Annotated in this window: 51 protein-coding genes (1 of these 51 only partly in view); 31 read left to right on the top strand and 20 right to left on the bottom strand. The window is 62.0% G+C overall.

The window, feature by feature from the left end; translation table 11 throughout:
* Positions 1-275: 275 nt before the first annotated feature.
* From LFT46_RS05300 to istB, 6 genes are all read left to right on the top strand, one after another.
* The gene (locus tag LFT46_RS05300; protein ID WP_236819733.1) at positions 276-1,268 is read left to right on the top strand and encodes an IS481 family transposase; all 993 of its coding nucleotides are present in this window, start codon (positions 276-278) and stop codon (positions 1,266-1,268) included.
* Positions 1,172-3,685, top strand: coding sequence for a BREX-2 system phosphatase PglZ (gene pglZ, locus LFT46_RS21325; RefSeq protein WP_442863674.1), 2,514 nt, complete (start codon positions 1,172-1,174; stop codon positions 3,683-3,685). The genes LFT46_RS05300 and pglZ overlap by 97 nt, the downstream gene beginning before the upstream one ends.
* Positions 3,682-5,019 (top strand): BREX system ATP-binding protein BrxD, encoded by a 1,338-nt coding sequence (gene brxD / locus LFT46_RS05290; protein ID WP_236821489.1) that lies wholly within the window; start codon positions 3,682-3,684, stop codon positions 5,017-5,019. Before pglZ ends, brxD begins: the two co-directional genes overlap by 4 nt.
* Positions 5,020-5,021: 2 nt before the next feature.
* Complete coding sequence (locus tag LFT46_RS05285; RefSeq protein ID WP_236821488.1) at positions 5,022-7,094, top strand: DEAD/DEAH box helicase; 2,073 nt, start codon at positions 5,022-5,024, stop codon at positions 7,092-7,094.
* Between the two features lie 270 nt (positions 7,095-7,364).
* Positions 7,365-8,918: an IS21 family transposase gene (gene istA, locus LFT46_RS05280; protein ID WP_236821487.1), complete on the top strand. Its 1,554-nt coding sequence runs from the start codon at positions 7,365-7,367 to the stop codon at positions 8,916-8,918.
* Positions 8,915-9,703, top strand: coding sequence for an IS21-like element helper ATPase IstB (gene istB / locus LFT46_RS05275; RefSeq protein WP_236821486.1), 789 nt, complete (start codon positions 8,915-8,917; stop codon positions 9,701-9,703). Before istA ends, istB begins: the two co-directional genes overlap by 4 nt.
* Positions 9,704-10,262: 559 nt before the next feature.
* Here the strand turns inward: istB and LFT46_RS05270 are convergent.
* Together LFT46_RS05270 and LFT46_RS05265 are read right to left on the bottom strand one after the other, a co-directional pair.
* The gene (locus tag LFT46_RS05270) at positions 10,263-10,640 is read right to left on the bottom strand and encodes a hypothetical protein (protein WP_236821485.1); all 378 of its coding nucleotides are present in this window, start codon (positions 10,638-10,640) and stop codon (positions 10,263-10,265) included.
* 222 nt (positions 10,641-10,862) lie between these two features.
* Positions 10,863-13,982 carry a DUF3427 domain-containing protein gene (locus LFT46_RS05265; protein ID WP_442863689.1) on the bottom strand — a complete coding sequence of 1,040 codons (3,120 nt, stop codon included), beginning with the start codon at positions 13,980-13,982 and terminating at the stop codon, positions 10,863-10,865.
* 284 nt (positions 13,983-14,266) lie between these two features.
* Here LFT46_RS05265 and LFT46_RS05260 point away from each other — a divergent pair, with 284 nt between their 5' ends.
* Both LFT46_RS05260 and LFT46_RS05250 read left to right on the top strand, forming a co-directional pair.
* Complete coding sequence (locus tag LFT46_RS05260; protein ID WP_236821483.1) at positions 14,267-15,982, top strand: hypothetical protein; 1,716 nt, start codon at positions 14,267-14,269, stop codon at positions 15,980-15,982.
* Positions 15,983-16,744: 762 nt separating this feature from the next.
* Entirely contained in the window at positions 16,745-17,578 is an 834-nt protein-coding gene (locus LFT46_RS05250; RefSeq protein WP_236821482.1) for a hypothetical protein, read from the top strand.
* 618 nt (positions 17,579-18,196) lie between these two features.
* Here the strand turns inward: LFT46_RS05250 and LFT46_RS05245 are convergent.
* The 4 genes from LFT46_RS05245 to LFT46_RS05230 all read right to left on the bottom strand — a co-directional run bounded on the left by LFT46_RS05245 (position 18,197) and on the right by LFT46_RS05230 (position 22,285).
* Positions 18,197-19,636: an amino acid permease gene (locus LFT46_RS05245; protein ID WP_236821481.1), complete on the bottom strand. Its 1,440-nt coding sequence runs from the start codon at positions 19,634-19,636 to the stop codon at positions 18,197-18,199.
* A gap of 46 nt (positions 19,637-19,682) precedes the next feature.
* Positions 19,683-20,489 carry an aminotransferase class I/II-fold pyridoxal phosphate-dependent enzyme gene (locus tag LFT46_RS05240; RefSeq protein WP_442863673.1) on the bottom strand — a complete coding sequence of 269 codons (807 nt, stop codon included), beginning with the start codon at positions 20,487-20,489 and terminating at the stop codon, positions 19,683-19,685.
* 157 nt (positions 20,490-20,646) lie between these two features.
* Entirely contained in the window at positions 20,647-21,033 is a 387-nt protein-coding gene (locus LFT46_RS05235; protein WP_236821480.1) for a hypothetical protein, read from the bottom strand.
* Positions 21,034-21,544: 511 nt separating this feature from the next.
* Complete coding sequence (locus LFT46_RS05230; RefSeq protein ID WP_236821993.1) at positions 21,545-22,285, bottom strand: hypothetical protein; 741 nt, start codon at positions 22,283-22,285, stop codon at positions 21,545-21,547.
* A gap of 321 nt (positions 22,286-22,606) precedes the next feature.
* On the opposite strand from LFT46_RS05230, the gene LFT46_RS05225 reads away from it, so the two are divergent.
* Positions 22,607-22,744: a hypothetical protein gene (locus LFT46_RS05225; protein WP_236821479.1), complete on the top strand. Its 138-nt coding sequence runs from the start codon at positions 22,607-22,609 to the stop codon at positions 22,742-22,744.
* A gap of 218 nt (positions 22,745-22,962) precedes the next feature.
* On the opposite strand, the gene LFT46_RS05220 is transcribed toward LFT46_RS05225, so the two are convergent.
* Genes LFT46_RS05220 through LFT46_RS05210 form a run of 3 tightly spaced genes read right to left on the bottom strand, consistent with a single transcriptional unit; the run spans position 22,963 to position 26,027 of the window.
* Complete coding sequence (locus tag LFT46_RS05220; protein WP_236821478.1) at positions 22,963-23,742, bottom strand: carbon-nitrogen hydrolase family protein; 780 nt, start codon at positions 23,740-23,742, stop codon at positions 22,963-22,965.
* Positions 23,743-23,789: 47 nt separating this feature from the next.
* On the bottom strand, positions 23,790-25,139 hold the full coding sequence (locus tag LFT46_RS05215) for an APC family permease (RefSeq protein ID WP_236821477.1): 1,350 nt from the start codon (positions 25,137-25,139) through the stop codon (positions 23,790-23,792).
* A 9-nt stretch (positions 25,140-25,148) separates the two neighbouring features.
* Positions 25,149-26,027: a carbon-nitrogen hydrolase family protein gene (locus LFT46_RS05210; RefSeq protein ID WP_236821476.1), complete on the bottom strand. Its 879-nt coding sequence runs from the start codon at positions 26,025-26,027 to the stop codon at positions 25,149-25,151.
* Between the two features lie 96 nt (positions 26,028-26,123).
* Between LFT46_RS05210 and LFT46_RS05205 the strand changes: the two genes are divergently transcribed.
* Positions 26,124-26,867, top strand: a complete 744-nt coding sequence (locus tag LFT46_RS05205) for a FadR/GntR family transcriptional regulator (protein ID WP_236821475.1) — start codon at positions 26,124-26,126, stop codon at positions 26,865-26,867.
* 251 nt (positions 26,868-27,118) lie between these two features.
* A complete protein-coding gene (locus LFT46_RS05200) occupies positions 27,119-28,231 on the top strand; it encodes a GTP pyrophosphokinase (RefSeq protein WP_236821474.1) in 1,113 nt (370 codons plus the stop codon).
* A 413-nt stretch (positions 28,232-28,644) separates the two neighbouring features.
* Here LFT46_RS05200 and LFT46_RS05195 read toward each other — a convergent pair whose 3' ends face one another.
* Both LFT46_RS05195 and hisC read right to left on the bottom strand, forming a co-directional pair.
* Positions 28,645-30,057 carry an amino acid permease gene (locus LFT46_RS05195; RefSeq protein ID WP_236821473.1) on the bottom strand — a complete coding sequence of 471 codons (1,413 nt, stop codon included), beginning with the start codon at positions 30,055-30,057 and terminating at the stop codon, positions 28,645-28,647.
* Between the two features lie 44 nt (positions 30,058-30,101).
* The gene (hisC, locus tag LFT46_RS05190; protein WP_236821472.1) at positions 30,102-31,193 is read right to left on the bottom strand and encodes a histidinol-phosphate transaminase; all 1,092 of its coding nucleotides are present in this window, start codon (positions 31,191-31,193) and stop codon (positions 30,102-30,104) included.
* 93 nt (positions 31,194-31,286) lie between these two features.
* Here hisC and LFT46_RS05185 point away from each other — a divergent pair, with 93 nt between their 5' ends.
* Positions 31,287-31,802 (top strand): Lrp/AsnC family transcriptional regulator, encoded by a 516-nt coding sequence (locus LFT46_RS05185; protein WP_236821471.1) that lies wholly within the window; start codon positions 31,287-31,289, stop codon positions 31,800-31,802.
* Positions 31,803-31,950: 148 nt separating this feature from the next.
* Here LFT46_RS05185 and LFT46_RS05180 read toward each other — a convergent pair whose 3' ends face one another.
* Positions 31,951-32,883: an HNH endonuclease gene (locus LFT46_RS05180; RefSeq protein ID WP_236821470.1), complete on the bottom strand. Its 933-nt coding sequence runs from the start codon at positions 32,881-32,883 to the stop codon at positions 31,951-31,953.
* A 281-nt stretch (positions 32,884-33,164) separates the two neighbouring features.
* On the opposite strand from LFT46_RS05180, the gene LFT46_RS05175 reads away from it, so the two are divergent.
* Together LFT46_RS05175 and LFT46_RS05170 are read left to right on the top strand one after the other, a co-directional pair.
* Positions 33,165-34,823, top strand: coding sequence for a thiamine pyrophosphate-binding protein (locus LFT46_RS05175; RefSeq protein ID WP_236821469.1), 1,659 nt, complete (start codon positions 33,165-33,167; stop codon positions 34,821-34,823).
* Positions 34,824-34,945: 122 nt separating this feature from the next.
* On the top strand, positions 34,946-35,152 hold the full coding sequence (locus LFT46_RS05170) for a recombinase family protein (RefSeq protein WP_236821468.1): 207 nt from the start codon (positions 34,946-34,948) through the stop codon (positions 35,150-35,152).
* A 577-nt stretch (positions 35,153-35,729) separates the two neighbouring features.
* On the opposite strand, the gene LFT46_RS05165 is transcribed toward LFT46_RS05170, so the two are convergent.
* Positions 35,730-36,452, bottom strand: coding sequence for a hypothetical protein (locus LFT46_RS05165; RefSeq protein WP_236821467.1), 723 nt, complete (start codon positions 36,450-36,452; stop codon positions 35,730-35,732).
* A gap of 829 nt (positions 36,453-37,281) precedes the next feature.
* Here LFT46_RS05165 and LFT46_RS05160 point away from each other — a divergent pair.
* The 5 genes from LFT46_RS05160 (at position 37,282) to LFT46_RS05140 (ending at position 41,817) form a co-directional block, all read left to right on the top strand.
* Positions 37,282-38,250, top strand: coding sequence for a GAF domain-containing protein (locus LFT46_RS05160; RefSeq protein ID WP_236821466.1), 969 nt, complete (start codon positions 37,282-37,284; stop codon positions 38,248-38,250).
* Between the two features lie 64 nt (positions 38,251-38,314).
* Complete coding sequence (locus tag LFT46_RS05155) at positions 38,315-38,494, top strand: hypothetical protein (protein ID WP_236821465.1); 180 nt, start codon at positions 38,315-38,317, stop codon at positions 38,492-38,494.
* A gap of 128 nt (positions 38,495-38,622) precedes the next feature.
* On the top strand, positions 38,623-39,372 hold the full coding sequence (locus tag LFT46_RS05150; protein WP_236821464.1) for an SDR family oxidoreductase: 750 nt from the start codon (positions 38,623-38,625) through the stop codon (positions 39,370-39,372).
* Positions 39,373-39,456: 84 nt separating this feature from the next.
* Entirely contained in the window at positions 39,457-40,212 is a 756-nt protein-coding gene (locus tag LFT46_RS05145; protein WP_236821463.1) for a hypothetical protein, read from the top strand.
* A 60-nt stretch (positions 40,213-40,272) separates the two neighbouring features.
* Positions 40,273-41,817, top strand: coding sequence for an HD domain-containing phosphohydrolase (locus LFT46_RS05140; RefSeq protein ID WP_236821992.1), 1,545 nt, complete (start codon positions 40,273-40,275; stop codon positions 41,815-41,817).
* A gap of 74 nt (positions 41,818-41,891) precedes the next feature.
* Here the strand turns inward: LFT46_RS05140 and LFT46_RS05135 are convergent, their stop codons facing one another.
* Complete coding sequence (locus LFT46_RS05135) at positions 41,892-42,470, bottom strand: hypothetical protein (protein ID WP_236821462.1); 579 nt, start codon at positions 42,468-42,470, stop codon at positions 41,892-41,894.
* Between the two features lie 18 nt (positions 42,471-42,488).
* The gene (locus tag LFT46_RS05130; RefSeq protein WP_236821461.1) at positions 42,489-43,433 is read right to left on the bottom strand and encodes a DUF4190 domain-containing protein; all 945 of its coding nucleotides are present in this window, start codon (positions 43,431-43,433) and stop codon (positions 42,489-42,491) included.
* A gap of 311 nt (positions 43,434-43,744) precedes the next feature.
* Here LFT46_RS05130 and LFT46_RS05125 point away from each other — a divergent pair, with 311 nt between their 5' ends.
* The 3 genes from LFT46_RS05125 to LFT46_RS05115 all read left to right on the top strand — a co-directional run bounded on the left by LFT46_RS05125 (position 43,745) and on the right by LFT46_RS05115 (position 46,993).
* Positions 43,745-44,350, top strand: coding sequence for a hypothetical protein (locus LFT46_RS05125; RefSeq protein ID WP_236821460.1), 606 nt, complete (start codon positions 43,745-43,747; stop codon positions 44,348-44,350).
* A gap of 337 nt (positions 44,351-44,687) precedes the next feature.
* Entirely contained in the window at positions 44,688-45,746 is a 1,059-nt protein-coding gene (locus tag LFT46_RS05120) for a hypothetical protein (RefSeq protein ID WP_236821459.1), read from the top strand.
* Positions 45,747-46,063: 317 nt separating this feature from the next.
* On the top strand, positions 46,064-46,993 hold the full coding sequence (locus LFT46_RS05115) for an NADP-dependent oxidoreductase (RefSeq protein WP_236821458.1): 930 nt from the start codon (positions 46,064-46,066) through the stop codon (positions 46,991-46,993).
* A 187-nt stretch (positions 46,994-47,180) separates the two neighbouring features.
* Here LFT46_RS05115 and LFT46_RS05110 read toward each other — a convergent pair whose 3' ends face one another.
* Positions 47,181-48,296 (bottom strand): Vgb family protein, encoded by a 1,116-nt coding sequence (locus LFT46_RS05110; protein WP_236821457.1) that lies wholly within the window; start codon positions 48,294-48,296, stop codon positions 47,181-47,183.
* 196 nt (positions 48,297-48,492) lie between these two features.
* Between LFT46_RS05110 and LFT46_RS05105 the strand changes: the two genes are divergently transcribed.
* A complete protein-coding gene (locus LFT46_RS05105; RefSeq protein ID WP_236821456.1) occupies positions 48,493-48,981 on the top strand; it encodes a hypothetical protein in 489 nt (162 codons plus the stop codon).
* A gap of 121 nt (positions 48,982-49,102) precedes the next feature.
* The gene (locus LFT46_RS05100) at positions 49,103-49,594 is read left to right on the top strand and encodes a hypothetical protein (protein WP_236821455.1); all 492 of its coding nucleotides are present in this window, start codon (positions 49,103-49,105) and stop codon (positions 49,592-49,594) included.
* A 39-nt stretch (positions 49,595-49,633) separates the two neighbouring features.
* Here the strand turns inward: LFT46_RS05100 and LFT46_RS05095 are convergent, their stop codons facing one another.
* Complete coding sequence (locus tag LFT46_RS05095) at positions 49,634-49,954, bottom strand: GYD domain-containing protein (protein WP_236801362.1); 321 nt, start codon at positions 49,952-49,954, stop codon at positions 49,634-49,636.
* A 202-nt stretch (positions 49,955-50,156) separates the two neighbouring features.
* Between LFT46_RS05095 and LFT46_RS05090 the strand changes: the two genes are divergently transcribed.
* From LFT46_RS05090 to LFT46_RS05070, 5 genes are all read left to right on the top strand, one after another.
* Positions 50,157-50,474, top strand: a complete 318-nt coding sequence (locus LFT46_RS05090; protein WP_236801361.1) for a hypothetical protein — start codon at positions 50,157-50,159, stop codon at positions 50,472-50,474.
* Between the two features lie 4 nt (positions 50,475-50,478).
* Positions 50,479-50,643 carry a hypothetical protein gene (locus LFT46_RS05085; protein ID WP_236821454.1) on the top strand — a complete coding sequence of 55 codons (165 nt, stop codon included), beginning with the start codon at positions 50,479-50,481 and terminating at the stop codon, positions 50,641-50,643.
* Between the two features lie 93 nt (positions 50,644-50,736).
* Positions 50,737-51,144, top strand: a complete 408-nt coding sequence (locus LFT46_RS21240) for a PEP-utilizing enzyme (protein ID WP_336885541.1) — start codon at positions 50,737-50,739, stop codon at positions 51,142-51,144.
* Between the two features lie 668 nt (positions 51,145-51,812).
* Positions 51,813-52,508 carry a DUF998 domain-containing protein gene (locus LFT46_RS05075; RefSeq protein ID WP_236821452.1) on the top strand — a complete coding sequence of 232 codons (696 nt, stop codon included), beginning with the start codon at positions 51,813-51,815 and terminating at the stop codon, positions 52,506-52,508.
* Positions 52,509-52,700: 192 nt separating this feature from the next.
* Complete coding sequence (locus LFT46_RS05070) at positions 52,701-52,994, top strand: hypothetical protein (protein WP_236821451.1); 294 nt, start codon at positions 52,701-52,703, stop codon at positions 52,992-52,994.
* Here LFT46_RS05070 and LFT46_RS05065 read toward each other — a convergent pair.
* Both LFT46_RS05065 and LFT46_RS05060 read right to left on the bottom strand, forming a co-directional pair.
* Positions 52,988-53,287, bottom strand: a complete 300-nt coding sequence (locus LFT46_RS05065) for a hypothetical protein (protein ID WP_236801356.1) — start codon at positions 53,285-53,287, stop codon at positions 52,988-52,990. The genes LFT46_RS05070 and LFT46_RS05065 overlap by 7 nt on opposite strands.
* A gap of 8 nt (positions 53,288-53,295) precedes the next feature.
* Positions 53,296-53,850, bottom strand: a complete 555-nt coding sequence (locus LFT46_RS05060; protein ID WP_236821450.1) for a hypothetical protein — start codon at positions 53,848-53,850, stop codon at positions 53,296-53,298.
* Positions 53,851-54,234: 384 nt separating this feature from the next.
* Between LFT46_RS05060 and LFT46_RS05055 the strand changes: the two genes are divergently transcribed.
* Entirely contained in the window at positions 54,235-56,874 is a 2,640-nt protein-coding gene (locus LFT46_RS05055; RefSeq protein WP_236821449.1) for a PEP/pyruvate-binding domain-containing protein, read from the top strand.
* A 36-nt stretch (positions 56,875-56,910) separates the two neighbouring features.
* Here LFT46_RS05055 and LFT46_RS05050 read toward each other — a convergent pair whose 3' ends face one another.
* A complete protein-coding gene (locus tag LFT46_RS05050; RefSeq protein WP_236801352.1) occupies positions 56,911-57,420 on the bottom strand; it encodes an AAA family ATPase in 510 nt (169 codons plus the stop codon).
* A gap of 154 nt (positions 57,421-57,574) precedes the next feature.
* Between LFT46_RS05050 and LFT46_RS05045 the strand changes: the two genes are divergently transcribed.
* On the top strand, positions 57,575-57,671 hold the 5' end (the start) of the coding sequence (locus LFT46_RS05045) for a phosphotransferase (protein WP_236821448.1). The gene runs 830 nt beyond the window's last position; the window shows 97 of its 927 coding nt (coding positions 1-97); the start codon lies at positions 57,575-57,577; the stop codon falls past the right edge of the window.

Here is a 57,671-nt window from a genome sequence, read left to right as displayed (position 1 = left end):
TGGAACGGTCCGTCATCGTATGCTGCCCAAGGTATAACGGTATGGGTCAGAACGGCAGTGTCGCAGCTTGCCGCTCTGGAGGCTGTCACGGACCTTCCTGCTGGTGATCTCCTGATCATCTTGACTGACGTCCCGGAGGAGGAGCTAGGTGTACTACCCAGGGACGTTGGTTGGGTGAATGTGATGACTCGCTGGAGTCGTTGACCCAAAGGTGAGGACCTCCGGTTGCACAGTGGAGTTGCTTAGACAACCGCTGCAGCGACCAGGAGGTCCTCATGTCCCACGCTAATGCCGCTTTGACTCCGCGCCAACGTTTGCGCGTCGCGCGTCTGATCGTGGACCACGGCTGGCCAGTATCCCGGGCTGCCGAGCAGTTCAACTGCTCCTGGCCGACCGCGAAACGGTGGGCGGCCCGTTACGCCGCGATGGGTGAGGCCGGTATGGCTGAGAGGTCCTCCCGCCCGTACCGGGTGGCCAACCGGACGCCGCAGCAGCTGGTGCGCAAAGTCGTGCACCTGCGCTGGAAGCAACGGCTGGGACCGGTCGCGATCGGGGCGAAGCTGGCCATGCCGGCCTCGACCGTGCACGCGGTCCTGGTCCGGTGCCGGCTGAACCGCCTTCATCACGTGGACAAGCGCACCGGAGAAGTCATCCGCCGCTACGAACACGAGACTCCCGGAGCGATGATCCACGTCGATGTGAAGAAGCTCGGCAACATCCCCGACGGCGGCGGCTGGCGCTACGTCGGCCGGCAGCAAGGCAAACAGAACCGTGCTGCGACTCCCTCAAAGCCCCGCAGCAAACACCGCAACCCGCTGATCGGGACCGCCTACGTGCACACGGTCATCGACGACCATTCCAGGGTCGCCTACGCCGAGATCCACGGCGATGAAACGGCAGCCACCGCAGTAGCAGTCCTGCAAAGGGCTGTGTCCTGGTTCGCTGCCCGCGGCGTCACCGTGGAACGGGTTCTCTCTGACAACGGGGCGGCCTACAAATCACATCTCTGGCGCGACGCCTGCCGGGAGCTGGACATCAGGGCAAAGAAGACCCGACCCTACCGGCCGCAGACCAACGGCAAGATTGAACGTTTCCACCGAACCCTTGCCGACGGGTGGGCATTCAAACGCTTCTACGCTACGGAATCAGCCCGCAGAAACGCCCTCCCGGCATGGCTGCACCACTACAATCACCACAGGCCCCACACCGCAATCGGAGGCCACCCGCCCATCAGCCGCTTAACCAACCTGCCTGGGCAGTACAGCTAGGCGATGCTGTCACCATTCCGTCCCGTGGACAGCGGGTCAACTTCTTGGACGAGTGGTCGACTATTCCTGAGCTCTTTAGTGCTGTGAGCTATGATCCACAGCTACGGGACTACGGCAATTGGCTCCCGCAGAGCCTTATCGCACACCGTCCACCAGGAGGTTGGCCAAAGGCACCCTCTGGCATTGTTACTGCGGATCTGGCGATGAGCGGCCTGCTTACGTCTGTGCTGGGTATGAGTGTCAACGATTCGATCGACGAAACACACCTTCTGGTGGCATTGGATGTTCCAGAAATCCGAACCCGATGGGCCGTGGTTAGCCCGGAGCTTCGAACCGCGCTTACTACGTGGGTGGGCCGAAGCTTCGGCGAGGCCGCTAGGCTCGCCCTGGCAGCCTCATCTGCGAGCAAGATTTCGGTCCTGGCCTTTGGAGTCGCGCTAGACGTGTTGTGGCCGGATTCCTCCGATGCGAGAAGCCCAGCCACCGAACAAATAGCCGCGAGGACCCGAGCCGAACGCTATTTTGGCAGCGCGCCGATTAGTCCTAGGGAAGCACGTGCACTTGCGTCTGCTTCCAGGCAAGCGTTGCTGCGAATGAGCCTCGCAGGTGACTCTTTGGTCCCCGCTGTGATGCAACAAGCTGAAACGTGGCTCGCAGACATCGGGTGGACTGAAGGCGCGTCCAGGTCCGACCTCTTGCCGGCAGGATTTGCTGCACGTGCCGTGCAGTTGGCCGAGGCCCTCATGATTGCGAATCTAGCCTCCGTGGATTTGCCGCGGATCGAAGGCGTGCTTAATGATCTCTTGGATCACCAGCTTGCAGCAGGTCCGTCGGGGGAAGCCGAGGCAGCCCGCATGGTGGTCAGGCTTGTCCGTTGGCTAGCTTCGGAGGAATCAGCTCCACAGTCGTTGAGCGATTGCGTTTCCCTCCACATGGCTGACGGCAGCTGGGTGGACCGTGCGGCGGCCACCGTCTGGACTGGATCCAACTTCGAGTCGAATGCTGCCGCCTATGCCCGTGTCCTGAATTTGGTTCAGGTGCGACGGAGTCTGCGTGATCGGCAGTTTGCCAAAAAAATCTCGGAAGAGCTCGCAGGTCCGCCTGTCGACACTGTGTCTGGAACGGAGGACATCCTGCCTCACGTTGTGAAGCCCCTTACCGGTGTGACTGGTTGTCTGCTGATAGTCCTAGATGGCATGAGTGCAGCTACGGCAAACTCAATTGTCGAAGATGTAGTAAATAGCGGATGGCAGGAACTTGTAGAAGATCTCGAGGGATTAGGTCGCTCCCGTCGTGGTGTTCTCTCTGCAATTCCATCCCTAACGACCTTTTCCAGAACGTCTTTATTTGCTGGTCGTCTCGCTGCAGGCCAGCAAGCCGACGAGAAGCGCTCTTTCGGAGCGCCCTTGTTTCATAAAGACGATCTTCGCGCCCCGGCCGGTGCCCGTTTGCCCGGAGACCTAGTTGCGGGCCTCAACGACCCGCGAAAGCCGCTCATCGGCGTCGTTCTCAACACGATAGACGACGCCCTTGCCAAACACGATCCAGGTGGAACGACATGGACGCTGAATAACATTCAGCATCTGGCGGACCTTCTCCAAGCCGCCGCATTGGCAGGCCGGACGATCATTTTGACGTCCGATCACGGGCATGTCGTCGAACGTGGATCTGAACACCGGCCGGTGGCGGGGGCCGCCGCCCGGTGGCGCCCGACTAGCTCGGGCCCTGCGGCATCTGACGAAGTGGAACTGTCAGGAAGACGGGTCCTGGCGCCAGGCGGCTCTGCAGTAGTGCCAGTGGTTGAGAACCTCAGATATTCGCAGAAGCAAGCTGGGTACCACGGGGGCTGCACGTTGGCGGAAATGATAGTGCCGGTCGTCGTTCTCAACAGGGCTGGGGCGCCGGCGCCCAAGGGGTGGCGAGTTGCACCGCCCCAAACGCCCGGCTGGTGGAACGATCCGGTACGCATCCACCCCGCAGATAATGTTCAGACCCGGCCGAGAGCCACAAGGAAGGCGAAGTCAACAGAACCACGCCGCGAACAGCCTCTCTTCCAGTTCGGTCCGGAACCAGTTACGGAACCGGCGGCTGCTGTTGCAGTCTCATGGATTCCGGAACTGATGCAGAGCAGCATGTATCAGGATCAACGAACCCGGGCAGGACGGCGAGCCCTCTCGGATTCCCGCGTAGACGAACTTCTGACTGTGCTTGCGCAACACGGGGGGCGGATCCACAGGGACTCTCTTGCAAGGGCGGGTGGTGTGTCTGTGGCGGAACTGACCAGTGAATTGGCGGCGCTGAGACGCCTTCTGAACGTAGAGGGCTACCAAGTCCTGACTCAGGACAGCGATGGTGTAACAGTCGTCCTAGATATTGGCCTGATGACTGAACAGTTCAGTCTCGGAGCGGTCCGATGATAGAAATTAGCCCGCGCAGACGCCGTGAAGTTATCGACGCCCTGCGTAGGGGAACGGTACCGCAGCAAGGCCTTGATGTTCTGGCAGTTGGGCTCGACAAGTTCGATCCGGCCATTTCCCAGGAGCTCGAATCTGTTGCGATGGGTGGTGCAGTTTTCAAAGCGGTCCGCGGCGAATACGGATCGGGTAAGACCTTCTTCGCCCGCTGGCTCGTCGAGGCAGCCAAGAAGCGTGGATTCGCTACTGCCGAGATACAAGTTTCAGAAACGGAAACACCCCTACACCGGCTGGAAACCGTATATCGTCGCGTAACTGAGAATCTTGCGACTTCCGAGTTCGCGCCGAGCGCGCTACGAGAGATAGTTGACGGCTGGTTCTTTGCCCTAGAACAGGACGTAATTGCTGCCGGTTCCGCGTCCCGTGAGCATCCTGAAGCATTTGACACTGCTGTCGTGGCTCTTATGGAACGCAGGTTAGAGGCCGTAACACGTACAGCGCCTGCCTTCTCGGCGGTGCTTCGCGGCTACCGTGAGGCCCTTCGAGATGCTCACATCAGTCAGGCGGAGGGACTTCTTGCGTGGCTGGGAGGGCAGCCTCATGTGGCGGCCTCGATCCGACGAACGGCAGGTATTAGGGGCGAGCTCGACCATTTCGGCGCTCTTGGCTCGCTGCAGGGGCTACTCACGATCCTCCGGGACAGCGAGTACAAGGGACTTGTCATCGTTCTGGATGAAGTGGAAACACTCCAGCGCGTCCGCTCTGACGTTCGAGAGAAGTCGTTGAATGCACTCCGCCAGTTGGTTGACGAGGTGGATGCCGGGCGCTTCCCTGGCCTTTACATTTTGATTACTGGAACACCGGCCTTCTATGACGGTTCTCAAGGGATGCAGCGGCTTCAACCACTAGCCCAGCGTTTAGCCGTTGACTTCAGCACAGACAGCCGGTTCGACAACCCCCGCGCAGCCCAAATCAGACTTGCAGGGTTTAGCCACGAATCTCTGATGGAGTTGGGCTGTAGGGTGCGGGACATCTACGCTTCTGGCAGTGACACGTCGAATCGGATTGTGTCCATCGTGGATGACTCGTATGTTGGGGTACTAGCTCGTGCCATCTCTGGGGAGTTGGGAGGCCGTACCGGCGTCGCCCCAAGATTATTTGTCAAGAAACTCGTGGGCGATGTTCTGGACCGCGTGGATCAGTTTCCAGATTTCGATCCACGCAAGGATTACGCACTCACCGTCGAGGATGGGGAGCTCACCGAGTCCGAACTAGCTGCTTCGAGGTTGGGCGACAGACGCGGCCGATCCGTCGACGACGTTGATCTCGAGATTTGAGTTTGAGCGCCCAGCCAGGGTTGAACGAGGCCGTCGAATACCACATCGTGAATTCGCTGGGATGGTCTACTTTGCGCCCGCTCCAGCGGGCCGCCGTCCTGCCTATTCGTTCAGGTTCGGACTGTCTTTTGCTGGCTCCCACTGCTGGTGGCAAGACAGAGGCGGCAGTCTTCCCGATACTCTCCGAGCTGGTCGAAGGTGGATGGTATGGCTTGTCCGTCCTGTATGTCACACCTCTCCGAGCTCTTCTGAATAATCTGCAGCCCCGCATTAACTCATATGCTTCGTGGGTCGGCCGGCGGGCCGAACTCTGGCACGGCGATGTCGGGCCGTCGGAGCGCAAGCGCATCCTTAGTGATCCTCCAGAAATTCTCCTGACGACGCCGGAATCCCTTGAATCGATGCTGGTTTCTCGGCGCGTGGACCACGACGCCTTCTTCGCCAACGTTAGGGCAATAGTTGTTGACGAAGTCCACGCTTTCGCTGGTGATGACCGCGGCTGGCATCTTTTATCTGTCCTGGAACGAGTGCAACGAATTGCGGGTAGACCTATTCAGCGCATCGGGTTGTCCGCGACCGTAGGCAATCCGCAGCAGATACTCGATTGGTTGCAGGGGTCGGCCCTGCTCAACGGAAAGCCGTCGGTAGTGGTCTCGGAGGAAGCCGCCCAGGCTACTGACGTGGAAGTTGTGCTCGACTACGTCGGATCAATCGACAACGCAGCCCAAGTCCTTTCCAAGCTGCATCGCGGAGAAAAGAGGCTTGCATTCTGCGTGTCGCGATCAGACTGCGAAGAACTCGCCTACGCATTACGCCAGCGTGGAGTGACCGCATTCGTCTCGCACGCATCTCTGTCTGCTGACGAACGAAGGCTAAGCGAACAAGCATTTGCAGAGAGCCGTGACTGCGTAATCGTTGCTACGTCCACCCTTGAGCTCGGCATCGACGTCGGCGATCTGGATCGGGTAATTCAAATCGACTCAACCTGGTCTGTCTCTTCATTCCTACAGCGATTGGGACGTACTGGGCGGCGACCTGGATCGCGGCGTAATGCGCTCTTCCTCACCACCAACTACGAAACGTTACTTCGGGCCGCCGCTGTCTTGTTGCTCTGGAAACGCGGTTTCGTCGAGGCTGTTGAACCGCCTACGGCGCCCAACCATATATGTGCCCAACAGATATTGGCCTTGGCTCTGCAGGAGGGGCAATTCTCGCCAGAATCGTTGCCACACTGGTGGGGCGATCTCTCCGTTATGGACAATGTGGGCGAGATTCTGGACTTCCTCCGGGACGAAGAGTTCCTAGCAGAGGACAGTGGTCTACTTTTCATCGGACCCCGGGCTGAAAAGAAGTTTGGCCGTCGCTACTTCATGGACTTGTTGAGTGCCTTTACCGCCGCGCCCGAATTGACCGTGATCGCTGGTCAGCGAGAAATTGGCTCTGTGGCGCCGATAAGTTTGGTCGGGAGTGGTCCAACCGGTGCCGCCCGTAAGCTGCTGCTTTCTGGCCGTTCTTGGCTCGTGGAGGCGGTGGACTGGGACCGGCATGTTGTTCGCGCGAGCGAAATGGCAGAAAAGGGATCTTCGCGGTGGCAGAGCGGCAGCGTTGCTGAATCCTACGCGATTATGCGAGCCATGCGTGAGATCCTCCTCGGTGCAACTCCGGACGTCCAGATATCCAAGCGCGCACAAGAACATTTGCCCCAGCTCCGTGCCAGCCAGTCGGAGACCGTAGAGCAGTCGGGACTTGTCCTCCACCGTTCCGAGGCTGGCCAAGTGTTCTGGACCTGGGCTGGGTTGAAAGCGAACCTCACTCTGCTTGCTGCTATGGGAATGGACGATGCTCGTGCAGACAACGCAATGATCCGCTTGCCTGCGCAGGTCACTATCGCGGATATTCGCGCCGCTGCGCACCGAGTAGAAGTCGCATTGCCCTTCGTCCCTCTGCAGATGATTCAAGATTTGAAATTCTCTGCTGCCCTACCGACGGCGTTAGCGACCCGCACTCTCGCTGCCCGCTTGGCTGACCTACCGGGTGCCAAGCGTATATGCGAAGCGCTTGTCGTTGTCCGTTAATCGGCCCTGGCACGTCCGCCATGTGCATAGCTGCAGCTGTCACAGCGCGCGCATTCAGACCTCGAGTATGGGGGTGTGTTAGGGGCCATGAAAAACTGCCCATAGGCGGCCACGAAAGTGCCCACTGACGGCCAGTAATACTGCCCGATGGTGGCCATGAGATCTGCCCACTTCCTTACTGAACCGACCGCGCCTTAAGCGGCGGGAGCCTCTCCCTGGGGTTTGATGACGGTGTCTAAGCGCACCAAGCGAACCAGGAAGAGGCCCTGTATGAAGTCTGACGGAGAAATCATGGAAATTCTTGCTGCCTACGATTTGACCGGATCGTTGCGCGCGACCGCGGAACTCACGGGCTGCTCGCACCACACCGTTGCCAAACACGTCGCCGCCCGGGACGCCGGCCGGCCAATCGGGGAACCAACGGCCCGGGGCCGGGTCACCGACCCGTACCTGCCCAAGATCGAAGAATGGGTGGAGGCCTCCAAGGGCCGGATCCGGGCCGATAAGGCCCACGCAAAGCTCCTCGCGCTGGGCTATACGGGTTCGGAACGCTCCACCCGACGGGCGATCGCTCAGGTCAAGGCGGCATGGCGGCTGGGTCACACCCGCGTCCACCGGCCCTGGATCACCGAACCGGGCATGTGGCTGCAGTACGACTTCGGCGACGGGCCCCGGATCGGCGGGGTGAAGACCATCCTGTTCGTGGCGTGGCTGGCGTTCTCCCGCTTCCGCGTCGTGATCCCGCTCAAAGACCGGACGGCGCCGAGCGTCTTCGCGGCGCTGGACCGGTGCTTCCGGATCTTCGGCGGAGCACCAACGTATGTACTCACGGACAACGAGAAGACCGTGACCACCGCCCATGTTGCCGGGGTCCCGGTGCGGAACCATCAGACCCTGGACTTCGCCCGGCACTACGGGGTGACCGTGCTGACCTGCCAGCCCGCGGACCCGGCAACCAAAGGCGGAGTGGAAGCGTCCGTGAAGCTCGCCAAGGCTGATCTTGTGCCCAAAGACACCAACCTCCGCGAAGAGTATTCTTCCTTCGCCGAACTCGAGGCCGCTTGCCAGGCGTTCATGGACGAGGTCAATCACCGTGAGCACCGGACGACGCGGCGGAAACCCGCGGCCATGCTCGCCGAGGAAGCCCCGCGGTTGCACCGGATCCCGGATACTGCTCATACGGTCGCGTTCGGTCTGGCCCGCATGGTTCCGGAGAACACCCCGATGGTCACCTTCGAAAACGCCCAGTACTCCGTCCCGGCCCACCTGCTCGGGGCCCGGGTGTTCGTCCGAACCCACGGGACCGGGCCCGGCGAGCAGGTCATCATCGTCCACCACGGCGCCGGTGGTCCGGTCGAAGTCGCCCGCCACGACCGGGCCCGGCCCGGTAGCCCCGCCATCAACGACGGACACTTCCCCGGAACCCGGACAAAGGTCCCCGGCGATTACGAGGTCAGGGCCCGCAGCGCGGACGAGGCCGCGTTCCTGGCCATCGGCGAAGGCGCCAGGACCTGGCTGATCGAGGCCGCCGCGGCCGGAACGGCACGGATGAACGTGAAAATGGCCGAAGCCGTCACGCTGGCCAAAATCGCCGGCACCAACCAGGTCGACCGCGCCCTTGGCGACGCCGCCCTGCATGGCCGGTTCGCACACCAGGACCTCGCCTCGATCCTGAACGCCAACATCCGCCGCACCACCACTCACGCGGCCAACGAAGCGAGCTCGCTGACCCAGGGAACAGGTGCGTGGGCCGCGATCGGTAACCCCGCTCTGAACACCGCAACCAACACCACGACCAAGATCACCCCGGAGGAGGCCCGATGAACCCCGTCACCACGCCCAACACCGCCGCCCCTCCGCTACCGGCAGACCTGGAAGCGTTGATGCGGTCCCTGAAAATGCCCCACGCCCGGGCGCTGGCACCGGACCTGATCGCGACCGCCCGCGCCCAGCGCTGGGAACCGGCCGAGGTCATCAGAGCCCTCTTCACCGAGGAAGCCGCTGGCCGGGCCCGGTCCATGCTCGCTTCCCGCCGCAAAGCAGCTGGGTTCCCGACCGGAAAAACCTTCGAGGCGTGGGACCAGGCAGCGTCCTCCATCCCCGCCCCGACCCAGCAAGCCCTCCGGACCTTGGAATGGATCAGCCGGCGGGAAAACCTGGTCGTCTGCGGGCCCTCGGGGACGGGGAAGACGTTCTTCCTCGAAGCCCTCGGTCAGCAGGCCGTCGAAGCCGGGATGCGGGTCGCGTGGTTCAGGCTCGAGGACCTCGGTGTCCTTATCCGCGCCCACCGCACCGATGACAGTGTCACCCGGGCCGTCGCCCGGATCCTCCGCGCCGAACTCGTGGTCATCGACGACATTGGCCTGCTGCCCGTGGCCACCGACGCCGCCGAAGGCCTCTACCGGGTCGTGGACGCCGCCTACGAAAAACGGTCCGTCGCGATCAGCTCCAACCTCCACCCCGCCGGGTTCGACGAGCTCATGCCCAAAACCCTCGCCACCGCCACCGTTGACCGGCTGCTTCACCACGCCCACGTCTGCCAAACCAGCGGCGATTCCATCCGCCTCACCCAAGCCCTCGCCGGAAAAGGAGTCACCCGACTGAACTGACCAACCCAACGATGGCCAATCCCGCCGAACCAATCAGTGGGCAGATCTATTGGCCATAACCGGGCAGTTTTACTGGCCACCAGCGGGCACTTTTAGTGGCCGCCCGTGGGCAGAAACAACGGGCCATTGACAGGGGTGGAACTTGGAGAGTAACGGAGAGGCCCTAGGATTCCAGGGTTCGAAGAAGCAAGATAGAATTTGCAAATTTTCATCAATCGGAGGTTCTCCGAGAGATGCACGTTCCTCTTATTACAGTCTCCCGGCATGTTCACCCATGCGCCTTCGCCACCTTTCCTAAGACGTGTGTGAACCCCAACCCTGTGAGCATAGATATCAACCCGGCGAGGTTTGAACTCGTCGTTGTGCACCACGAGCCACTTCCCGCCGCCCTGTCCCGCGCTAGTAGCAAGCTCAGACGTTCACGTGCAGACGATACGGTGGGAAGAAACGGTAGAGATACAAACAGAAGACCCGACCTGCCGGAAGCTAGCACCGACCCTTGTGGGCGTCGGCAGCCCAACTGCAAAGAGGTCGTCCGGGTCTAAATGCTGGGAGAATGCTAAGACGTACCGAAGATTTTTTCTTCTTTAATCCATTGTTGAATCAACTCACTTGCTGCCTCTTCGAATGGTCCAAGATCTTCCCCAAAATCAAGTTCATAGCGCCCAACTAGGGCCGCAGTATTTCTTCCGATGACCGCCCTAAGCGAGAGGAAGGAAAGCTCCAGCGACTCGTCCTTGAGCTTTCCGTATGCGGTTGCGAAGCTCTTGCAAGCAACTCCGACCTCTTTGATTCGACGGCGCGCACCGGGGCTAGATGGGCCGTCCTGGGTTGCTACGGCAATATCTCGGAGGTTTTGTGTCGATGCAAACACGTGAGAGTAATCTTCACGCACTAACCCCTCCCACATGAAGCGCTTGTTCTCGATCTGAGACACGAACTTTTGGCATATGTGTTTATCAGATTCAATCCACGTTCCCGAGAAACCTGATGCGCTTAGGCCCGAGAATAGGTATTCGTATCTCGGGTGATTGAAAAAATACGGCATTATTGCCCCCACTGGGATAAGAAGGACTGGGACTTCCAGTTCTATCCGAATCTTAGGCGGCACTGCGCCTAATGTGATCCCTCCAGTGATCCCTTCATGGCGGTCGCCCCACTACTGCGCCACGGCGGCCGCCGTCGCAAACACATCAGCCGGCATCGGCCTATAGAGCTTCCACGTGATGGCAATGGGCTTGCCCCCTGAGTGCTGAACGTAGTCGACCGGGCCAAGGCACGTGTATGGCACGGTCAAGCCGGTCTCGTCCTCGGCGCTGTTCCGGGTGAAGAGCAGGATATGGGACTCGTGCTTCAGTCTGTTTAGGTAGCGCCGACCGGTCGGGCTCGTCGGAGACGTCGCATTCTGTGATTCCCAGTGGAACAGCTCCGGGCTGATGGCGTAGTCCTTGTACATCGTGGTCGCCGAGTGCTTCTTGTCATCCTTGTTCAGGGTGACAAAGAAAGCGTCGGTAGACGTCGCTGGACACCACGCAACGCCCTCGCGGTGCTGGACGTTCCTTCCCTGCTCCAGCGAGCCGTACTGCAGCGCCGCCAGCACCTCCTCGCGCCGGTAGGTGGCGTGCGAGAGCAGCGGGATGTGCTGCAGTCCCGAGCCAAGGCTCTTTGCTGCATGTTTCGATGCAGCAACTCCAAGCTTCAAGATCTGGCGGATCTCGCGGCACACAAACTGGTAGCCGCGCAGAAGGTCCAGTCCGTCGTCGTACGTTTTGCATCCGCCGCCGTCATCCCACAGTGTGTAAAAAAGCATGCGTGCAAAAGCCTGTTCGCGCATGCCCAGCTCCTTGTAGCGGGGTGCGTCGGGAGCAACGAGCATGGAATACGCAGCGGCGCGTTCCGGATCGTCCACGTGAATCAGCGCGGCCATGCGGCCCAGCAGCTTCTTTTCCTCCGCGTCCGACAGCTCCTCGATCTTCCCGCGCAGCACGGTCTCCAACGGTGAGAACCCTTCAATCAGCCCTGCCTGCCGGAGATAGCCGGTCCACGAGTCCCTGGTCGAACGGTAAATCGACTTCACATCGTTCCCCGACCGCTCCAGATAAGCTTCCAGCTCCGTCTCCGCGTACGAAGCGATGTCCCGGACCAGCTGTGCCCGGTTGAACCGCAGCTGTGCCTTGATGTTGTCCAGGACCACCTTCTGCGCCACCCGGTCCAGCAGGATCTGGGAGCCGGACGGCAGGTACGGGAATTCGTCCTCGACAGCCTTTTCCAGCTCCTTGCGTCCATAGCCGGTCAGCGCCCGGTAGCGCAGATCAAAGCGGAACTCACGGCGCTGCTGACCGATGAAGTCCAGGACCGTCAGCACCGCTTTGCCCTCAGCACGACGCAGCCCACGTCCCAGCTGCTGGAGGAAGACCGTGGCACTCTGCGTGGGCCGGAGCAGCAGGATGGTGTCCACCTGCGGCAGGTCCAGGCCTTCATTGAAAAGGTCGACGGCGAAGATGCAGTTGAGCTCCCGCTTGCCCAGGCGCCGCAGGGCTTCCTCGCGGTCAACATTGTCTGTGGTGCCGTCGACGGCCACGGAGGCAATGCCCGCCCGGTTGAAGACCCCAGCCATGTAGTGCGCGTGCTGCACCGAGACGCAGAAGCCGATAGCCCGCATCTGCTCAGTGCTGGTGACCTTGTCCCTGAGTTCGCGAATCACCTTGGCAGCGCGGGCGTCGTTTCCGGTGTAGAGGGCACTCAGCTGGGCAGTGTCGTAGTTGCCGCGCTTCCATTCCAACCGGCTCAGGTCGATGTCGTCCGAGACCCCGAAGTAGTGGAACGGCACTAGCAAGTCGGCATCCAGGGCGTCCCAAAGCCGCAGTTCACTGGCGGTGCGGCCATCGAAGAACTGCTTGGCGACGTCAACTCCGTCGCCGCGTTCCGGTGTCGCCGTAAGCCCTAGAAGCTGCTGCGGTTTCAGGTGGTCCAGCAGGCGACGGTAAGTGGGTGCCATAGCGTGGTGGAACTCGTCGATGACCACGACGTCGAAGAAGTCCGGTTTCAGCTGCTCGACCCCGAGCGAGGAAAGTGACTGGACCGAGGCGAAGATGTGCTTCCACTCTTGCGGCTTGTGCTCCCCCACGTAGAGTTCGCCGAAGGCGCCATCCTGCATGACGTCGCGGTAGGTGCGCATCGCCTGTTTCAGGATCTCCTGCCGGTGGGCTACGAAGAGTAGCTTCAAGCTTCTGCCGGCAGCTTGGCTTAGCCGTTTGTAGTCCAGCGCTGCGATGACGGTTTTTCCGGTGCCCGTGGCGGCGACCAGCAGGTTGTGGTTGAAGCCCTTGAGGCGCTCTGCTTCCAGGTCCTCCAGCATCTCCTCCTGATGGAGGAACGGCTGGACCTCAAGACCAGTGGCGGCATCAGATGCCGCGGTGCGCCGGCCGCCGTTGCGTTCCAGTGCGGCGTCCAGCTTTTCGCCGTCGCGATCCGGGTCGTAGCTCTGGAAGGCCCGCTGCTCCCAATAACTGTCGAAGGTGACCTCGAACTTCTGTAGGAGGGCCGGCGTTGCGACGGAACTGAGCCGGACGTTCCATTCAAGCCCATCAAGTAGGGCAGCCTGACTCAGGTTGGAGCTGCCGACGTAGGCGGTGTCGAAGCCCGTGTTGCGGCGAAATAGCCAGGCTTTGGCGTGAAGCCGGGTTGCCTGTGTTTGGTAGCTGATCTTCACCTCGGCTCCGTACCGGTTGACGAGCTCGTCAATGGCCCGGCGTTCAGTGGCACCCATATAGGTGGTGGTGACTACTCGGAGCTTCGCACCACGATCCTTGAGCTGTTCGAGGGCTGGCTGCAGGAGCCTCAGACCGGTCCAGCGAATGAAGGCGCATAGGAGGTCGACCGTGTTGGCGGACTCCATTTCCGCCCTGAGCTCGGCTGCGAGATTCGGATCGTCCTTGCTGTTAGTGAGAAGCGCAGAATCGCTGAGCCTGGTGGTGGGCCGACGAAGCTGACGGCGTTTGAGCGCGTCAAGGCGGTGAAGGGACGTGAGTTGAGTGGGACCTTCCGCGATGCGATCCGATGTCTTCAATTCTTGAAGGAGTCGGTTGGCCATTCCGACTCTCTCGGCTGGCTTGGCCGCAATGAGAGCTTGGCGGACAGCGTCTGCGACGTAGCGAGAGAGACTGTCGGGTACGTCTTGGTCTTCAATGTTCGCGAAGATGGGCTGAAGTTCCAACTCACTGCCTAGCACATTCCCGAGTGCGTCCGTGTTGAGCAGTTCATATAACCCCTCAGACAGCCGCTCCGCCGCCCTTCCCCCAATGGAATTATTCACTGTGTCAGGCTATTGGATCCTGAAAATGATTCAAAGTCCTGCTTGAACCAAGTTCAGATGTGATAGACGAGTCAGCTTCTAATCGTCTATCACGTCCGTGCAGCCCTAGTCTGCCGACAGATTCCTAAAGGGGATTCTCGGCGACAAGGGCTGCAGAATGGTACTGTTCGATCGCGGCCCAAACTTCAGCAGCGTGGGTTCGTCACACAACAAAGACTCCATCGCACTTCTGGGACCGAGGTAAGCAATTGGCGCCATTCGAAGCTAACGCCGAGGCCGTGAATCTCGGTCGCGATGACGCTATTGCAGCACAGTACCGTGCAGGACAAACCATGCAAAGCATCGCCGACGACATAGGATTGTCGAAAGGGCGTGTCCAGCAAATTCTCGCTTCGCGTGGTGAAGTGGAGGCTTCCGAGGCACGCGCTGCGCGAGCCCAGATGCGGCTAGAGGCGGGATCAGCCAAGGCATCGGCTTTTTGGTCCGAGCATTCGGCAAGCATACTTGCGCTTGCTGCTGATGGAGCTTCTAAACAAGACATAGTTGACCGATTCTCTCTCCTCTATCCCCGCGTCCCGGAAGAAACGGTGCGATACGCGCTCGACAACAGTGGAATTTCTTTTTCACGGAAGAAGGACCCGCACCACTTTTCAGATTCTGTAATTGAAAGTGGCGTCTGGTATATCTGTGGCCTTAGTCTCGGTTTGTCCCCTGACCCCGGCGCCGCCTTGATCGGGGTCGATGTGGAGGAAGCTTCTGGTTTGCGCCTCGCGCTTGAGGAACGCGGAGTATCAGAAGATGAGATTTCAAAGGTTATCGCTATATGTGTAGTGACCAAAGAGCTCTCCCTAGCACGTGAGCTAGAACTCACGAAAGTCCGCTACACTTCAGTTCGCGCCCCCTTCATAAAGTCACAAAATTTAGGAAGCGCTCAGCATGCCTGGCCTGCCGACGCGCAAACAGTCATGAAGCGTATAGGCAAAGGTTACTGGGGTGATGCGATGACCGCTCTTGGTATTTCACCCGGGAAGCGCGGTCGGGCGAGAGGCCTGCTGTTGTTTCAGGAGAATGCCTACCCCCAAGCCCTCCGCAGTTACATTGCCGCTAGCAGCGCAATTGATAATCGCACAAGCGCATCGGATTACGATGTGTGGCGCCAGCGGGAATATCGTGCGGGACGAACCTGGCCAGCGGGGGTTTCGATCCGTAACAAATATGGTTCTTGGGCGGCTGCCATGCGCGCGGGGACAACTCCAACAGAAGAACTGAGCAAACCCCAAAACGGACGACGAGCACAAAATATCAGCGCGGAACTCCTACATATCACGCGACGAGATATGACGGACAAAATGAAAGAGATTTCAAGCTCGCCGACGGCTGATGTGCGCGACCCGCTAATTCGTAGTTTCCTTGTTAACTACGCTGGCGCCTTCGAGATCAATCGACGCGAATGGCTACGGGAAATGATCTTCACAGATCCGTCCTCACTTGATCGCCGCCTCGATCCCACTGCACCAACTCTAGGAAGGCGACAGCGAGCAGCGTTGACGTCATCACCGGTAGATTGGGACTCGGTTCTAACCGACATGTACTTGGACAGGACGTTATCGGATGGCGGCCTAACGAATGCTGATGGATGGCTGTCGCCGGATGTACAGGCAGAGCTAGATGCACTACCGAATTCAGCAAATCTCCTATATGGCGTGCTTCGGGCGGCTCGAAACTACTTCACTCATGACTCAAGTGAAGCGCGGCTGCGCATGACCGAGGCCCTTAGCGCGGCAGGAGACCTAGATTCCGACTTCCGCTTTAACCAGCCACTCACCCAGGTCAGCCTAATCCGCTGGCTTGCTGCTGCTTCGGCCAAACGACTTAGCAAAGTTGCAATGGTGATGCCTGAGGTTTGGAAGGCAATGGTGGCGGCAGAAGGCGTTCTTCGTGCAGAAGTAGACTCTCGGCCTTAAATTAAAGACCCGCGACCGCTCACATCGCTTAAGAGGCCGCTCCATTCTGGGTTTGGCCTTCGGCAACCACTGGCCGAGCTTGGTGTTGAAGTCCTCCGGACAGGACTCCGGGATCAAGGCTGTGGAACCGGCGATTCGTGCGGTGCTGCTGGGCCGGACGCAGGTCGGCGGACTGTCAGCGCTGACTGCTTTCGCGACCGTGTTCCTGGAGATCCCCAACCGCGCCGCTATCGATCTCATCGACTCACCCTCGGCCAGATGCAACCGCCGAATAAGCGCCCAATCCTCCACTGTGATCACCCACCCAATCGTTTGGAACGGGTGGCTCAGTCTTCAACCGTCACCATGGCTCACTTTTCGACCGTCACCGACACCTACCTCGCCCAGCAAGGTGACTTCAAAGTTCTCGTCGAAAAGCAGAGGATCGCCAGGGTCATCGTCGCTTCGCCGTAGAAAGCAGCATTGCGCGGAACTTGGGTCCGTTCCAAATGGCGATTCAGTACAGGGCCTTACTACGCTGCTCGGCCTCCCAGGACGGCCACCTAAATATGTACGTATAGCGGCCCTGAGTTGGTTCTGCCGGGATACTACTGCCTTCATCTTGCCATACGACTTAGACGGCTGTAATTTCCTGCCGCATTATCGTCCGTCCTCGCGTCATTCAACCTGGTCCCGAGTTATGTTGCCCTCTTCAAGTCAAGGGCGCTGCTGCGCGGCCGTGTCGCCTGTAAACATGGCCCCGCATGTGCCACGATCGGAAGCATGCAAATAGTAAGGTATCGACATTACCGCGAATATGTTGAGCAGCGAATCCAAGCCAATGACACAATGATGGGGCTGTTGGCCGGAGCAAATCTCGCGTCCCAAACACTATTCCTGACTCAAGGATCAAATCTAGAACTGAGCAAAATCTTCCCCGCTGTTCCACATATCAAGCGATTCAACCTTACGACTGATAAGGCTAGAGCGGTATTGGAGAATGCGGAAAATCTACTCGGCATCCTGGCCGTTCCCCGCGTTCTTGCTTTGCATGAAGATTTGATAATTGGCATGCTGCGGCTACTGGGTAAGAGTAATACGAGTTTGAAAAACGTTGGCATGGCGGACATGCATGAACTTTTCCAAACCACCATTGGCTCCAATTTCACCGATGACTCGCTGAGGTTATTCCACCTTGTGCGGCTCGCACGCAATACGCACATCCATCAAGCGGGACGAGCCACCAGCAAACTAGAGGACGTGATCAGTGGGACTCCACAATCTACTCACGAGGCATGGGAGAAAATTACAGGCGTTGCCTTCACTCGGTATAGGAAGGACGAGTATGTGACTCTTGGTGTTCCCGAGCTAATCGGAATTCTCGCACTCACTAAACGACTAGCTGAGGAGGCAAACGTCCATCTACAGGCTACGATCAAGCGTGAAAAGTGGGCAGAATTAGTTGTGTCTGACTGGCAACTCGACCGCAGACCAGGCAATATCAAACAGCAGTTCCGACAAGTGACGGGTTTAGCGCGCCGTGAGTATGGCCCTATATCGCTAACTTCCAATGAACTAGAGACTGCCATGAGCAAGGCCGGGTTCGCCGTTACATAATTGAAGGGGCCGACTACTCGAGTCAGCCCCTTCAATAAGAAAAGCGGGAGCTTTGCTTAAGCTACGCCTCTTTCGAGACGCCGGGATTTGACACCCGGATCTGCCCGTTTCCGTTGAACGTTCGGTCGCGAACCGACAAGAGACCAAGTCACACGCTCATTGCCCCTGAGGACATCCACACTGTAGCACGGAGGGCCGCGCTCCTCAAAGTTTGCCAAGGACCTTCTCCAAGCACCGTGCCAGTCACGAGGCCCAGGGTTTTGGCTTTCCGCTACTACTCTTACTCGCTCAAGGGCGGCCTCAATAGAAGGAGTCAACTTCCGACATAAAGGGATTGACTTATGCTGCCCTCCGTTAAGGGCGATGACCTCACTCCGTCCTTCAAGTTCTGTTCCTGCTCGGGCTTCCCTAAGGACATACCCGGTCCTGGAAGCAAACTCTCCGGCGCCTAACATGCGCACTGTAGAGACCTCTTCGGTTATCTTCGCAGCTGCAACTTGTTCTCTGCCGTGAATATCGAGTTTGTAGAACTGCCTAGCATGAGTTGCAGAAAGGCGCGCCCGGATAAAGCCAGACGCGCCCCTCGTGCTGTAAACCTGCGGGTTTAAGACTTTTGTTTCAGTCGAGGAGCACCGACTGTTTGGCACCGTCCGAAGGCTCAGCAGCGGGCGCAACCTTCCGCCCTCCACGGTGGTGGAGCCAGTTCGCCACCGCCAGAAGCGCCACGAGCGCGAAGGTGCTCAGGAGCTGGGGACGGGAATCCTCGCCTATGAAGCCCACCGTGAAGATCGCCGCCAGAATAACGAGGCCGAAGCACGTGAGCCACAAGAAGCCTGGCATCCGCAGCGGAAGGGCCGTTCCCTCACGGTCGGCGCGGAGGCGCAGGGCAAGCTGGGCCAGGAGCGCGGACGTCCACACCAGCAAGCAGGTTGAGCCCACGATGTTCAGCAGAACGCCAAGGACCATCTCGGGGAAAGCCAGTTCCAGCACCACCGTGACAACACCGAACGCGACGCTGGCCAGGACTGCGACCACCGGGACCCGCGCCTTGGACACCGCAGCTAGCACGCGAGGTGCTTCACCCCGCTCGGCCAGGGAGTACGCCATCCGGGAGGCGCCGTAAAGGTTGGCGTTGAGCGCGGAGAGCAGTGCTGCGACGGCCACCAGGGTGATGGTGGTGGCTGCACCGGGCATACCGGCCGCCTCGAGCACGGCGGCGAACGGGCTCTTCAGCCCCTCAGAACCAACGGGTACAACGGCCGCGATGATGAAGATGGCTCCGATGTAGAAGACCAGGATGCGCCACAGCACTGTACGGACCGCTTTCTTTACACTGCGCGCGGGCTCGGCTGTCTCGGCTGCCACCACGGAGACGATCTCGGTGCCGCCGAACGCGAACGCCACCACAAACAGTGCCGTGGCAATCCCCGCGAACCCGCTGGGCGCGAATCCTTCGCCCGCGAAGTTGGCCAGGCCCGGCGACTGGACGCCCGGCAGCCAGCCGAACAGCAGCGCCGCGCCCACCAGGAGGAACCCGACGATCGCCGCCACCTTGAGCAGCGCAAACCAGAACTCGAACTCGCCGAAGTTCTTCACGTTCGTCAGGTTCACGGCGGTGAGCACCACAATGAAGACAAAGGCCATCAGCCACACCGGCAGGGCCGGGAAGATGGTGGCCAGCAGGCCTGCCGCGCCAAGCGCTTCCGCCGCGATGACCACCACAAGCTGCAGCCACCAGAGCCAGCCCACCGTGGCGCCGGCCACCGGCCCGTAAGCCTTGGCGGTGTACACGGAGAAGGCACCGCTGTCCGGATTGGCGGCGGCCATCTCGCCGAGGGCCCACATCACCAGGATGATGAGGGTGCCGGCCACGAGGTAGGAGATCAGCACCGCCGGGCCGGCCGCCTGGATACCCGCGCCGGAGCCGATGAAGAGGCCCGCGCCGGAGCCGATGAAGAGGCCCGCGCCGATGGCGCTTCCGAGCCCCATCATGGTGAGCTGGCGGGGTTTGGGGGCCGCGCCGAGCGCGCGGGCAGACGTCTTTGTCTGTTGTTCCATGGGGATCCCTCTAGTCAGTAGGTGGAACGGATTTTGGGATTAAGGTTCAGGCTGCGTGGGCTGCCAGGATCCGGAGCACGCGGTCGTTGGCGGCGGCGTCAGCAACGGTGATGCGCACGCCGTCGCCCTGATACGCCCGGACCATGATGCCGGCGCCGTCGAACGCCTCCATCAGCCTGGTCCGGAGCTCGTCGTCGGCACGGATCCACAAGAAATTGCCCTGGCTCGGCTCCAGCTTCCAGCCCCGGGCTGCCAGCTCCCGAGACATCCGTGCACGCTCCTGCTTCACGACGGCGACCCGCGCCTCCATCTCCTCCCCCGCGTCCAGCGATGCGATGGCAGCCTTCTGGGCCAGCGCGCTCACCGAAAAGGGAAGGGCAGTCCGGCGCAGTCCCTCGGCGATCTCCGGCGCCGCCACGGCGTATCCCACCCGCAGGCCGGCCAGTCCGTAGGCCTTCGAGAAGGTGCGGAGGATGCAGACGTTCGGGTACTCGCGGTAGAGCGCCAGGGAATCGGGGCCGCTCCCGGCCTCGGCATACTCCACGTAGGCCTCGTCGATCACCACGAGGATGTCCGAGCGGACGGCGCGCAGGAAGGCCTCGATGCGGTCATGGCTGATCGGGACGCCTGTCGGGTTGTTGGGGGTGCAGAGCAGGATGATCTTGGTGCGTTCGGTGACGGCGGCTGCCATGGCGTCAAGGTCGTGGCCCTCAAGATGGTCCAACGGGATGCGGACCGCCCGGGCGCCCGCAAGCTCCACGAGGATGGGGTAGGCCTCGAAGGAACGCCACGCGAAGATCACTTCATCCCCGGCGTCGCACAGTCCGGTGATGATCTGCTGGAGGACGCCCACGCTGCCCGGATCTACCGCTACTTCCTCCGGGGTGACGCCCAGCCATCTGCATGAACTGGCTCTCGCCCGAAGGCCTCAACTTTTATCAGTTTCAGAACCAGCTAGGGCTTATGGCGCAGTAGCATTGCCACTACATGTCTTCACTTTCCGCGCACCGTCATTCAACGAAGGCAGGGCGGACCGCAGATACTAATTCATCCAAAGAAGTCGCATATCTTATGGCGATCTCCGCGCTGAGGACACCCGCTTCATCGTTCAGTCGCACTAGTCGGCCTTGGATATCCGAGCGCAAGAGCTTGGCCATTCTCTTCCGCATAATTATCAGCGAGGCAGGGTCTTTTGCTTGCCTACTAGTCAGACTGCCATCACCGTGGACAATGGCATTTCGAACTTCAATAACCAATTCCATATCTTGCCATGCGGGCATACTTCCCGCTTGGATTCCAAATCCGCTTTTAAGAACTCTATTCCTTGCCAGCCAAGACTGATGAAACGAATCGCCATATTCCTGGAGCAAATTCTTTCCCAATTGAGTGGAGTCCACGCCCGATTCTCGTATCAGCAGATCGATAAACCGATCTGCTAGCGCCTCAACTCTGGACGACACTGCTACGATCTGTCCACTTACGTCATTCTCCCATCGGGAACTAACGCGGTTCAGTGCCCTAACGGTGTCTTCTGTGAGCAAATGCGCCGAAGCACTAATCAACATATTTGGAGCCCCAGTTATAGGCAGCCTTGCACAGCTTTGAGTCTCCTTGGATGGCCTTTCCAACCTGGCTCGCAGTATTTCCATCCAGGGATCCGACACAGGCGGCGACACCAACTCTAGTAACATCAGACGCTTGCATGTAGATCTCCGACAACTCCTCCGTTGAAATGGACCTGCGTCTTGACAGGTACCAAGCCGCTTCGGCCCTAACCGTCTCGTGCCTGTCTTGCAACAGCTGTTTGACCCAATCTAAGATTTGCTGTTCATGTTCAGAGGCGCCTGCAGTTAATTGGCTCGCCAGCCCGACCATCCACAACTTCGCCCATGAGCTTTGACGCGGCAGTTAGGTCAAGCGCCTCAAGGCAGCCCAATTTTGATCCATTTCTGACCGTCGGCGTAAGTAGGAAATCACCTCATAGAGTCTGATGGGCTCACGCTCGGTGATCTTGACAAGCCAGTCGTCTTCTAGCCGGCTTGTTGCCGACTGGAGACGCTTCAGGGTACCGGGGCCGAAATGAGCATGGACACCGCGCATGGACTCTTCCCCGCGGCTCCAGTCTTCAATGACTCTGCTCAGAGATACGAAGTCGATCTCGTCCTCGTCCGGCTCCGCCAAGTCGTCATCGTCATCGTCAACGTCAAAGAATGGCTCGTCGTCATAACCCATTCTCTCGGTTTCTACAGCCCAGAGTTCGTCCTCAGCTTGGCTTCGAAACTCATCGAATGCACGATTGATTTCATCTATGTCTTCTCTAACTCGCCGCTTTGGCGCCAGCTTAGTCTTCCCATCCGCCAGCACTAGGCCAATCTCTCTAGCCATATCGACGGCAAACTCTATGGCATCATGTGCTGCGCTTTGATCTGCGGCAATAAGCCGAAAGTCATCGACGTACCTGTGGACAGAAAATCCCTTGCGCACGAGCCGTCGCTCTAACTTTTGAATGTATGCATCGGAAATGCGATGACTGGGTTGCATTGCTTGAGGAATGCCAATTTTGCGCGGGAACATTTCATGTAAAAGGTCGTTGAGCGCAGATACTGCGGAAGCGTTCATAGTCTGCATCAGTAACTCTTCGGCTAGTATCCTGTGGTCAACATATTCGTAAAATGCGGCTATGTCGAAGTCAACGATGTAGACTGTCGGATCTACAGAATCGTCTGTACCAAACTTGCGGTGTCATCAATGTCAATGTCTCGTGACGAAGCAGGGAGGTGTGGTTCAAGTTCCTGCACCAAGGCTTCGTAGAGCACCCTCGCCTCAGGCGGGAGGATAGTTATCGGTCTTGGCCCATGCACCCTCTTAGGCATTGTGATCGTTTCCACTACTGGCGAGTAATGAGACTTGACCAGAGCACCCGTCTGCGCGGCAAGTTCTTCAGTGGCGTTACTCAGGCAACGTTGCGAAATGAGCAGAGGCATCAATGAGCCTGGCGGATTTATTGACCTCTTTGCCGCTTCTTTTAGCGGCAGCTTGTCGACTAACTGGCCCTGCAATTTCACGCTTGAAGCCTTTCCTGCTGATTGGTTCTCGCGCCAAGCCTAGCCGCTTGACGGTGGCAACCGTCGAAAGGGGAACGGAACAATCTACTGCAGCTGCCAGCCTTGTTGCCTCGTGGAAGGTGCAGAAGTCATTCGAGGGAGACAGCGCCCTCTCGCCCGCTCCAAGGCTCGGTACCGGTCCTGCCACAAAGATTTCGTAAACTCACCCGAGCGGTTGAGGCAGGACCCGAACGATTTGATCGACTCGCCCCGGCGCGCCAGCTACAGCCGCCGCTGCCGGAACATCGGAAACGACTCCCGCACCCGCTCCACCGTCTCCAGCGAAATCTCCACCGCCCGAACACCAGACTCCAGCCCAAGGTCAGCCTCAACAACTCCCATCGGATCCACCAGCACGCTCCGCCCCACGGACACCGGCGGCGCCTGGCACACCCCCGCCACGTACACGCTGTTCTCGATCGCCCGTGCCGCATTCAGTGCCAGCCACTGCTCCGTCTTGTGCTCGCCCGGCACCCAGGATGAGCAGACCAGCAGGACCTGCGCGCCGGCGTCGGCCAGTGACCTGGCGAGTTCCGGGAACCGCAGGTCGTAGCAGGTCATCAGCCCGAACCGCACTCCCCCGTGCTCAAACACAACAGGCCCAAGGAACTCACCCGGCTTGATGAACGTCGACTCCCCGAAGCCCTGCGCGTCGAAAAGGTGGATTTTCCGGTAGGACGCCAGCCGGCCGCCGTCGGGCCCGAACGCCACCAGTGTGTTGTACGCCCGGCCCGGCTCGTCCGAGGTTTCCACCACGCCCGCCACCAGCGCGATGCGGTGGCGGCGGGCGGTGGCGCCGAGCTCCCGGCAGACGGGTCCGTCCAGCGGCTCGGCCACCTGGGGGAACGTCGCGTCCACCTTCTTCTTTTCGTAGGTGGCGTACTCCGGGAAGGCGACCAGCGCGGCGCCGTCGCGCGCTGCCTCGGCGGCGAACCGGTCGATCGCGGCGAGGTTGGCCCGGATGTCGGCGCCCGACTCCAGCTGCCCCAGCGCTATCCTCACAAGAGTTCCTTCCCTTGGCCCGAAAGCCACGCTACAAACAGACAGGCTCAGGCAGTCGCCTCGACCGTCGCCTTCTCTGTCGCCGTCATCTCCGGCGGCGCCGCCTTGAAACCCCGCGTGATCAGGGCCAGGACCACCACGCCCAGCACCAGCCAGGACACCCCCAGCGTAATGGCGTTGCTGTCCAGCTGGGAGAGCAGGTAGGCGCAGATGATGGCGCCGATCACCGGGACCACCACGTAGGACACCGGGTTCAGCTGCTGCCCGGCCCGCCGCTGGCGCACGTAGTGGAACACCACCGAGGCGTTCACCAGCGTGAAGGCGGTGAAGGCACCGAAGTTGATGAACGACGTCGAGGTGGCCACGTCCAGGAAGATCGCGATCAGGCCAACGATGCCGGTGACCACCAGGTTCGCCACCGGGGTGTGGAACTTCTCGCTGAGCTTGCCGAAGACGGCCTTGGGCAGGACGGAGTCGCGGCCCATCGCGTACAGCAGCCGGGAGGCGCTGGCCTGGGCGGCGAGGCCGGAGGCGAACTGCGCCACCACCAGGCCGGCCAGGAACACGGCGCCGAACAGCTGCCCGCCGATCTGCAGGGCGATGGAGCTGGCCGCGGACGCCGAGTCCTCGAACACGCCGCCGGGGTGGACCAGCTGGGTCACGTAGGACACCGTCACGAAGATGCCGCCGCCGATCAGGGCCACCAGCATGATGGCGCGCGGCACGGTCCGGCGCGGGTTGATGGTTTCTTCGGTGAGGGTGGTGACGGCGTCGAACCCCAGGAACGAGTATGCGGCGATGGCGGCGCCGGCGGAGATAGTGGTGAAGCTGGCGGTGCTATTGAAGAACGGCTGCCCGCTGGCCAGTCCCCCGGCGCCGTTGGCGGACACCACGTTGCCGATGGCCAGCGCCACGAAGAACACCAGGACCAGCAGCTGGAACGCCATCAGGACGTAGTTGGCCTTGTCCGCCACCTTGATGCCCAGGATGTTCAGCAGCGTGGTGATCACGATGAAGCCCACGATCCAGACGCCGATGGGGATGCCGGGGAACTGGGCCGTCAGGTAGGAGCCGCCGATGAGCCAGATGACCATGGGCAGGAAGAGGTAGTCCAGCAGGACGGCCCAGCCCACCAGGAACCCTACCCGGGGATCGATGGAGCGGCGGACGTAGGTGTAGGCGGAGCCGGCCACGGGGTGGGCGACGGCCATCCGGCCGTAGCTGTGCGCGGTGAACAGCATGGCCACGAGCGCCACCAGGTACGCGGCGGGCGCGGCGCCGCCCGTGGTTTCGGCGATGATGCCGAAGATCCCCAGGACGATGATCGGGGTCAGGTACGCCAGCCCGAACAGGACCAGCGAGGGCAGCTTCAGCGTGCGGGTGAGGGTTGTTGTCACGGTGTTTCCTTAGGGCTTGTAGGACGGCGGTGTCCAGGTGGCCGGATTGATCCGGCCTTGGTAGACGGAGAGTTCGACGGCGGGCTCCCCCTCGCGGAACTGCGACCAGGGGCGGTTGAGGTTCTCCGTGCCGTGCGTGCGGACTTGGTCGACGGCGGCGAGGTCCAGTTCCGCGGTGAGCAGCTGCGGCTGGTCATCAGGTGCTTCGGCGAGGGTGTTGCCCTCCGGGTCCACGATGATGCTCCTGCCCTGGCCGGTGGGGCCGGCGCAGTTGACGCTGACCATAAACACCTGGTTCACGATCGCGTTCGCCTTGGCGAGGACGAGCTCCTGTTTCCGGTCCGGCGTCGTGGTTTTGACGACGTTGAGGATCACCTCGGCGCCCATCCAGGCGAGCTGGCGGGACACCTCCGGGTACCAGGCGTCGTAGCAGATGTTCAGGCCGACCCTGCCGATGCCGGGCAGGTCCACGGTGGTGAACCGGTCGCCTGGATCGTAGGGCTCGAACGGGCGCCAGGGGAAGATCTTCCGGTAGTAGCCGGCGAGCTCCCCTTCGGGGGACAGGACCAGCTGGGTGTTGAACAGCTGGCCTTGGGGGCCGCGTTCGCAGACACTGCCGGGGACCAGCCAGATGTTGAGGTCTTTGGCGAGCTGTTGGAGTTCTTTGACGCGTGGGCCGTCCAGGGGCTCGGCGCTCGCCTGGAGCATTTCGGTTCTTTGCAGGTCCGGGTTTTGGTCGCCGAAGAGGTGCAGCTCGGGGAAGACGACCAGCTTGCTGTGCTGCTGGGCTTCGAGGGCTGCTTTGACCTCATCGGCGAACGCCGAGACGGGCTCGCCAATGAGCCGCGGCCGGGACTGGGCGGCGATGAGGGGAAGGATGCGCTGCATGGGTTTTTCTCCGCTGTGGGGTGTGATCCGGGTTATATTAGATCAGAATGATCAAATAAAGGGAAGGGGGCTGGCGTGGGCCGTAAAGTTGCGGATATGACGGATCAGCTGGAGGACACCGCCGAACCCGCCCGCCTTGGTGCGGGCAGAATGCCCTCGATGGAGCGGCGCAGTGCGATGGACGCTGTGCGGATGCGGATCGGGATGGCGATTTCGCTGGGGCTGTTGAAGCCTGGCGAGCGGTTGCCGGACCAGGAGGACGTGGCGTTGGGTCTTTCGGTCAGCCCGATCACGGCCCGCCGAGCGCTGGCGAGCCTGGCTGAACAGGGCGTGGTGGTTCGGCGGCGCGGCCGGGCCGGCGGGACGTTCGTGGCGGACTCGCCGCCTACGGATGTCTTGGCGTCGCTGTCGGCGTCGCCAGCAGAGTCCCAGGCCGTGAACCGGCTGGTGGACCGGCGCCTGCTGTTCGAATGCGCCGTCACGCACTATGCGGCGGTCAATGCAACTGACGAGCAGCTGGACGAGCTTGAGCGGCTGACACGGGAAATGGCTGAGGCGACCGATTGGTCCTATTACCACCGGATGGACGAGCAGTTCCATCAACTGGTGGGCACGGCGTCATGTCTGGACTCCGCTGTCGAGGTTTATCACGAGACGCTCGCCGAGCTCTACGACTACTTCATCCCCTACCCGATCGAGAAGCTGCACAAATCCAACCAGGACCACATCGCTTTGGTGGCAGCCCTCCGTGCCGGCCGCGTAGAGGAAGCGGTGGAGGTGGCCCGGAAGCACGTGGACATCCTGCACCGGACGATGTTTATGGGGCTGACGGGGGCCTAGTCTAAGTCGACTAACGAAGGGCCGCTTCCGTCCACTTCTGCGTCGGCAGCCACCCGAATTCGGGAGAAGCCAAGATCGAAGCGCAGGAGTCTGCCTATGATACTTGAGTAGTCATCCGGTCAACGACTGGTGCCAGCTTTCGTTTACGATGCACTACCAGACGGCCCGGACTTCGTCTAAAGGCAGTACACGATACGTGTGGTCCCGGCACTGCGGAGGGCTTGCCCATCGTGATCAGTTAGAGTCGGTCCGTGAACAAGAGGCAAGCGTCTAGCAGCAACTACCGAAACGTCATTCACGAGCTTGATGGGTTAGGGCAGAGGTTGGTTGACTTGATCAAGCACAGCCTCACTGTCAGTGGTATCCGCTTTCACACCGTGACGTTCCGAGTCAAGGACGAAGACAGCGCCAATCGTAAAATCAGCTTGAACCAACAGCGGTACACGGGATACGAATCCCTTACCGATGTTCTCGGCCTACGTGTCATCTGCTATTTCGCCGACGAAGTCGACAAAGTTGGGGAGGTAATTGAGCGCGAGTTTTCGGTAGACCCGGAGCATTCAGTTGATAAACGAGCCGCTCACGACCCCACAGCCTTCGGCTACATGTCCCTTCACTACATCGCGTCGATCACCGCGGCACGCTCTGAGATGAGTGAGTACTCCATGTTCAAAGACACGGTCTTCGAGATTCAAATTCGGTCCATACTTCAGCACGCCTGGGCAGAGATCGAACACGACCTCGGCTACAAAGTTGCGGAGGGAATCCCTAATAAGCACAAACGTAGCTTCGCAATGCTTGCGTCGCTTCTTGAGATGGCGGACAGGGATTTCGAAGCCCTTCGGAATGCAGTTGGCAAGTACCGTGAGGATGCCGAGCAGCAAGCTACATACAGCCCGGACAGTCTGGAGATTGACGAAGCAACGCTAGTTGCTATGGCGACAGCCGACCCAGAGTTCCGGCTTCTAGATTCAGAAGTTGCCGAAGCGGCGCAATTAGGCTTAGAAGCCGAGGTTTCCGGGACTTACATGTCATGGCGGATTCGGGAGCTTAATGACATGGGCATTACTGAGATGCCGGTCTTGCGGGACCTCATACGGTCCATGCGCAAGCACGTGGTTCGATACGCCGAACTTTGGTTCGCCGTGGACACCGAAGACGATCTCGGTTGGCAAGACGAATATACGGATAAGGGGCTTCCACGGGGCATCGGTCTTTTTTACATCTTCCATGTGCTCCGTGCGATCAGGTTGATGGCCGGTGGCAAAGAGCTCCTAGATGAAGATTCCGCGAACAGGATCCACGTTTGGGGCGCTGTTCTTCAGGAGCTTGGCCCACTCCACCCCGGGCCGAAACTACAATGAGGTAGCCGTTCCTCAGCAGGCAATCACTGTTCCCAGGAACGCGCAAAGGACATCGCACAGGCTGGAGCGCAATGCGCAGGCAACGTCGTGCTTCCGCATCCTGGGCTTCACAAAAAAACTAGCAGGTGGCACACGCATAGCGTTTGACTACAGCTACGGCGACCAAGAACCCTCGTAAGCGGTCTCGGCTGCCGCCATAGTAGGCAGGGCTAACGGTTCGCCGCTAGCCCTGCCCTCACTTGACGCCCTGACCTTCTTCAGGGCTGCTGAGGCTGATAGGTCCAGCCACAGACAGGAACCCTGCAGACGGCGGGGGCCTGCAGGCTTTCTGGCCCCTCCAAAAGTCGGCGCAAGCATCCGAGCTTGCGCCTCTGAAAGACACCCCGCCCGGACCGTTTATGGCTCGGCTTTCATTAGTCGACGAGCACCGGATGCTTGTCATCGTCCGAAGCTCCAACCGGTCCTGTGACCTTTCCGGACCTGTGATTCACCCAGCACCCCATTGCAAGAACCGCCACGAGCCCGAACGTGCTCAGCAGCTGGGGACGGGAGTCCTCGCCGATGAACCCCACCGTGAAGATCGCCGCAAGGATCACCAGACCCAGGCCCGAGAGCCACGGGAAACCAGGCATCCGCAGGGGCAGTTCCGTGCCCAGGCGGTCGGCTCGGAGGCGCAGCGCGAGCTGGGCCAGGAGCGCCGATGTCCACACCAGCAGGCAGGTGGAGCCGACGATGTTGAGCAAGACGGGAAGGACCTTCTCCGGGAAGGCCAGCTCCAGCACCACCGTGACAATGCCGAAGGCAACGCTGGCCAGAACTGCAACAACGGGAACCCGTGCCTTCGAAACCGAAGCGAGCCAACGCGGTGCTTCACCGCGCTCGGCAAGCGAGTAGGCCATCCGGGACGCTCCGTAAAGGTTGGCGTTGAGCGCGGACAGCAGAGCCGCAACAGCTACCAGCGTGATGGCAGTCGCCGCGCCGGGCATGCCGGCAGCCTCCAATACAGCGGCAAACGGACTCTTCAGCCCCGCCGAACCCACCGGAACCACGGCCGCGATCACGAAGATGGCACCGATGTAAAACACCAGGATCCGCCACAGCACCGTCCGGACTGCCTTCTTCACGCTGCGGGCCGGCTCAGCCGTCTCGGCTGCCGCCACGGACACAATCTCGGTGCCGCCGAACGCAAACGCCACCACGAACAGCGCCGTGGCGATCCCGGCGAAACCACTTCGCGCGAAACCGGCACCGGTGAAGTTGGTCAGGCCCGGCGACTGCACGCCCGGCAACCAGCCGACCAGCAGGGCGGCACCCACCAGCAGGAAACCAACGATCGCCGCCACCTTCAGCAGTGCAAACCAGAACTCGAACTCACCGAAATTCTTCACGCTGGTCAGGTTCACGGCGGTGAGCACCACAATGAACACCAAGGCCATCAGCCACACCGGCAGCGCCGGGAAGATGGTGGCCAGCAGGCCTGCCGCACCGAGCGCCTCGGCCGCGATGACCACCACCAGCTGCAGCCACCAGAGCCAGCCGACCGTGGCGCCAGCCACCGGCCCGTACGCTTTGGCGGTGTAGACGGAGAAGGCGCCGCTGTCGGGGTTGGCGGCTGCCATCTCACCGAGGGCCCACATCACCAGGATGATCAGCGTGCCGGCCACGAGGTAGGAGATCAGCACCGCCGGGCCGGCGGCCTGGATGCCCGCACCGGAGCCGATGAACAGGCCCGCGCCGATGGCGCTTCCCAGGCCCATCATGGTGAGCTGGCGGGGCTTGAGGGCCGCGCCGAGTGGGCGGGCAGACATCTTTGTCTGTTGTTCCATGGTGATTCCTCTTAGTTGTAGGTGGAACTGTTGGGGATAAAACTTCAGGCGGCGTGGGCTTCGAGAAGCCGGAGCACGCGGTTGTTGGAGGCAGGGTCGGCAACGGTGATCCGCACGCCGTCGCCCTGATAGGCCCGGACCAGGACGCCCGCGGCATCGAACGCGTCCACCAGCGTGGCCAGGAGCTCGCCGTCGGCACGGATCCACAGGAAATTGCCCTGGCTCGGCTGCGGCTTCCAGCCTTGGGCTGCCAACTCCGCGGCCATCCGGGCACGCTCCTGCTTCACCGCCGAAGCCCGCGCTTCCATCTCCTCCCCCGCATCCAGCGACGCGATGGCCGCCTTCTGGGCCAGCGCGCTCACGCCGAAGGGAAGGGCGGTGCGGCGCAGCCCCTCAGCGATTGCCGGCGCCGCCAGGGCGTAGCCCACGCGGAGGCCGGCGAGCCCGTAGGCCTTGGAGAAGGTGCGCAGGATGCAAACGTTCGGGTACCGGCGGTAGAGCGCCAGAGAGTCAGGGCCCGCGTCGGCGTACTCCACGTACGCCTCGTCAATCACCACCAGGACGTCCGAACGGACGGACTGCAGGAAGGACTCGAGTCGGTCGTGGCTGATCGGCACGCCGGTGGGGTTGTTGGGTGTGCAGAGCAGGATGACTTTGGTGCGGTCGGTGACGGCGGTGGCCATGGCGTCCAGGTCGTGGCCCTCGGCCTCGTCCAGCGGGACGCGGACCGGCCGGGCGCCTGCCAGCTCCACCAGGATGGGGTAGGCCTCGAAGGAACGCCACGCGAAGACCACCTCGTCCCCGGCGTCGCACAGTCCGGTGATGATCTGCTGCAGGACGCCCACGCTGCCGGGCCCCACCGCCACCTCGTCGGCGGTGACGCCCAGGAGCCTGGCGAGGCGTTCGCGGAGTTCGACGGCGGCCATGTCCGGGTAGCGGTTCATCCTGCCGGCTGCTTCGGTCACCGCAGCAATGGCGGCGGGCAGGGGGTCGTAGTGGCTTTCGTTGCTGGCGAGGGCGGCGATGTCCGCGCCGGCGCCGCGCCGGCCCGGCACGTAGGACGGAAGGCCTGCCACTGCGCCACGCAGGGTGGGCAACGCAGTTTCGGGAGCGGCAACAAGCTGATCACTGGTCATGAAGTCCGATCATGGAAGTGACCCGGACCACAATGCAAGGTAGGCTCCGATGCTTGGGACTTCTGCTCAACTTCTAGTACCTCTGGTGAAAATATGACCATCGCGAACTCTCGCACTCTCGATTCCCTCGACGGCAGGATCATCCTTGCCCTGGACAAGGACCCCGAAGCCAGCGCCCTGGCACTCTCCCGGACGCTCGGCGTCGCCCGCAACACCGTCCACGCCCGGCTGGCGCGGCTGGAGCGCAGCGGCGCGCTCCGCTCGTTCAGCCGCAGGCTGGACCCAGCCGCGCTGGGGTACGAACTGATGGCCTTCCTCTCGCTGTCCATCAGCCAGACGCGGACCGGCTCGGTGGAGAACGGGCTCGCCGCGATCCCGGAGGTCATCGAGGTGCACGCCACCACCGGCGACGCGGACCTCATGGCCAAGGTGGTGGCCCGCGGCACCGCCGACCTCTACCGCATCACCAACGAGATCCTGGAGATCGAGGGAATCGAGCGGACCAGCACGGCCATCTCCATCCTGGAACTCATGCCGCCCCGGTACGACGGGCTGATCAGCCGGCTGTCGAAGGAGGAAGCGCGTCCTTCGGTCCAAGCGTCAGAGTGAGTTGCGGGTGAAGTACCTGGACCATCGCTGGCACACAACCGTGGAGCCGACCCTTGTCATACATCGTCTACTTTGGGCGCATCCGCAACAGTTGGGTAAAGGCACCCCAGGCACGAGTGGCCATAGTTGAGAGATGTACACCCAACGTTCAGAGGGCCCGCGTTGGACTCAATTGAAGGCGTCGCCAAAGGTATTCCGGGTGTGGTCCGTGTCGCTCTGGCATCGTCAAACGCCGTCCATCAAATGCCTTCAATGCGTCCCCTAACACCGCGTCACCAACAATCTTCGTCCAGTCAATTCGAACAACGTAATCCGTTCCGATCTGAAGAAATCCCGCATCGAACGCGCGATCTACGAGGGTGGATAAGCAGATCCCGTTTCTTGGATCGAGCCTGATCTCTGGCGCTTCACTCCAGGGCACGATATGCGATGCGACGAGAAACTCACGGGTCGAAATGCCAGTGATAGCGCATTGGCCGTTGTAATTGCTTTTAACCGTATCGGCGAATGCACGTTGCGCACTGCCACGTGTCTTGGCGTTGGCGGTCTGGTCGGGCACGCCATAATCGTCTCGCGCTATCTGACCACTAAATTGCGCGACTTGGTCCGGATCGAAGTCGGCCGATTCAGCAACAGCGTCATCGCCGACAAGCATTCCTCCGTGCTCGACCGACTCGATGTAGTCGAGCAGCTCAACTGTGGCACGCTGTCGACTTTGCACAAACCCGCCACGCAATCCATATCTCTCCAGCACCGCCCCCTTCAGAAGGGCGCGCTGCTCATCACTAAAAACAGCCACCCTTTTGAGTCGCATCCACGTGCGACCGTTCATACGCTCGAGCAACCTTTGCTCATCTACCCAAAACTCACTGTCGTCAATTTCCGGTTCCGGAAGGCCGACTGAAGTCACGCAGCACTTGACACCGATCGCCGAGATCGGTCTTGTGATGTAGAGGTAAACGACGTCGCCAGGAGCGATGTGCGCGTTGGGCGCCTCGCTCCAGTTCACTTCTTCAAGGGCTCGAAAGGCATCCAAGCTCCTGTAGGTGGCGTAATCAGAGGCAATAATCCAAACAGCCATTCTGCAGAATACCGCTTCGCTGTTCGATTCTGGAAGGTCACTCTGACGCTTTAGAACCCGGAGCTGCCGATCCGGGTTCCAGCATGGACACGGCTTCGACCGGCGTTAGCACCGGGTTCCGCGAGCCCAGAATCGTCCTCTGTCAGCCGTCGGCCCACTTCGGCACGGTGATGCGCGCCACAGGTGGGCGTTTTGTCACTCCTTCCCGCTTCTGCTGCCAAAAGTCCCAGCCGAACTCTTGCCTCTTGCCGATTCTAAGGTCTGGGTCACAGGATTCCTGCATGACTTCAATTACCGTCTCCGGCCGCGTGGCACAGGTTCTCAGCAGCTATGTCAGCGACGTCTTCGGCGTCATGGGCAACGGCAACGTCTACTTCCTGGACGCCGCCGAGAAGCACGGCCTCCGCTTCACCCCGGTCCGGCATGAGGGCGCCGCCATCGCCGCGGCCGACGCCTACTACCGGGCCTCGGGACGGCTCGCCGCGGGCACCACCACCTACGGCCCCGGCTACACCAATGCGCTCACCGCCCTCGCCGAGGCGGTCCAGGCGCAGATCCCCGTCGTGCTGGTCACTGGCGACGCGCCCACCGGCGGCGCCCGGCCCTGGGACGTGGACCAGGCGGCCATCGCTGCCGGACTCGGCGCGGCCACCTTCACCGTCACCCGCGACGCCGCGGGCGCCGTCACCCGGCAGGCGGTGGAGTACGCACTCACCCGGCGCACCGCCGTCGTCCTTGCCATCCCCTACGACCTCGCGGCGGTCGAGGCCAGGGACGAGGACCTTCCCGAGCCGTCCGCTTTGGAGGGGACGGACGACGGCGGCACGGACCTTGCGCGGGTGGCCCGCCTGCTCGCCGGTGCCAGGCGCCCGCTGATCCTGGCCGGCCGCGGTGCGCACCTCGCCGGAGCCGGCCCGGAACTCCGCGAACTCGCCGACCGGCTCGGCGCACTGACCGCCGGAACCGCCCTCGCGCTCAACCTCCTCAATGGCGAGGGGTACCTGGGCGTCGCCGGCGGTTTCGGCACCGACACCGCGGCCGGACTTATGGGCGAGGCCGACGTGGTCCTGGTGGCCGGGGCCAGCCTGAGCCCGTTCACCATGCGGTTCGGGCACCTGCTGGGCCCGGACAGCACCGTTATCCAGATCGACACCGCGGTGGAGCCGACGAATCCACGGGTGGACCTGTTCGTTCAGGCTGATGCGAAGGCCGCTGCTTCACGGCTGTTGTCGCTGCTCGACGGCGAGGCCGCTGCGGCTGGTTGGCGCGCCGAAGCCTCGAAGCGCCTGGCTGCCGGACCGGGGCACGACCCCGGTTCGGACGTGACTGTGGACGGGCGCCTGGACCCGCGCGCCCTCGCCACCGCCCTTGACGCCGTGCTGCCGGAGCGCCGCACCGTGGTCCAGGACGGCGGCCACTTCATCGGCTGGGCGCCCATGTACTGGAACATCCCGCGGCCGCAGGACCTGGTGATGGTGGGGACCGCCTACCAGACGATCGGGCTGGGCTTGGCGAGCGCCGTCGGGGCCGCCCGCGCAGTGGAGGACGGCCGCACCCTGGTGCTGGCTTCGGGCGACGGCGGTTTCCTGATGGGCCTGCCCGACCTCGAGTCCCTGATCGGTACGGCCCGCAGCGCGATTGTGGTGATCTACAACGACGCCGCCTACGGGGCCGAGATCCACCAATACGGCTCGCAGGGCCTGACCGAGAAGCCCATGCTGATCCCCGAGGTTGATTTCAGCGGCGTTGCGCGGGCTTTGGGAGCTGAGTCGGCTGTCATTCGCTCGCTTGATGACCTGTCCGCGCTGCAGGAATGGATCGCCGCCGGCGCTCGCGGAACCTTTGTTGCGGACTGCCGGATCACCTCCAGCGTGCGGGCGCCGTGGCTGACTGAATGGATGAACGCGACGAGGGCGGCGAAGGCAGTGGTGGCGGGGTAATATCCATTGGGAACGGAGGGCCCGCAACCGTTTCTTATGGCAGAAAAGTAATGTATGTATCTGTCTCGTTTACACAACCGCTGCTATCTACGTCCGGCAGTGTGAAGACTGTGCCGGAAGGCGTGAAGCGCCAAATTTCCCCGTCCCGTTCACTCGTTTCTGCCAAGGGCTGGACCGTGGCGCGAGAGTACGTCGACAACGAGACCAGTGCCGCCAAGCACCGCGGTGACGGCACCGCGTTGGCGGCAATGCTTTCCGACCTTACTCGCGGCGCCGCCGACCTCGTCGTCGCTGTCGACCTGGACTCCTCCACACCGCTCGCGATCTAGTCGCAACATTCGTCACTGGCCAAGATCCGTACCGTCGACGGCGAGATCGACCAAACGACGGCGGACGGCGAACGACGGAGACTAAAGTCTTGACGATCTCGTCGCGGAGCGGGCCTCCAACTGGTCCTTATTGAAATAGGTATGTCCAGCCGAGACGCGGCAGAGGTACGTCCGGATGTAGAAGATCGGGGCACCGCAGACACCGCAGTTACTCAGGCTGGAAAGCAGGTGCTTCGGCTCTCGGCCCTGGCGACGTACGCCGGGAGGAATCGTTGAGGATTGCGGCGACTTCCTGGGCGAGGGCGCCGTCGATAGACGGCATCACCACGTCATATTCGAGCGTCTTGAGGCGCTTGATACTTCCCGTATATGTGAATTGAGCAAGAAATCCCAGACTCGGCGAGGGGTCCAGTTTTTGCCGAGTGCAGGGTCGACGCCTTCCGCAGTGCGCCAGGCGACGGCGGAACGACGGTGCCGCCCCTCGACCGCTCTGAAGCGGTCTCACTGCGCGCCTCACTGACCAACTGGCCGGCATCCCTCCCCCAAGGTGCAGCGCTGAAAGTCAAGCCGCTGACGTTCACCCTTCGCTGCTCACTTGCGGCTTCCCGTCGCGGCGCAACACGCGTACCCGAGAATTGGATGACAGCACATGAGAATCTCCATCCCAGGTCACTTTGCCCTCTTCACGAAGGCTGAAAACAGCATTAGATACTTCTCGGTGCCTGACGGAGCGGACTATGTCGTCCGGAGACTCATCATCCGGGCGTATCCAATTGACCAGCTGCATAAGCTGTACCGGACGGTGCGGCCCCCTACTTAACAGCAATTGGAGGACACGCTGCTTGGTGTCCTCATGGGAATCAACCAGGTGTTTCTCTGTTGACTCTTCGACAACTGGAGTGAGCAATTTCCGCAACGCTTCGATCTTGTCGTCAGCGATGCCAAGTTGAGCGCTGAATTCTTCCAGCTTTTGGAGGACCGGTTCAGACTGACCGTTATCGTCGTCTTGAGGGCTTGCGGCCTCGGCCGAAATCTCCGTCGAGTCGCCTTTGCGCCAGATGTGCTGCCGCATGTCAGTTACCGTGTCCTTCATGATGGTGAAGGTATCGCTGTACAACCCGTCAAAGACTTTTTCCAGCCTGCTAATGCTGGTGGATATTTCTTGCGCATTCTGAGCGGACGACTCCGACTCGTCTCTAGATAGCCGATAGAAAACTACCGCGAGCCAAATTGCTACGACCGCCAGCACCAGCGATGCAATAGACGCGATAAGACCGATCACGGTTATTAGGTCTGTCACCACGTCCCCTTAATTAATTCAATGGCTCAAGAATATCCCGCCGAGGTACACCTCCCTCCCCCCAAAGCTGTCCCGAATCGGCATAACGTCTCCCGGTGTGCATGTCTCCGTGTTTTCGGCACCACAACGCCCCTACTTCCCCTACGCTCATGAAAGGCCCTCACGCATGCTGAACAGAACGCCCCGCCGTCGGCCACACCTGGGAGAGCCCGGCGCAGTCCTTTACGGCTCCGCCGTCGAACAATAAGACCTAAGCATCCCGGAGGCCGCTCTCCTCCCAACGGCGGAGACGATCGACAACCTCCGCATCGTCGAGGACTCGATCCGCCAGACCGGCCGCGTCCAATCGGCAGGCCCTTGCCCCGGTGTCCGAACCGTCCGAACGCTGAAGGAGCTCCATTTCTGCATCACCGAGATTGTCCTCTGCGAGTCCCTCCGCCGCCTCCCGAAGACGCGCAACGCACGCCGAACCTGCCCGTGATCTGTTTAGTCGAAGGCATCGCGTACTGCCCCAAGCGCCTGCGCCGGTCGCTCGTTTCAAGAGTAAACGGATCCTCCGGACCTCTCTGAAAACCTTTGTCCGTCCACAGACGGTCTATCGACCTTAGAGGGATGTAGGTCGCTCGCTCCAAAAAAAGAAGGTCGCGCCCTACGCGCTACGATCTCGCGCTCCCCCAAATACATGTTCTGCATGCACCGAAATTAATTGGCGCGCCATCCGCAACCGAAGCCGCCGCGCGGGGACCAAACCCCGCTCCTCGCCTACCACAAAAGTCTTCAAGCGCCTCCGGAATACGGCGGAACAAAAAGGTTCTGACATACTTCGTGAGTGAGTGAAACATCAACCCCTGGAGAGCATCCCGTTAGGGAGAAGTTTTTTGGACTGCTGCTAGAACTACGCGAGCATCATGTCTTTATTTTGGGGACGCTTCTCGCCTCGCTCGTAAGCGCCCTCACCTTCCTTCCGTATTATCCGACGATAGTGGACGCCAACGGCCAGCCGTTGCAGGGAACTATCGTCGTTAGAGTGGTCAGCTTGATACTCATTCCTGTGTTGGCCGCGGCCGACAAAGTAGCCGACTGGCAGGCTAAGAAGGAATCTACGGCCGCCCTTGCCGAAGAGGCCCGGAAGGCACAGCAGACCTACCAGCATTCGATTTCGAGTCTCCTATTGATTGCAAACAGGGGCGCCGATATTGCCCACGAAACTCCTGGGAAAAGGAAGACTCAGCTGAGGGATCTTCGAACAGTTCTCGTCACGGCCACGCATGGTCTCTCCAACGCGGCACAGACTCGGGCGACGTACTACACCTTGATCATCACCGAGGAGGGGCGCATCTTGGGCGAACCGGTTAGCCACGGCCGGGTGGAAGAATCAACGACAATCTGGGAAGAGAGTAAAGACCGAAGTCACTCCGTTTGGGGAATTATGGACGGTGAAGACGTCAACGCCCCCATAGTCCGCTCGACCGACGAGGACAGGAAGGACTGGGCAGACTGGGATCAGAAAAAATACAAGTCCTTTATCTCAGTCCCGGTAAAAGCACACGGCGTTCAATTCGGGATGCTGTCACTGAACGCCCCGAACAGCGAAGACCTAACAGAAACAGACCGTATGGCGGTGCTAGTGGCAGCGAGAATCATGGCTACAACGCTTTCTCTAGCCCTCGAAACCAACCAACTCAAGGAACTCGGAGACAGCCTTGTGAAGCTGCGGGCCCGTCAGGCAGGTCCTTTTGAAGCAACTGGCACAGAGTCAAAACTCGATTCGGTTGGTTCTTCCGCGGCGGGTCAGTGAACGTGCCCCTCAGAATGTCCTATGCTTCATGTAGCTTTGCATCAACCTAGAAGGAGGAGCAGATATGACGGTTACATCGGTAAACCTCATCAATAAGCCCCTGGCCAAGCGCGTTGATTCCGACATCAAGGAGCTCGCAAGACTCTTCGAGGCACAGCAAGCGGCGGAGAATCGCCGCAAGGTCACAGCGCCCAGCCGGCTGCGGCGCAAAGGCATCTTGAAGAAGCTACGGCCCGGTGCGTAGCCAAGCCACTCTCACTGATTAAGAAGCCCCTGCCAGCGTACGAGCAGGGGCTTCTTGCATTCGCCCTCATTTTACGCCAACGCATACATTTGCAGTTTTGCTATGGGAACCGGCATAGGATTTCCTCCATGAGGATTGCCGTTGCAGGGGGAACCGGTACCGTGGGCCGCCACGTTGTGGCCATCGCCAAGGAGCGGGGGCACCACGTGATGAGCCTGAGCCGCGCGGAGGGGGTGGACCTGGTCAACGGACGCGGCCTCGACCAGGCGCTCCAGAATGTCGAAACAGTCATCGACGTCTCCGGCATCCAAACCATGTCCACCAAGAAGGCCGTGGATTACTTCACCAACGCCACCCAGAACCTGCTGGCGGCCGGGAAGAAGGCCGGCGTGAAGCAGCATGTGGTGCTGTCCATTGTGGGCATCGATAAAGCCAATTCGGGACTGTACGCCGGTAAGCTGGTGCAGGAGGACGAAGTGAGGCACGGCGGCATTCCCTGGACCCTCCTCCGGTCCACCCAGTTCCACGAGTTCGTGCCGATGTCCATCAAGGCCGCCTCAGTGGGCCCGCTGGTCTTCGTGCCCACGATGGTCACCCAGCCGGTGGCGGCAAAGGAGGTGGCCGCGGCCCTGGTGGATGCGGCCGAGTCCGGGCCGAAGGGACGGCTACCGGACCTCGGCGGCCCGCGGACCGAACACCTGAAAGGCCTGGTGGCGGCCTACCTGGCCAAGACGCAGCAGAAAAACCTGATCGTTCCGCTCCGGGTGCCGGGCCCCATGGGCAAGGCAATGCGCAACGGCGGGCTGATCCCGGCGCCGGGTTCCGCCGTCGGGCGCCAGACGTTCCAGGAGTGGCTCGACGCCATCGACGCCGCGTAAAAGCCGATGCTAAATGGGGCAACTGCCCCATGCCCCTGCTGCGGCCCGCTCCTAGTCTCGCCTCATAGAGAAAAGGAGGCGGCCATGACCATCTACCAGCCGCAGTCATCAGCAGAGGCAACACCGAACGTTGCCGACCTTCCCGAGGACCCAGCGGAGCACTTCGCCGGCTACGCCGTCCTGGGGCTGCCTTTCACCAGCGGCCACTACCTGGCGTTCCGGGATTTCCCGGTGAGCTCCGTTGGCCCCGGCTACCGCTCCGTCTGGCACCGCACACCCGGCGGCGAGTGGACCATCTACGCCAACACCGCACCGGAGTTCAGCTGCGCCCGCTACTTCGGGGCGACCGTCCACCATACGGTGGAGACCGACGTCGACATCCAGTGGAGCGGGCCCTTCACCGCGCTGATTACGGCGCCGGGAGTCCTCGACTGGCACCTGCAGCTGGGCACCTCCGCGGCCACCACGATGCTGACCGCCATGGCCGTGCGGATGCCGGAAAGCCTGTGGCGGAACGAGCTGGTGCTCCGGGCCATGGGGGCATTCGCCGGTCCACTGCTCGGTGCGGGCAGGATGAAAGTCTCGGGTGTGGTGCCTAACGGCCAGACGTTCCAGGCCCAGCCGCGGCAGCTGTGGCTCGTGACGGATTCCGAGGCCACTATTCAGGGTGAGGACGCGGGACGGCCCGGCCCACTGCCGGTCCAGGACCATCTGGCGGACTTCTGGCTTCCGCAGCATGGACTGTTCGGAGCGCAGGTGGGCGTCAGGTTCCCCTCCACCGCCCATCCCGCCGGACCAGGCGCTGTCCAGGGACGGACCGGGAGAAGCCAGGCGGCATAACGCCCGACGGCGCGCGGTCCCTACTGCCCAGGCTGGCGGCTTCCTAGAATGGCAGGTGTGATGCAGTCACCGGCTGCGCCCCGGCGCAGCGAAGTCCTGGCCGCGCTGTCGCTCGCCATCGACCTGGGGCTGGGGCAGCCGATGGAGCACATGCTGCGTGCGTCCCTGCTGGCGCTGCGGATCGCCGGCGCTGCGGGCGTGGACGAGGCGGGCCAGGGCAGGATCTACTACGCCAACCAGCTGGCCTGGATCGGCTGCCACGCGGATTCCTTTGAACTCGCCGCGCTGTTCACGGACGATATCGGCTTCCGCGCCGACTACTACCGCCGCGACCAGCACGGCCTGCCAATGTACGCCGGCATGTTCAGCCACGCCGGCGCCGGCCTCCCGCCGCTGGCCCGCGTCGCCCGCTGGACGCGTTTCGCCGCGACAGGCAGCGGAGCGGTACGCACCATGATTGCCTCGCACTGCGTCTCCGCCGGTGTGCTGGCCAGCAGTGTAGGGCTCGACGACGGCGTGGCAGGACTGCTCACCCACACCTTTGAGCGGTGGGACGGCAAGGGCCTGCCGGAGGGAGTCTCGGGGCAGGAGATCCCGCTGGAAATGCGGATCATGCACCTGGCCGACACCGCCGAGGTCTTCCTGCGGACTGAAGGCGTGGCCGGCGCGGTGGCGATGGTGCGGGCACGCCGAGGCAGCCAGTTCGATCCCGCACTGGCCGATCTGTTCATCGACCACGCCGAGGCCCTCACCGACGGGCTCCTCGACGTCGACTGCTGGCAGGCCGCCCTTGACCTGGCTCCCACTGACGCTCCCCTGTCCGGCAGCCAGCTGGACACGGTGCTGCGCGCCATCGGCGACTTCGCAGACCTCAAATCCCCCTACACGGCCGGACACTCCCGCGCGGTGGCGGCGCTGGCGGCCGCCGCCGGCGAGGAACACGGGCTGCCCCCGGACGACGTCGTGGAGCTCCGCCGTGCAGGATGGGTGCACGACCTGGGCCGCTTAGGGGTATCCAACCAGGTGTGGGACAAGAAGGAGCCCCTCTCCGCGCTGGAGCACGAACGCATCCGCATGCATCCGTACCTGGGCGAACGGATCCTCAGCCGCGTCCCCGGCCTGAAGGGCGAGGCGGCCATGACCGGCTCACACCATGAGCGGCTCGACGGGTCCGGTTATCCGCGCGGGATTGGCGGAGCCGAGCTGGGGATCAAGCAGCGGATCCTGGCGGCTGCGGACTCCTACCATGCCTCCGTGGAGCCACGCCCGCACCGGCCAGCGCTCACTCCGGCCGATGCAGCGGCAAGGCTGCGGCAGGAGGTTTCGGCCGGGAGGCTGGCCGCCGGAGCCGTGGAGGCCGTACTCGTCGCGGCCGGCCAGCAGCCCCGCCGTGCGCATGCCGCGGCGGGTGGGCTCACGCCGCGGGAAGTGGAGATCCTCGGCATGCTCTGCCGCGGCCTGACTCCGGCCCAGATCGCCGGCACCCTCTTCCTTTCCCGGAAGACCGTCCGCAACCATGTGGAGCACATTTACACCAAGATCGGTGCCACCAACCGGGTGGGTGCCACGTTGTTCGCGATCAGGAATGGGCTGACCGAACAGTGAACCTGCCATTGCTCGGCCATGGCGAAACGGCGAAGGCCCGGACCATGCGGCTGGGGTCTTCCTACGCACGCGGATTATGCGCCGTTCTTCTCCCGTGCAAGTCCAAGGCTCAGGAGAATTACGACCGGAGCCGCCAGGAGCACGCCGAAGAAGAGCACAGCCCCGCCGAGAAAGGGCACCGCCAGAAGAGACACCAGCAGGGCGAATCCCGCGAAGGTAATAGTCGTGATCGGCACACCACGCGTCCGGCTGCGCTGACTGGCCAACAGCACGATTCCGGTCGTGACGTTGCCCAGCGCGGCCACCAGCAGGAGGAAGCCAGCAATCGCGTTGGAGCCGAACCCCGCGATGGACGCGAACAGCAGGAAGGCGCCGAGCACGATGCCGACTATGCCGGCGGCGACCCGTAAGCCCGAGGACTTGCTCTCCGGTGCCGCCTGGTACCACTGCGACGCATACTGAAGTGGCGCTTGGCCGTACTGTGGATGCGAATATTGGGACTGGTTGTCATGAAGAACCGGCGGCGACTGGTTGAAAGGCTGCGGCGTCCCGTATGCCGGCTCGTTGCCACGAGTGGGGCCGTAGGGCGCATGCGAAGGGTAGCTCGGGCCTGGCCTTGGAGCTGGCGGAACTGGCGGTATGTTCTCGGTCATTGGTCCCCCATCACGGTGCTATCTCAGTCCCCAGTAGACTCTGGACTTGCTGTTCGTGGAAAAGGTCTTCTGGACGAAGATCTTGCCACCCTCGATCGCCCCGGTGGGCACGTCCATGCAAACCTGATAGTTTGCCTGGCCGCCCTTTTCGAGGGTCGGTACATTCATGGCTCCATTCTCCAGAGACGCGCCGCACGCGCTGGCATCGTATTGCCTCGCATCTGTGCCTACAAACGTCGGCGACAAATCAACCCAGGGATTTCCCTCTTTAGCCCCTGCGTAGGTCACCGCTAGACCGACGAGGATGTACCTGCCCTTGGGAGGCCGGTTGAACATGTTGTTGGCGACTACCTCTTGGGTCGCGTCAAGCTTTACGTTGACGACTTGAACTTGATATTCGTTTCCGACAATGGCTGCAGCGCCGAGGGCATGTGGCTTTTCAGCTGATCCGTCAACCGCCACGACTGGTTCCGGGGTGCTAGTTGCTGGCTGAGTCGAATTAGTCGAAGGCGTGGCCGACTGCGAAACAGCTGATGCAGAACTTGCGGCGTGCCGTTCGTTCGAGGCTGAAGTGTAGGTCGCCTGAAATGCGATAACGCCGATTAGCGATGCTCCTCCCATAACGAGTGCGGCGATAGTCATGCCTTGCACCGAGAGTTCAGTACGTCGTTTTGTCGCCAAGACAACGATCGCCATGACCACCGCGCTAAGTCCTAGGAGGAACCCGAGGATGTTCAGAATGGGGATCCAACACACGACAATTGCCACAGCCCCCAATACAAATGCTGTGGTTGTAAGCGCCTTACCGCCTGGTTCTGGAGAATAAGCCATCTCGGGAACTTCAATCCAGAATTCATGTCCCGGAGGAGGGGGACCCCATGCAGGATCGGGATGCCAGCCCTCGTGAGGCTGCCAGCCAACTGGCGGCGAAGGCCAGTTTTCCGGCGAGTTGTAGACTTTCAAAGCTCCCCCCTGCAAAACACCGGGATGAACTCCGTCCCAACCCGTTCGGAGAGCATATCCCCTTTCCTTCCACCGCCAGGGAAGCTTTGGCGCAGGTTTCCCACAGGATTCAATCAAAATCTGTTCTTCGCACGTCATCATCAATAACCGAGTCGACACAATTCAGCACGTTTGAAAATGAGCATGGTCATGTGTTCAAAAATTACATACACTGAGTTCGCCGTTGCTTGGGGGGAACGAGCCTAACTTGTCACTCCACCTGAACTGGTTGACAGCGGCGTTATCTAGATCGCATCACACAAAGGACAGTCATGAGTGAACCCTACTCCCCTCCCCTTGCCCAAGGTTCTTCCGCGCAGGGCAACTTCCAGCCGCAGAAGGGTAACGGATTCGGCACCACGGCCCTGGTTCTCGGCATTGTCGCCGTCGTTTTCGCAATCATTCCTATTCTGGGAACCGTTGCATTCATTCTTGGCCCGCTTGCAATCATCTTTGGTGGCATTGGCCTGACCCGGAAATTCACTAAAAAGGGCACTTCCATCGCTGGCCTTGTCCTGGGTGCGGTCGCCGTCATCATTGCCATAATTGTCACATCGATGGTCGCTGCAGCAGCCAACGGGGTTAATGATGCACTAAACAAGGAACACAAGATCGAGTACGTCGTGACCACTACGGGCCCTGCCAAGGTCACCTACTGGAATGGTGAAGGATCTTCAAACGAGGACATTGCCGCCAACTGGAAGAAGGACGTGACGGCGAAGGGCATCAGCTTCAGCACGCTCAGTGTCACTGGCGACTTCAGCGCTGCCACATCTGTTACCTGCGAGATTCTGGTTGATGGCGCCAGCGTCTCCAAGAACAGCGGCTCTGGCACGGCTGCCATGGCTTCCTGCTCCGGAAACTCCAGCGCAAAGTAGCAAGTGTATCCACAGGAACGTCGAGGTAGACAGCTACCTCGACGTTCTTTTGTTTGACCAAAATCTCCGTGAGTTATGCCAGCCATAGTTATCAGGAGCAGCGGAGTTGATGCTCACAACCCTCTTGACGGTTTCCTTGCGCCGCTGAGCGCCCATCCTTCGGGCGCCCTCACGGTGCAAAATTACGGAAATCATACTGGCCGCACTCTCACACGGCTGAGTTCAGCGGAAACTCGGGACTGAGAATTCCATACCGGATCGTAACGTGCCCCTGCACGTCACATGCGTTGTCATCGCGTACAATTCGGCAGTATTTCATCGAATAAATGGGGACAAATTGAACAAGCTTTTATCTGTTGTAGCTGTTTCAGCCGCCGTTACTCTGTCGGGCTGCGGCGGAGCATCGCCGGACGCGGGGGGCGCCTCGGCATCCGCCACCGCCAAGGCCGTATTTACTGCGAACCAGACATGCGATCAGCTCTTCGACAAGGGCGACGAAGGCCGCATGTTTGGGGCAGTGGCTTTTCTGACCAATCTGCCCGATCCGGTCACTAAGAGCGACCAGACTAAAGCCAAAATCTTTGCCAGCGACCTAGAGTACGTAGCTGACACAGCAAATGACGAGTTGAAGCCGCTCATCATGGATATGGCAAAAACCCTGAGCGACTTCGGAACAGCCGAGACCACCAAAGTAAGCATTGACGCCGACCCCTTCAAGGCTGCCGGAACGAAGATCATCAATGCCTGCCCTGCTCAGGCGGAAGCTTACGGCGACGAAAAGAATAAAAAAGAAGCCGCCAGAAAGGCGGCCGCTGACGCAGCTGCAAAGAAGACAGCCGACGAGGTGGCCGCAAAGGCTGCCGCAGAGGCTGCTGCTGCACCCAAGGAGTATTCCGGGGTTGGGGACGACGTTCTCAACATCACCAAGCACAGCACTGGGCCCGAAGTCGCCTTCATCCAGCACACTGGACGAAGCAATTTCGCAGTGCACACGCTGGACGCCAAACTGGAGTCTACGGATCTGCTTGTAAACGAAATCGGCAACTACAGTGGAACCGTTTTGTTCGATGGCAGCAGTCGCAACGGTGAGACGACAGCGTTCAAGATCACCGCCGATGGCGCTTGGACAGTAAAGCTCGTTTCCCTGAAAAGCGTGAGGAGGCTCGACGGCTCAACGCCAATGACAGGCACAGGCGACGACGTCTTTGTTTACACCGGCCCGGCTAAGGCTGCCGTTTTCACTCATGACGGATCCTCGAATATCGCTGTGCACTCCTACGGCAGCCGAGCCGACCTGCTTGTCAATGAGATAGGCCCCTACAGTGGGACGGTAGTCTGGGCCCCTGGCGTTTACACCATCACGGCGGACGGAAATTGGTCCGCGACGCTAAAGTAGGGGAGAAACATCTTCAGGGAAGCTGCGGGCCCGAAGGACAAAGGACTTGGCCGTCCGGGCAGCGCCCGGAACGGGAACGCGGTTCGTGGCTGTCAGTCCGGAGGATGACTTGTCGACGCAACGGGATCTTGCGGGGCGCCGGAACAAGGTGTGGGCAGCACTAAGTGCCATTCCCTGATGAGCGGAGGCGGGTTCAGCCCACAGCATTGAAGTGGACCTGGCCGACACCCTTCAGGGGTGCCGGCCCTGCCCGTGCGATACGCCACTCCCCAGCCCTATCCGGAATAGCGAAGTGCCGCCACGCAGTTGTCGCAACCATGAAGGCAATCACTTACAGCGAATACGGAAACCCGGACGTCCTCGCATACGGCGACCAGCCGATGCCGAAGGTCGGGCCCGGAATGGTCCTGGTCAAGGTCAAGGCGGCAGCAGTTAATCCGGTGGACTGGAAGATCATGGCCGGCGGACTGGACGCGGTCATGGACCTGCAGTTCCCCGCCATCCCCGGCTGGGACGTGGCAGGCGTTGTGGAGTCCGTAGGTATCGATGCAAGGCAGTTCCAGCCCGGCGATGAGGTTATCGCCTACGGCCGCAAGGACTACGTCCACGGCGGCAGCTTCGCCGAGTACATCGCACTGCCGGAGCGGGTCCTGGCCAGGAAGCCCGCCACGCTCGGATGGAACGACTCCGCCGGCCTGCCGCTGGCCGGGCTCACCGCCTACCAGGTGCTCAACCGGCTGGGCCTGACGGCCGGGGAAACTGTCCTGATCCACGGCGGCTCCGGCGGTGTGGGCTCCCTCGGCATCCAGATCGCAGTGGCCACGGGCGCCAGCGTCATTGCCACCGCCTCGGAGAAGAACCACGCTTTCCTCCGCTCCCTCGGCGCCGAACCGGTTGCCTACGGCGACGGTCTCGCGGACCGCGTGCGCGCGCTGCGTCCCGACGGTGTGGAGGTTGTTGCCGACTTCGTCGGGGGCAACCTCGAGGCCACGCTGGCGGTCCTGGCCGAAGGCGGCCGGCACGCCTCCATCGCGGACAGCGACGTGGAAGAACACGGCGGCCAGTGGATGTGGGTCACTCCCGTGGGTTCCGACCTGCAGGTACTGGCTGACCTGGCGGACAGCGGCAAGCTCCGGGTGGAGGTTGCCGAGGTCTTCCCGCTGGAAAAGGCCGCGGATGCCTTCCGCTCCAACATGGAAGGCCATACCCGGGGCAAGATCGTGGTATCCGTGAACCAGAACGCCTGATCCGGCAAACTGACAAACGAAGGCTCCGTCCCTTGGGACGGAGCCTTCGCCGTCTAAATCATTCCCGACGCCTCACGGAGCATCAGTCCAACGCCCAGGCCTGATCCGCCCCACCCCCGTCAGCCTTCCTCCGGCGCCGCAGCACCACGATCAGGAAAGCGGCGCTGACCAGGAGCAATCCTCCCGCTCAGGCAGCCACCACGGGAAGGGCCACGTCGAAGGAAGCCTGCGCAACGACCGACTCATCGGGTGCACCGCCGTCAGGCATTGCTGCCGTCTCTCCCCCACCCGGGGCGGGCGCCGCAGCGGACGCAACAGGTCCGCCGTCGAGCACTGTCAGCGATTTGCTGTGCCTGTTCACCACCACCACGGACCCGTCCGCCCGTTCGGCAAGGCGCCCGGGATCGTCGCCCACCGCGATGGTCTCCGGAGCAGCCGCGCCGGGGCGGATCACCGAGACCGAGTCGCCCAGGCCGTTGGTCACGTACACCGTCCCGTCGGCAGCGGCCAGCACCTCCTGCGGCGCCTCGCCCACGGGAATCCGCCGTGCCACCGTGGTGCCGCCGGGATCGATCACCGCAACGTCGTTGGTCTTGATGTTGGCCACGTAGACGGTCCCGTCCGGAGCCACGGCAATGCCGTGCGGATGGCCCTGCGTTCCCACATCGACGGTGTGCGAGGGCCATGCCCCGCCCGCGGGAATCACGCTAACGGTGCCGGCGAGCTCGTTGGCGGCGTAGGCCGTCCCGTCCCTGCCCACGGCAAACCGCACCGGATATGGCCCGGCCTGGATAATCCGCTGCACCCAGGCGTCGCCCTGCTTCACCACGGACACCGAGTTTTCGTCCGGATTGACCACGTAGAGCGAACCCTCCGGCCCCACCGTCAGCCAGTGCGTTCCCGGGGCCACCTTTAGGACCAGGGAGACTTCGTCCGCGCCCGGGGCCACCATCCCTATCCCGGACTGCGCGCCGTCGTATTGTGCAACGTAAAGCGTCCCGTTCGGCGTCACGGCGACTGAGGTGGGAGAGTTCCCGGTCCTAATGGTGCGGGACGGCACGGTCTCCCCCGGCTTGAACACGCTCACGCCGCCGTCGTACCGGTAATCGCTGACATACAGGGTTCCATCCGGTCCGGACGCAACGGCCACTGGGTCGCCGGAGACGGCAATCGTCCGGGTATCACCGGCGGAGGCAGGGACAGCAGCGACGGCGGCGGCCACCACCAGGGCGGCACCGGCCAGCAGCGTCCGGCGGGCGGCAAGCAGCAGCGAGGCGTGCAGGCGTGACGGGCTGGATGTCATGAAATTTCCCCCAAAATGGCGCCGATCCCCCTCGGCAATGCTCCGATCCTACCTGCGCTCCCGGCCGGACGTTGCAGTTCAGCGCCCGGTGACATTCGGCCCTGTGTTCACAGTGCATGAGTGGTGATTCTTCTAAAGAAGGAATGTTTCTGCATATGGGAAAGTCCCCCCGCACAGGAGCCTGGAGGCCGATTACATGGAGCAGTTGATCCCTTGGGCGATATTCTGCACCGCGGTCCTGGTATTTTGCCTGATCAAGCCGCGCGCGGCGCGGGTCTTCGTCGGGGTCTTCTTCATCCTCATGGCAATAGGCGTCAACGTCGTCCTGAGCTTCGCCGCCCCCGACCAGTTCGTAAAGCTCGGGACCGACAACGCCTTGGTTCCCTTCTACGCCTGGGTGTTCCAGACTTTCGTCGCCCCCGCACCGCAAATCGTGGGGATCCTGGCGGCAGCCGGCGAGACGGCCATCGGGCTGCTGATCCTCAGCGGAGGCAGGCGGGCCCAGCTGGGCCTGATGGGCGCCATTATCTTCCTGATCGTCATCACCCCGCTGGGAGTCTGGACGTTGCCCAATCCGATCTTTGCCGCTGGCCTTGTTCGGCTGCTTCGGGACGAATACCCACGAAATCTGTTGCGATTGCGCCGTACACAGCACCTACCTGTTACCCCGAGTGGACACGCGTAGCGGAATCAGCCGCTGCCGCATGGAAGAGGCATCCCTCATGAACTCCGCGAACCCATCGAAGGGCGCGACGAAGTTTCCGGACTCGTCATCACCACCCGGCCAAAGGGCGCATAGTTAGATAATGACGGGTCCTTACACCCGGGGCGACTCCTACAGCAGCGAGGCCTCCCGGAAACACATCAGGCAGTCGCTGGAGAACTACGGCGCAACAGAGATCATCTTCAGCCAGCGGGGCAGCCTGGGCGCCGTCGGATTCAAGGGTGACGGCAGGCAGTTCCGGGTTGTCATGCAGTTACTGCAGTCCGAGGGAGCCCTGGCGATCCGCGGGGACATTGCCGACAGCGCGCTCCGGGACGCGAGCGCAAAGGTGCTGGAACGTGTGAACCGCAAATCCTGGCACGCACTGGCTCTGGCCATCGACGCCAAGCTCGGAGCAGCGACGGCGGGCATAGCCACCCTTGAATCGGAGTTCCTGGCCCATGTGGTTCTTCCCGGCAACCACACGGTGCTGGACCAAATCGAACCCGTCATTGCGTCTTCCTACCGGTCCGGCCAGCGTCCGTCCTTCGGCCTGTCCGCCCTCCCGCCCATAGCCAGCGGCCCGCCGTCGTAATTTACGACGGCGGTCCGCTCACCAAAGTGCCTGGCTCCCCTACTTCCCAGGTGCGCGGTATGCGGGCGTCTTCCGGGCGGCTTCGTCAATGTCCTCCACGCTCATGAGCGGCTTCAGGCGGACATTGACGTTCCCCGTCGAGTTGATCAGCAGCGACAGTGCTGCGGCGCTGGCATCATCGGGCACCTCGAAAACGCCCAAGACGTCGTAGTACCCAAAGGCGTAGTAGAAGCTTTCCAGCGTCCCGCCAACGGATTTCAGGGCCTCCGTCAGGGCATCACGCCGCTTGGTGCCGCCTTCCTGCATGAGCCCCTTGATTCCGTCGCCCACATACGTTGCTTCAAACATGTACTTCGGCATGGTCTTTTCCTTCCTGCAACGGGGCGGGTGGCCCCGACACCGCTGAAAGTATTCCGGCGGCTGCAGGCAGTCAATAAGCCCGCCTACCCAATGTTCTCCCCCGTTGTAGTGGGCCCAAAGTAGGGCATTTCTCCCCTGTCTGCCGGCCGCCGCCGGGGCTAGCCTGACCCGCATCAGCGTCCACCGCCGTCGAGGAGTTGCCATGGCCGGGTTTGTGCAGATCATCGAATTCACGTCTTCCCGCATCAAGGAGATCGAAGAGCTGGGCCGCCCCTCCAGAACCGGGGGAAGCACGGCGCCCACGTTCCGCCGCATCGTTGCCACCGCGGACAGGGACCACCCGGGCCACTACTTCACCATCGCCGAGTTCGATTCCTACGACTCCGCCATGGAGAATTCCGGCCGGCCGGAAACCTCCGACTTCGCTGCCAGGATGGCCGCACTCTGCGACGGGCCGGTAATCTTCCACAACCTCGACGTGATGTGGGAGGACACCGGAGACGGTGCGGGCAGCGGCTAGGGGCATGGCTTCCACAACTCCCACACAGGAACGGGGCGGGGCCGGGACAGACCTCGTTGCCGGTCTCAGCTCCCTGGCCGGGGCTTCCCTGGACATGGTGGGCGGCAAAGGCCTCAACCTGGGCCGGCTGGCGGCAGCCGGTTTTCCGGTTCGTCCGGTTTCTGCCTGACCACCGCTGCGTACCGGATGGCCGCGCCCAGCGAACTGGACGGCATCGCCGCCCGCCTTGACGGCGCAGAACAACCTGGCCAGGCAGACAGGCATGACCAGGCGGGGAGGGCCGGCCAGGCGGAAACGCACGACGGCGGCAGCGGACTTCCGGACGAAGACCGGAACCAGCTCGCATGGTCAGCCCGCGAGGCGATGGTGGCAGCACCGGTACCGCTCGAGGTTGATGCCGCCCTCCGCGAGGCGTATGCCGCAATGGGCGGCGGGCCGGTGGCGGTGCGTTCATCAGCCACCTGCCCTTTGCCAGCTTCGCCGGGCAGCAGGACTCGTTCATGGACGTGGTGGGAGCCGACGCCGTCGTACAGGCGTCATCTCGCACGGCGCGGTGGTGGCCCGGGAGTACGGCATCCCGGCCGTGGTGGGGGTCGCGGACGCCACCACCCGGCTGCGCGACGGGCAGGTGGTCGCCGTGGATGGGGCCGCGGGAACCGTCACGTGGTGACGCCAGCCCTTCCCTGCCGGTGACAGCCCGTGGAAGGTTTGGCGGATTAGGACTTAAGCCCTGTTTGGCGCGGCCGGTCCGGTCCTAGAATTAAAGCGCCTGCAGGTAACCATCAGATGACGCCGGGTTGTTCAGGACATGAGAATGTCCGAGCCTTCTCTTAGCGAGATCGCGAAGGTACCTGCAGGTTTTTATGTCTCCTGGCATGACCGCCCACGGAGCGGCCCGGAAGTGGACCACTGGAGCCCTTCACGAAAGCCGCGGGCACTGGTAAATGTGGCCCTTGCGGCATCGGAAAAGCAGGCGTAACACTGTTAATACGTTCTTCGAAAGAAGGACGGGAACGAACAACAAGGGAACCCTGGAACACACAGTGGAACTGGTCCACGGTGGTCTGCCGGTGACGAGGCAGGAAGCACCAGGATTTCCGCAAGTTCGGGAGATGATGTTCGTCATAACGGAATCAAACAGTCGAAGCCCCTTCAGCACTGCTGGTGGGGCTTCCCCTATTCCTGCCCCCTCGCTGCCGCGCGATGGGGCCAAGGCCGTTCGGCCCTAGCGATCCGGGAGGGCCGGGATGACGCTGGAACAGTCAGGCGTCGGGCTTTCGCCCGCGTGACCGGCGCTGACCCGCTTGCTTGAGCGCGGGCTCGAAGGACATTCGAATCATGTCAGTTGCAGGAGGGCGGCTCCCCGGACGCAGGCGGGCCGTGCCGTTCGAAGGCCACCGAAGTGACGTCCTGCGCATCAGCCTCCTCGCCGCCGGGCCGCTGTCATCGCTGCTCTACGTGGTGTTCACCGACGGCATCGCGGCGTCCCAGTGGGCCGGCTACCGCCGCACCGAACAGATGGTGAGTGAACTGTTCGCCGTCGGCTCCCCTGGTTACAGCGTCACTGCCCCGTTCACCTGGCTCTACACAGTCCTGTTCACGGCCTTCGGGACCGGCGCCTGGATCTCCGTCCGCGGCAACCGCGCACTGCGGATCGGCGCCGGGCTGCTCACCGCGTACGGGCTGTGGAACATCATGGGAGCGGTCTTCCCGCTGCGGCTCGGCGACGAGTCCTCGATTCCCCCGCACATCATTGTCACCAACATCCAGCCCGCCCTCATGGTCGCGGCCATGTGCTTCGTCGCCGCAGGTTTCCACGGCTGGATGCGGATCTACTCCATCGTCTCGTTGGTGGCCGCCGCGGCCGCCGGCATCATCGCGTTCATGGCAGCCCCGGGACCCAACATGGTGCTGGGGATCAGCGAACGGATCAGCATCGGGGCGTTCCTGCTGTGGGCTGCCGTCCTGGCGGTGGTGCTGTGGAAGCAGCCACGGCCAGTGCAGGCCGCAGACACCGGGGCCGCGAAGTCCTGACCGGCCAAACATCGCCTGTTTCTTGGTGCTGAAAGCGGCACGAAATCATTTCCCTTATTGGGCTAAAAAGTTTCCGATTTCCCACTATCCTCGTTAATTCGGACTCGTCGAGGGGGAGGACATTCTGGTGTGTGACAACGCATTCAGGGAAAATAGTGGCTGCGGCAGCCTGGTGAAGCCATAGGACCACCAATGATCGAGCTGACAGTGGAATTGGCACAAAAGCTGGACAGGGCTGCCCAAATCCTCGGCGGGCTGAGCCGGGTGGCATCCAGGGACTGCACCTGGATCCGGAGCAGCTCCGATCTGCACGCAGAAATACTCAGGCTGCAGAGTGATTTGAGGGAGGCCGCCGCGAAGGTGACCGGCAGCAGCGATGTAAGCCTCCACTTATCCCAGGCCCGGGCGGTGGGGACGGAACTGGGCACGCTGTTCCAGCCGGAAGATACTCAGGATCCGGCCATCGGACCATCCAGCGATCAGTAATACGTTGGCGGCAGCAGGATCATGGCGAGAACAAGGAATCCCAGAATCATTGCGACGATATTCGTGACGGACCGTTCGGCGTAGTGAAGCAGCCCGATCAGGCCCAGTACCATCGCCACAGCCGCTGTGGCTCCCCATGCGTGGCCGTAGGGAAGCACGAAGTCAGCAATCCCCCGCCCGGGCTCATAGGCCATACCGATTGCTGTGGCGGCCAGGAGTTCGACGAGAAGGAGACCGCCGAACAGAACAGCCCAGCGTCCTATCCCTGTGTGCGGTTTGATCGCAGTTGCCATGTCAGTTCCTAGTGTCCTTCGAAGACGAATTCGGCGAGGAGCCAATAGAACGCCCCGGTTGTCATCAGTGCGGTCACCGTGAGGACCAGGACCGAGCGCTCGCGGTAGTACAGGACGGCAACGAGGCCCGAGGCGGCGGCCGGAGCCCACAGGACAAGGGTCAAGTCCGTCACCGTCCGGATAAGCACCGGGTCCACGGCAACCGGCAGGAACAACGAAAGACCCAGCGAAGCAAAGGCAGCCACTGACAGGCAAAGCAACCAGATGCCCGACGCCGTCGTCGGCATGACCTTCATCCGCTGCTCCAGGACCTGCGAGACGGCCAACGAACCGGCCAAGGCGGACGCGACCGCCGTGGCCCCGCCGAGGAGAAACAGGGTGAAATTCTCCACAGCCGGTCCTGTCGCCGTCACCAGGACGGCAGTGAAAGCCAGCGCAAAAGCAACGCGCCCCAAGCCTGTGGCAAGCGCGTCTTCAAGCAACTGTTTCCTGGAACGTATAGCAGCCAACGATCCGAGGACTATGGCGGCAGTGAGACTGACCGAGGCAATCGGTCCGGTCACTTTGTCAAGATCGGCGAATCGCCCGTCTGCCTCGGACCGGAAGAGCGGGGTCAGGTCAAGTAGGAGCCAAAACAGAACGAGGGACGCAACGGCCCAGCGCGCCAACGATGACCGGGGGAAAAATCGCCCTGTCCTTGGAGGCGCAGGAATTTGCACTGACGAAGTCATGGGAGGAGTATGTCCGATTCGTCCCACTCGGTACAGGGGGAAAAGTACTCGACTTTACTAAAGGATCACCCGGCCGGACTGGCCGGTACTCACGGCACCTCCTGCGAATTCAGGAAATGGCATGCCCGCCGTAGCCCTGCATTCCGCTCAGTGCCACAATATTGCACATCCCGTTCACCCCGGATGCTGGATAGCCGGCAGCAGGGAGGCGAAGCCATGACGTTCATCAAAGGCCTGGGCGACGTGCAGCGGAGCGACATCGCCGCCGCAGGCGGCAAGGCGGTGGGCCTGGGCGGCCTCATCCAGGCCGGGCTTCCCGTCCTGCCAGGGTTCGTCCTCACCACCGACGCCTACTCGGCGTTCGTCAGCGAGAACAACCTGGGGCAGGCCATCCAGGAACTGGCGGCCCTCCCGTCCGATGCAGCGCCGGAGGACTATGAGCACGCCTCCGCGCTGATCCGGACCCTGTTCACGAAAGGCGCCATGCCCTCGGCCATCGAAGCCGAACTGAAGGACGCCTACCAGTTCCTCGGCGGTGGTGACACACCTGTGTCCGTCCGCTCCTCCGCCACCGCCGAGGACCTCGCCTCCGCCAGCTTCGCCGGCCAGCAGGAAACCTACCTGAACGTCCGGGGTCTCGAAGCGCTGAGCACAGCCGCCATCAACTGCTGGGCGTCGCTCTGGACGGCGCGCGCCATGTCCTACCGTGCCCGCGAAGGCGTGCTGCCGGACCAGGTGCGTCTCGCCGTCGTCGTCCAGCAAATGGTGGAGGCCGAGGCAGCCGGGGTGATGTTCACCGCCAATCCCTCGAACGGCCGGCGCGACCAGACGGTCATCAGCGCCGCGTGGGGCCTGGGCGAGGCCGTGGTCAGCGGGGCCGTCACCACCGATGACCTGACCGTGGACACCACCACCGGCACAGTCCTCTCCCGGCAGACGGCAGACAAGGAACTCATGACCGTCCCCACCGCAGACGGAACGTCCGAGCAAAAGGTGGCGGAAGCCCGCCGTCGTGCCCCTGTCCTGGACGATGCCGCGGCGGCCGAGCTTGCCGGCTACGGGAAAAGGATCACTGACCACTTTGGCGCGCCGCAGGACATCGAATGGGCGCGGGCCGACGGCCAGTTCTTCCTGCTCCAGTCGCGGCCCATCACCGCGCTGCCAGAACCCGCCGCGGACGTCCCCACGGAATGGCCCGTCCCCTACCCGAAGGGCCTCTACTTCCGGGCGAGCATCGTGGAGCAGCTGCCGGAACCGCTCTCCCCGCTCTTCGCCGACCTCATCGACGGCTCGGTGTCCCGCTCCATCTCGGCCCTGATGAACGACGCGCTGGGCCAGCACTCCCTGCGCGAGGGCGACGTCCGCTTCCCCACCGTCAACGGCTACGCCTATTACTACTACCGCACCTGGCCCATGCTGCGGATGACGGCCCGCACCGTCCCTGCGATGCGCGCGCTGTTCGGCGGAGACGCGCACATGGGCATCAACGGCTGGCGCGGCTATTCACATCCGCGCTACGAACGGATCATCAAGGACTGGTCCGCGAAACCGCCGGCCGGGCTTCCCGGCGCGCAGCTGCTGGCTGGCGTGCAGGCACTCCTGGATGCCGGCACCGTGTACTACACGGCCGTCCAGTCCGTCATTCCGATGGCCGACATGAGCGAACTCGCCTTCCGGGGCTTCTACAGGACAGTCCGGCGGGAGGGCGATCCGCCGGCCCAGGAGTTCCTGCTCGGCTTCGACAGCGAGCCAATCCGGGCGGAAAAGTCGCTGTACGACCTTGCGGGGTGGGCGCGGAGCGATCCCGCGCTGGTGAAGGCTCTGCTGGAAAGTACGACGGCGGAACTCGCCGAGTGCCTGCGCACCGGTTCGGCACCGGCCGGCGTGGACGATGCCATCTGGCAGGAATGGCGGTTCACCTTCCAGGAACATCTGGCCCTGTATGGGCACGCGGTCTACAACCTGGATTTCGCCAGCCCGGTGCCGGCGGACCACCCCACGGCGCAGCTGGAAACGGTGAAGTTCTACCTCCGCGGGCAGGGCACCGACCCGCATGAGCGGCAGCGGCTGCTGACCGAGCGCCGGGAGGCACTGACCCGGGAGGTGGCCGGCAGGCTGGGGCCGCGGCGGCGCGCGGCGTTCTTCCGTCTGCTGAAGTGGGCGCAGGAGACGGCGCCGGCCCGCGAGGACGCGCTGGCCGACGTCGGGCTGGCCTGGCCGCTGCTGCGCCGGATGCTGCTGGAGCTGGGCCGCCGGCTGGTGGCCTCCGGTGTGATCGCTGCCGCGGACGACGTGTTCTGGCTGCGGTTCCCGGAGCTGCAGAGCGCGGTGGAGTTCGGGCTGGCGGAGGCGGAGGCCGGCGTGGCCCTTGCCGGAGCATCCCGTCCCGTCCGTGCCGCCGCCGTCGAGGAACGCCGGATGCTGTGGCGGGGCCAGGCGAAGGCTTCCGCCCCGCAGATGCTCCCGCAGAAGGCGTGGATGGAGAAGGCATTCGGCTCGATGATGCCGGGAGGCCCCCAGCAGCAGTCCGGCGACGCGATCAAGGGGACCGGCGCGAGTTCCGGCAGGGTGACGGCGCCCGCCCGGGTCCTGAGGGGTCCGGAGGACTTCGGCCGGATGCGGCCCGGCGAGGTGCTGGTGGCCCGCATGACCACTCCCGCGTGGACACCGTTGTTCGCCATGGCCTCCGGCGTGGTGACCGATGTGGGCGGTCCGCTGAGCCACAGTTCCATCGTGGCCCGCGAGTACGGCATCCCCGCCGTCCTGGGAACGGGCGTGGCCACGCAGCGGCTGGCCGACGGCCCCAAGGTGACCGTCGACGGCGACGCGGGGACGGTCACCGTTGTCAAAAGCTGACGGCACAACCTCCCGCTGAATCCTGCGCCAGTGGGTTTAGTCCCAACCGGCAGCTCGCCGAACAGCCACCGCAAGCTCAACAGGTGGAACGTCTGACGAATCCAGTACCAGGTCATCAATGTCTGCAGCCTCAAGAACGTCCGAAAGAGTGCCTACCCGATCCAGATGCCACACCAGTCCTTCAGGATCCTCCCGATGGCGGAAGTGCAGACGTGACTGAAGGACATCGGAACGAGCTACGAGACGGCAGACAAACAATCCATCAGAACCCAGCGCATCGATGTAGCGAGGTAATTCGGCTTTTTCCTCTATGACTCCTGCGATGATGAACCGTTTTGCGCCCGCAGCCCGGTAGTTTCGCGCGAGGCTTTTGAGATTGAGCAGCTCGAGTTCGTGGTTGAACCGATCCGAACTTGGCGCCGGCCTTAGCTTTCTAATTGAGTCGAGATCGATGACGGCGTGGCTACCGCGTTCAGCCGCGCTGAGCGCATCTGCCAGGGTCGACTTTCCGACGCCGACTGTTCCATTCACGAAGATCGAATCCATAGACCCGATCCTCTCAGGAAGCACAGTGGACTCGTTTGGCCAGGGTTCTTTGGAGGATCTGCAGTCCGGCGTTCAAGAGCCCGCTTGGCCATGGGCTTACGAGGGTGGAGGCCCTTCCGGCGACACCACGAGGCGCTGTTTGTAGGATCAACTGATGGTGACTGCGGTGCAGGTTGAAGCGTGGTGCCTGCGTGCATTGGGATCTGGCACGCTCGCAGAGGTGGACTCCGAGGCCGGCGGCCAGATGTCGC

Origin of the sequence: Arthrobacter sp. FW306-07-I, from assembly GCF_021800405.1 — a bacterium.
Classification (GTDB): domain Bacteria; phylum Actinomycetota; class Actinomycetes; order Actinomycetales; family Micrococcaceae; genus Arthrobacter.
The sequence above is the reverse complement of the archived record's forward strand: the minus strand, read 5'-3'. Positions and strand labels throughout refer to the sequence as shown.

What these genes read in the sequence shown, in the direction of transcription:
- LFT46_RS05175 (WP_236821469.1), top strand. Translation starts at nt 33,165, where the DNA reads ATGACTTCAATTACCGTCTCCGGCCGCGTGGCACAGGTTCTCAGCAGC.
- LFT46_RS05195 (WP_236821473.1), bottom strand. Translation starts at nt 30,057, where the DNA reads ATGGAACAACAGACAAAGATGTCTGCCCGCCCACTCGGCGCGGCCCTC.
- LFT46_RS05085 (WP_236821454.1), top strand. Translation starts at nt 50,479, where the DNA reads ATGGCTTCCACAACTCCCACACAGGAACGGGGCGGGGCCGGGACAGAC.
- LFT46_RS05105 (WP_236821456.1), top strand. Translation starts at nt 48,493, where the DNA reads ATGGAGCAGTTGATCCCTTGGGCGATATTCTGCACCGCGGTCCTGGTA.
- LFT46_RS05075 (WP_236821452.1), top strand. Translation starts at nt 51,813, where the DNA reads ATGTCAGTTGCAGGAGGGCGGCTCCCCGGACGCAGGCGGGCCGTGCCG.
- LFT46_RS05155 (WP_236821465.1), top strand. Translation starts at nt 38,315, where the DNA reads ATGACGGTTACATCGGTAAACCTCATCAATAAGCCCCTGGCCAAGCGC.
- LFT46_RS05110 (WP_236821457.1), bottom strand. Translation starts at nt 48,296, where the DNA reads ATGACATCCAGCCCGTCACGCCTGCACGCCTCGCTGCTGCTTGCCGCC.
- LFT46_RS05150 (WP_236821464.1), top strand. Translation starts at nt 38,623, where the DNA reads ATGAGGATTGCCGTTGCAGGGGGAACCGGTACCGTGGGCCGCCACGTT.
- LFT46_RS05245 (WP_236821481.1), bottom strand. Translation starts at nt 19,636, where the DNA reads ATGGAACAACAGACAAAGACGTCTGCCCGCGCGCTCGGCGCGGCCCCC.
- LFT46_RS05055 (WP_236821449.1), top strand. Translation starts at nt 54,235, where the DNA reads ATGACGTTCATCAAAGGCCTGGGCGACGTGCAGCGGAGCGACATCGCC.
- brxD (WP_236821489.1), top strand. Translation starts at nt 3,682, where the DNA reads ATGATAGAAATTAGCCCGCGCAGACGCCGTGAAGTTATCGACGCCCTG.
- LFT46_RS05140 (WP_236821992.1), top strand. Translation starts at nt 40,273, where the DNA reads ATGCAGTCACCGGCTGCGCCCCGGCGCAGCGAAGTCCTGGCCGCGCTG.
- LFT46_RS05050 (WP_236801352.1), bottom strand. Translation starts at nt 57,420, where the DNA reads ATGGATTCGATCTTCGTGAATGGAACAGTCGGCGTCGGAAAGTCGACC.
- LFT46_RS05090 (WP_236801361.1), top strand. Translation starts at nt 50,157, where the DNA reads ATGGCCGGGTTTGTGCAGATCATCGAATTCACGTCTTCCCGCATCAAG.
- LFT46_RS05205 (WP_236821475.1), top strand. Translation starts at nt 26,124, where the DNA reads ATGACGGATCAGCTGGAGGACACCGCCGAACCCGCCCGCCTTGGTGCG.
- LFT46_RS05185 (WP_236821471.1), top strand. Translation starts at nt 31,287, where the DNA reads ATGACCATCGCGAACTCTCGCACTCTCGATTCCCTCGACGGCAGGATC.
- LFT46_RS05115 (WP_236821458.1), top strand. Translation starts at nt 46,064, where the DNA reads ATGAAGGCAATCACTTACAGCGAATACGGAAACCCGGACGTCCTCGCA.
- LFT46_RS05065 (WP_236801356.1), bottom strand. Translation starts at nt 53,287, where the DNA reads ATGGCAACTGCGATCAAACCGCACACAGGGATAGGACGCTGGGCTGTT.
- LFT46_RS05225 (WP_236821479.1), top strand. Translation starts at nt 22,607, where the DNA reads ATGAGCAGAGGCATCAATGAGCCTGGCGGATTTATTGACCTCTTTGCC.
- LFT46_RS05210 (WP_236821476.1), bottom strand. Translation starts at nt 26,027, where the DNA reads ATGCAGCGCATCCTTCCCCTCATCGCCGCCCAGTCCCGGCCGCGGCTC.
- LFT46_RS05180 (WP_236821470.1), bottom strand. Translation starts at nt 32,883, where the DNA reads ATGGCTGTTTGGATTATTGCCTCTGATTACGCCACCTACAGGAGCTTG.
- istA (WP_236821487.1), top strand. Translation starts at nt 7,365, where the DNA reads ATGAAGTCTGACGGAGAAATCATGGAAATTCTTGCTGCCTACGATTTG.
- LFT46_RS05300 (WP_236819733.1), top strand. Translation starts at nt 276, where the DNA reads ATGTCCCACGCTAATGCCGCTTTGACTCCGCGCCAACGTTTGCGCGTC.
- LFT46_RS05070 (WP_236821451.1), top strand. Translation starts at nt 52,701, where the DNA reads ATGATCGAGCTGACAGTGGAATTGGCACAAAAGCTGGACAGGGCTGCC.
- hisC (WP_236821472.1), bottom strand. Translation starts at nt 31,193, where the DNA reads ATGACCAGTGATCAGCTTGTTGCCGCTCCCGAAACTGCGTTGCCCACC.
- LFT46_RS05095 (WP_236801362.1), bottom strand. Translation starts at nt 49,954, where the DNA reads ATGCCGAAGTACATGTTTGAAGCAACGTATGTGGGCGACGGAATCAAG.
- LFT46_RS05250 (WP_236821482.1), top strand. Translation starts at nt 16,745, where the DNA reads ATGCAAATAGTAAGGTATCGACATTACCGCGAATATGTTGAGCAGCGA.
- LFT46_RS21240 (WP_336885541.1), top strand. Translation starts at nt 50,737, where the DNA reads ATGACCAGGCGGGGAGGGCCGGCCAGGCGGAAACGCACGACGGCGGCA.
- pglZ (WP_442863674.1), top strand. Translation starts at nt 1,172, where the DNA reads ATGGCTGCACCACTACAATCACCACAGGCCCCACACCGCAATCGGAGG.
- istB (WP_236821486.1), top strand. Translation starts at nt 8,915, where the DNA reads ATGAACCCCGTCACCACGCCCAACACCGCCGCCCCTCCGCTACCGGCA.
- LFT46_RS05135 (WP_236821462.1), bottom strand. Translation starts at nt 42,470, where the DNA reads ATGACCGAGAACATACCGCCAGTTCCGCCAGCTCCAAGGCCAGGCCCG.
- LFT46_RS05100 (WP_236821455.1), top strand. Translation starts at nt 49,103, where the DNA reads ATGACGGGTCCTTACACCCGGGGCGACTCCTACAGCAGCGAGGCCTCC.
- LFT46_RS05125 (WP_236821460.1), top strand. Translation starts at nt 43,745, where the DNA reads ATGAGTGAACCCTACTCCCCTCCCCTTGCCCAAGGTTCTTCCGCGCAG.
- LFT46_RS05145 (WP_236821463.1), top strand. Translation starts at nt 39,457, where the DNA reads ATGACCATCTACCAGCCGCAGTCATCAGCAGAGGCAACACCGAACGTT.